This window comes from Corynebacterium sp. SA-MJD20WY100 (assembly GCF_039822565.1).
GTDB lineage: Bacteria > Actinomycetota > Actinomycetes > Mycobacteriales > Mycobacteriaceae > Corynebacterium > Corynebacterium phoceense_A.
This window is the reverse complement of the sequence record NZ_JBCJKS010000018.1, coordinates 1-48977: the sequence shown is the minus strand read 5'-3', so window position 1 is coordinate 48977 and position 48977 is coordinate 1. Positions and strand designations below refer to the sequence as shown.

Genomic DNA, 48977 nt, shown 5'->3' with positions numbered 1-48977 from the left:
TCTTTGTCAATGGAATCCCGGATATCAGCCAGGTCCGCCGACGGCCCGCAGATAGTCAGCGACGCGTTACCATCCCGGTGCTGAGCAAACCGCACGCCAGCCTTGGGCGTGCGCGGTGTGGACACCTTCTTCACCAGCTCGCGGGCTTGTTTGTCGATGTGCTTCGTATCGCCGGTCTTCTTCAACGCCTCGAGACGTAAGTCCCAGCGCTGGTGTTCTTTCTTGAGCCGTTGGGCTTGTTTCTCCACCGCGATAAGCGTGAGCAGATTGTGTTTCTTCGCCGCAGCGCGGGTTTGGCGGCGTTTGTCTTGGAATGAATTCTTCTCGGTAAAGGGCGCGGCAGTAGCGACGACGTCTGTGGCAAGCGTGTCGGGAATACCCATGGCGATAATCTCCGACTCGGTTGTGCCGAGCACCGCGTCAACGATGTCGAGCCCCCGGGCCAACAGGCTGGCCAGTTCCCCCATAATGGTCATGCACCACACGCTAAAACGAGTACAGCCCTCCGGCAAGCGGAGGACTGCACACTTTATGTGGCACCCAAAAGATACTGGGCACGAGCTGCGTAAACGAGGCCGCAGCGGCGAAAAATTTACAGCAGGGAGGACAGGAAAGACTTCGTGCGATCGTGGCGCGGGTGGTCGAAGACCTGTTCCGGAGTGCCGTGCTCGAGGACGCGGCCGCCGTCCATGAAGTAGACGGTATCGGCGACCTCGCGGGCAAAGCCCATCTCGTGAGTGACAACGAGCATGGTCATGCCGCCGGCGGCGAGGTCCTTCATGACGCGCAGGACTTCGCCCACGAGCTCGGGGTCGAGGGCAGAAGTCGGCTCGTCGAAGAGCATGAGCTTCGGATCCATGGCGACGGCGCGGGCAATTGCCACGCGCTGCTGCTGGCCGCCGGAGAGCTGGACGGGGTAGGCATCCGCCTTGTGGGCGAGGCCTACTTGGTCGAGGAGCTCCATGGCGCGCTTTGTGGCGGCATCGGCAGGCTGCTTTTTGACCTGGACGGGAGCCTCGATGATGTTCTCGAGGACCGTGCGGTGGCTAAAGAGGTTGAAGGACTGGAAGACCATGCCGATGTCCTGGCGCTGGCGGGCGGCTTCCTTCTCCGAAATCTCGTAGAGGACGCCGTCTCGCTCCTTGTAACCGATGAACTGGCCGTCGATGTAGAGGCGGCCGGCGGTGACCTTCTCCAGGTGGTTGCAGCAGCGCAGGAAGGTGGATTTGCCGGAGCCGGAGGGTCCGAGGAGGACGGCAACTTCGCCGGGCTGGACGGTGAGATCGATGCCCTTCAAGACCTCGAGCTGGCCGAAGGCCTTGTGGACGTTAACCGCCTTAATCATGGGAGTAGTCATTTACTTGCCCTCCTGGGTGTCGGGGATGACGGAGATATTGCGGGGGATGGTGCCTTCGGCGTCGGCGAGGGAGGCCAGCTGGCGGGCGGTGAGCTCGCGGGTGGCGCCGCGCTCGAAGTAGCGCTCGAGGTAGTGCTGGCCGACCATGAGGATGGACGTGATGACCAGGTACCAGGTCGCGGCGACGAGGAGGAGCGGGATGGGCTCGAAAAGAGCGGCCGAGATATCCGTGGCGCGCCCGAAGATTTCGTGGGTGTAAGGAATAGCGACGACGAGCGAGGAAGTCTTGAGCAGCGAGATGAACTCGTTGCCGGTCGGCGGGATGATTATGCGCATGGCCTGGGGGAGAACGGTGCGGCGCATGGTCATCGCCCAGCCCATGCCGAGGGCCTTCGAGGCTTCCTTCTGGCCCTCGGGGACGGAGGAAATGCCGGAACGCACGATCTCAGACATGTAGGCCGCCTCGTTGAGACCCAGACCGAGGACGGCGAGCGCGAAGGCATTGGTGAGCACGCCCTCCAGTGAGATTTCGGTGAAGCCTAAGTTGATGGACTGGTAAAGCGCGGAGAGCAAGCCCCAGAACACCAGCTGGACGTAGACCGGGGTGCCGCGGAAGATCCACAGGAACACCCACGCGACGGAGCTCAAGACCGGATTCGGGGACAGGCGCAGCACGGCAAGGAGCACGCCGCCGACGACGCCGATAATCATCGCCAGGAGGGTAATGGCGATAGTGTGCAGCGAGGCGACCGCGATGCGCGTGTCGAAGAGGTACTGGAAGTACGTGGACCAGCCGTAGGCCTCGTTGCGGGCAGCGTCGATGATAAACCACGCGGCGAGGACGACGAGGAGGACGGCGAAGACGATGCGCCAGGGGTGGCGCAGCGGGCGTGCCTCAATTTTTTCCGGTGTGGATGCGGGAGAGGAGTTAGACATTCGCTGGCCTTTCGTTAATCATGGCTTCCTCGACGTAGCCTTCGTCGATGCCCCACTGGTGAAGAATGTCGGCGTAGACGCCGGTGTCGATGAGATGTTGGAGGGCGGCCGCGGTGGCCGCGGCGAGAGGAGAGCCCTTGGGGACTGCAAAGCCGTAGGGGGCGGCATCGAAAATCTCGCCGGTGGTCTCCATCTTGCCGTCCGCGCGGTTGACGGCCCAGGCAGCAACGGGGGAGTCGGCTGAGAGGGCATCGGCGCGGCCGGTGAGAACCGCGAGCGCTGCGTTGTCCGCCGTGTCATAGGACAACACGGTGATCTCGTCTTTCCCCTCGGCGAGGCATTTCTCGCTCTTCGGGCGGACGTCGTCGGTTTCGGAGACCGTGGTCCGCTGGACGGCGACTGTCAGGCCGCACGCGTTGTTCGGATCGACCGGGTTGTCTGGGCGCTGAACCCACTGGATACCGGCGTAGAGGTGGTCGACGAAGTCGTAGTTCGCGCGGCGTTCCTCGTTGTCCGTAAAACCGGAGCCGCCCATATCGATCTGCCCGGAGGAAATGGCCGGCAGGATCATGGAAAAGTCTTGCTGGACCGGCTTAAACTCGAGGCCCATGGTCTGGGCGACGGCGCGGGCGAGGTCCATCTCGAAGCCCACGATGTTGCCTTCGGAGTCCTTGAGTTCGAAAGGCGCGAAGGGCGGGTTGGTGCCGACGGACAGGGTGCCGTCGGAGTCGGAGACCATCGCGGCGATCTCGGGGACCGCCTTGACGTCGATCTGCTGCCAGCCGTCGGGGACGGCGGGCTCGACGTTGGTCACGCACCCTGTCAGCGCGAAAGCGCTCAGCAGAACCGCGGCTAGCGGAAGCTTGTGTTTCATATGTGCAGCCCTTGTAGAAGCGTAAAGTGGAATCCGGCCGCAATGAATGAATTGCGGTGGGATGTATTATTTCCAAATTAGCACGGGGCTGCCGAAACTAAGGGATCTGGCGCATGATTTCGCCGACGATGGAGCCGACGACCACGAAGCCGAGGAGTGCGAAGGCGCCGTCGACGAGCACCTGGAGGAATCTATTGGTGGCCTCGTTGTCCGTGGGAGAGACGTTTTCGTCGAGCCACTTGATGTAGGACGAGCCCTTGAGGTTGGACTCGCTGGAGGCGTCCGACTGGGATACCTGGGACGAGGATTGGTCAGCGGCGAGGGCCGGCAGCGGGGCGAGAGTGACCGCGGCGGCGGTAGCGAGGGCGACGAGGGTGCGGCGCATGGAAACTCCTTGGGGTAAAGCGTCTACAGTCTGGGGTCTAACCCTAGCACCGGAGGAGGCGAACGTATGAGGACGTGGATCCTCGTTGCCCTGGGACTCGCCGCGCACGCGGTGCTGGCCGCGGGCGGATGGTTCTACTGGGACGACTTCACGCTGCAGGCGCAGGCGCGTGAAACCGGCTGGTGGGAGCTCATGTGGACGCCGCATGACGGGCACCTTATGCCTGCGGGCTGGATCGTGGTCAAGGTGCTGGCGCACGCGGCGTATCTGTCGTGGCCAGCGGCGCTGGCGACGTTCCTCGTTCTCCAAGCAGGAGCGGCGGTGGCCGTGCTCGCAGGGTTGCGCGAGGTCGTGCGGCTCACGGATGGCCCGACGTGGCGCGTTGATACGGGGCTCGCGGTGTATTTCTTGCTGCCGGTGGGCTGGCCCGCGGCGGCGTGGTTCGCGGCGGGGCTTGCGTCGCTGCCGGTGCAGGCGGGCCTGGGGCTGGCGATGTGGGCCGCAGCGCGGTGGGTGCGCACGGGCCGGGAATTGTGGATCGTGCCCGCGGCCGTACTGGGTGCGGCGGCGTTCTCGGAGAAGGCCTTGCTCATCGCGCCGGTGGTGGTCGCGGTTGTGCTGCTCGCTCGGCGGCCGTGGTGGCCCGTGGCCGTGGCCGGCGGCGTGCCGACGCTCGCGTGGGGCGCGCTCTACCTGTGGCTTGTGCGCCGGGAGACAGAACCGGTGGGCGGACTGATGGGCTTCGTGGCGGAAGGCTACCTGCGGGCGGCCGTGCCGGGCATCAGTGGGACTGCCTGGCAGTGGCAGCGCTGGCATCCGGGCCCGCCGTTCCTTGATGCTGCGTGGTGGTCCGTCGCGGCGGGTGTCGCGGTACTCGCTTACGCCGCGTGGCGGCTGCGCCGCTGGGTATTGCTGCCGCTGCTCTATCCGATCGTGCCGCTCGTGGCGCTCTACCTCGCGCGTTCTCATGCAGAGGCAGGCGTAGAGCAGGCCATGGCGCTGCGCCAGTTCGCGGAAGGCGCGGTGGTCGCGGCGTTCGCGGTGGCGGCGGGATGGCGGCCGGTGCACAAGGCGGCGGAGGCCGTGCTTGCGGCGAGTGCGCTCGTGGGCCTCGTGGCCTTCGGCGCGCGGTGGTGGGACCAGCCTGCGCGTTCCTATGTGGCGAACCTGCGCGCGGCCGAGGGCCCGGTCCTCGACCAGGACGTGGATTGGAACGTGCTCAGCCCAGCGGTCGCGCCGTATAACACGGTGGCGGCCCTGGCGCCGGAGAAGGTGGCGTCGGCCGTCGAGCGGCTCCAGCGCGTCCAGCCTGATGGGACGGTGAGGGATGTGGAGATGTGGGATATGAGGGCATCGGAAAGCTCCTGCGCGGGGGAGCTGGCCCTGGATGGGCCCTTGATGGACCGCGAGTGGACGGTGCGTCTTAATTATCTCGCGCCTGCGGAGGGGGACATCGCGGTGGCGCTGGACGGCGCGGCCACGACCTTCCCGGGGAAGGAGGGCCTGCACCAGGTGTATCTGCACGTTTCCGGCGGCGGCTCAACCCTGCGGGTGAGCGCGCCGGCGGGCACGTGCTTCGGTGTGAGCCAGGTCGGGCTTTAATTCTTCGCCACGCGGCGGTCGATGAGGATGAAAGCACCGACGATGGCGATACCTGCCGCCATGGCGAGCACAATGCTACCGATGCCCGCATCCTGGCCTTCGCCGAAGGGCCACAGCGCGCGCAGGGAGCCGAGCATAAAGCCGGACATCGCCATCAGCGTCGGCGCGCGGTGGCTCTCGAGCAGGTAATTGAGGAGCTTGACGAAGCCCGCGAGGCCGCACAACGCGCCCGCCACGAAGACGAGCAACGTGGGAATGTGGCGGTCCGAGACCGCGCCGATGATGGGGGCGTAGAGGCCCATCGTCAGCAGGATGAGCGAGCCGGATACGCCCGGCAGGATGAGCGCGCACACCGCGACGGCGGCGGCGAAGAAGACGATGATGAGGCTCGGGTCCTCGTGCGGGGCAGATGTGAAGCCGGTGACGAAGAAAGTGGCGACGGCCGCGACGATGAGCGCAATCCATCCGGAGGGCTTCTTCTTGTCTTCCGCGCCGAGCATGGACAGCGGCACGGAAATCGAGATGGCGACCATGCCGAAAAAGAGTGCGTTGGACACCGACGCCTGGGACTCGACGAAATTGTGGAGGATCGTGGAGAACCCAAAGACGGCGGCGAGCATGCCCACTGCCACCGAGAGGAGGAAGCCCCACTCGATTTTCTTGAACTTGCCCGAGAAGATGAAGTTGGCGTTGCGCAGGGCGCGCTCGTAGATGCCGACGATGAGCGCCACCGTGCCGCCCGAAATGCCCGGGACGAGCTCGGCCATGCCGATGAGAGCGCCGCGCACGGCGTTGAGTATGTAATGCATGAGCCCCAAGATATAGGGGACAGGTGCACAAAGTGGACTGCCGCGCGGGCGAGTACTGGTGAAACCACCACGGCGATCTGGAATGCTGCGTCGCGCGGATCCGGCCGGCACAACCGTGGAGGGGCGCCGTCTGCTCGTCCTGAGCGTTGATGATCACCGAGCGTACATAGGCTGATATTTCTCCCCAGCGGTTCGCTGGCGGGAGGATTTCTTGGGACATTGAGTCGATTCGTGCGCTATGCATGCACAATCGCCGACCAGAAATGTCTCTGACCGGCGATGATTGTGCCCCTGGTGAGACTCGAACTCACACTGAACGGGTTTTGAATCCGTTGCCTCTGCCAATTGGGCTACAGGGGCGCACGCGTTTGAAAACGCTGGGACATACTTTAGCGGAGAGCGCTCGCGGCGTCCTAATCGGTACACCCATCCGGCGAGCAGCGGCCCATGGCCTCTAGGATGGGCCAGGTGACTGACTCAACGACTCCTCGCCTTTTGCTCATCGACGGCCACTCCATGGCTTTCCGCGCGTTCTACGCGCTGCCGGCGGAGAACTTCTCTACGACTGGCGGCCAGCACACCAACGCGGTCTACGGATTTTTGTCCATGCTGGCCAATATCGTGGCCGAGGAGAAACCGGATTCTATGGCCGTGGCCTTCGACGTGGGACGCAAGACGTTCCGCACGGAGATGTTCCCGGAGTACAAGGCGCAGCGCGAGGCCGCGCCGGAGGAGTTCCGCGGCCAGGTTGAGCTCATCCGTGAGGTCCTGCAGACGCTGGGCATTACGACGCTCTCGCGCGAGAACTTTGAGGCCGACGACATCGTGGCCACGCTCGCAACGGAGGCGACGAACTACGACACACTCATCGTCACCGGCGACCGTGACTACCTGCAGCTCGTCAACGACACGACGACGGTGCTCTATCCTATGCGCGGCGTGTCGACGCTGCATCGCTTTACGCCCGCCGCGGTGGAGGAGAAGTACCAGCTCACCCCGGCGCAATACCCGGACTTCGCGGCGCTGCGCGGCGACCCGTCGGATAACCTGCCGGGCGTGCCTAAGGTCGGCGAGAAGACCGCCACCAAGTGGATCCTCCAGTACGGTTCGCTCGACGAGCTCGTCGCCCACGCGGATGAGATTAAGGGCGTGGCGGGCCAGAACTTCCGCGACCGCATCGAGCAGGTGAAGATGAACCGCACGCTCACGCAGATGATCACGGACATGGACCTTGAGGTCGGCCCGGACGATCTCGCATTTAGGGGCGCGGCTGTCGCCGAGGTCGCCGCGAAGTTCGATGAGCTCGAGTTCGGTACTAACCTGCGTGAGCGCGTGTTGGCCGCTATCCCCAACGATGGCGGTAGCGCGCCGGAGTCGCAGCCGGCCGATGCGCCGACAGTGACTGTGGATGAGCTCAACCCCGGCGAACTGGCCAGCTGGCTCACCGGCTCCGCCGGCGAGCGAAAGAGCGGCGTCGCCGTCTTTGTCCAAGGCAACGGCCAGCCCGGTCGTGGCGATGCGTCGGCCCTTGCGCTCGTCGATGCGGAACACCACGGCGTCCAGCTCGAGCTCGCGGACTTGGACGCCGCAGACGATAAGGCGCTCAAGGCCTGGTTTGAAGACGAAGCAGCGCAGAAGTATCTACACGACTCCAAGGCGGCATACCACATGCTGCTGGGCCGCGGCATTGAGCTGGCGGGCGTCGCGCACGACACGGCGCTGGCGGCGTACCTGCTGCGTCCAGGTCAGCGCACCTACGAGCTCTCGGACGTGTACCAGCGCCACCTGCAGCGCACGGTGGGCACGCCCAGCGATCAACTCTCACTGCTAGAGGACACCTCGCTCGTCGAATCGGCGCTCGCCATCGCGGAGCTGGCCGTGGTGCTCACGGCGGACCTCGAGGAGATCGACTCGCTCGAACTCTACGCCGACCTCGAGCTGCCGCTCGCAGGCATCCTCGCGCGCATGGAGGCCACCGGCATCGCGGTGGACATGAGTCGCCTCGAGGACCAACTCGAGCTCTTTGCCGAGCAGGTCGCGCAGCAGGAGCAGGCCGCGCGCGAGATTGCTGAAGACGACAAGCTCAACCTCAATTCGCCCAAGCAGCTTCAGGTCGTCCTCTTCGAGACGCTCGATCTGCCGAAGACGAAGAAGACAAAGACCGGCTACTCCACGGCCGCGAAAGAAATCGAGCAGCTTGCCGCGGAGCACCCGCATCCGTTCCTCGACCACCTCCTCGCGCACCGCGAGTACCAAAAGCTCAAGGTCACCCTCGAGGGCCTTATCAAGACGGTGCAGCCGGACGGGCGCATTCACACGACGTTTAACCAGACGGTTGCCTCGACCGGTCGACTCTCGTCCGCCGAGCCGAACCTGCAGAATATCCCGGTGCGTACTGAAGCAGGCCGTAAGATTCGCTCCGCCTTCGTCGTCGGCGACGGCTACGAGACGCTGCTTACCGCGGACTATTCACAGATCGAGATGCGCGTCATGGCTCACCTGTCGGACGACCCAGGGCTCATCGAGGCTTACCGCGAGGGCGAGGACCTCCACAATTACGTCGGTTCGAAGGTCTTCGACGTCCCCGTCGACGAGGTCACGCCCGAGCTGCGCCGCCGCGTCAAGGCTATGTCCTATGGTCTCGTTTACGGTCTGTCCGCCTTCGGCCTGTCCCAGCAGCTGGGCATCCCGGCTGGCGAGGCGAAGACCATCATGGAGGCGTACTTTGACCGCTTCGGCGGCGTGAAGCGCTACCTCTCCGAGGTCGTCGAGCAGGCCCGCAAGGACGGCTACACCGCGACCATTTTCGGCCGCCGCCGTTACCTGCCGGAGCTCAACTCGGATAACCGCCTGGCCCGCGAGAACGCTGAGCGCGCCGCACTCAACGCGCCGATCCAGGGCACGGCGGCGGACATTATCAAGATCGCCATGATCCGCGTCGACCGTGAGCTGCGCGGCATGAAGTCCCGCGTGTTGCTGCAGGTTCACGACGAATTGGTCGTCGAGGTCGCGTCGGGCGAGCGCGACGAGGTCAAGGCCATCCTCGAGCGCGAGATGGATTCCGCCATCGAGCTCAAGGTTCCGCTCGAGGTCTCCACCGGCGAGGGCACGGACTGGGATGCCGCAGGCCACTAACCGCGCGCTCGGCCGCGCCCGCCTCGCCACCCAAGGCCTGAGCACTCGCCGTTGGGCCTCGCCTGCCGATGCCGCCTCCGCCTTCGGTCTCATGCAAGGCCAAGACGTCGCCTCGGCGTTGCTCTCGCTGGAGCTGCGTGGCGGTCAGCTCACCGATGCGGACTGGGCCGAGCTGGTGCGCGGTTATCCCATGCGCAACACGTTGTTCGTGGGGACGCGCGCGGACATGGGCTGGATGACGGACCTCTGCGCGCGGCCGTTCAAGGAACACGTCGGGCAATTCCGCGACGTCCTCGAAGAGATTCCGGAATCCGGTTTTAGCCGCGCCGAGTTTAAGGCCCTGGCCACGCGCCTTCATCCGGAGCTGCCGCAGTACCGGGTGCTGCGCACGCTCATGGAGGAAAACCTCGTCTATTACACGGGGCGGGAGCAGCTCGTCACGCGGTTGCGCCTGCCGGGTCTCGCCGAGGTCTTCGGCGAGACGGAGGCCGCGCGCCGGGCGGCCGTCACGGAGCTCGCCACGCGCTACTTCCGGACGCATGCGCCGGCGACGCTCGATGACTTCGCGTGGTGGTCGAAGCTACCCAAGCGCACCATCGCCGCGGCCGCGCGCGACCTGCCGGATGACCTCGAAGTGCGTGATGGTCAGGTCATCGCCCTTGACGCGCCCGCACCCACTCCGCGCACGGCCTTCCTTCTCGGTGGTTTCGACGAATACATCCTTGGCTACCAGGACCGTCTCTTCGCGATGGACGTGCAGACTCACGAGGTCCTCGTGCCCGGCAACCGCGGGGTGTTCCGTCGGCCCGTCGTCGTCGACGGCCAAGTGCGCGGCATGTGGACGAAGGCAGGCATCGAGGACCGTGGCATCCCGGCTTACGCGCAGCCGAAGCTCCGCCGCGCCTTTAAAGCACTCTAGGAGTGTCGTTCGACCATCGCGCCCGCGAGCAGGTCGAAGGGAGTCTGGCCCACGGCAAGCACGCTGAGCGCCAGGACCGCGACAACGATCTCGGTCGTGTACTGCGCCCAGCCCGCGCCGGTGAGGATGAGCAGCGGCAGGAGGAGGTATGCGTTGCGCAGCGCCGCGCCCACGACGCCGCGGCGTGTTGCGAGGATCTCGAGTCGCAGAGACCACTTGCCGAGCGAGGTGTTCTTCCACCCCTCGAGGCCTACGCGGTAGGCGAAGAAGACCAGGGGAGTGAGCAGCGCCTCGACGTTGAAGGCCGGGTCGGCGAGTGCAAGCCAGGCCGCGCGCACCGCGATGACAACGACGGCGACGAGAAGGCCGTCGATCCACCACGCCAGTCCGCGGCGCACGAGCAAGAGGGCATTATCACGCATGGTGGATAAGCCTAGCGTTTCTCGTTCACGCAGCAGAAGATGGCGGTTCCGGGGAAGATCTCCCCGCGCAGCGGCGACCACTGTCCCCACGTCGTGGTGAGATCCTCGGGCCACTCCGGCTCGATGAGGTCCACGATGCGGAACGGCCCGTCGGTCTGGAGGGCACGCAGCCACTGGCCCATGGTGCGGTGGAACTCGGCGTAGGTGAGCTCGCCGTCGGGCGAGTGCTCGAGGTAGGCGCCGTCGAAGTAACTCATCTCGGCGGTAAGCGCCTGCGGGTCGTCCGGGAAAATCCAACGCATGGGGTGGGGGACTGCGGCGGCGAAGCGGCCTGCGGGGCGCAGGACGCGGGCGGCATCGGCAAGCGCAGCGTCGAGATTTTCAATAAAGGGGAGCGCGCCGAAGGCGGAGAAGACAACGTCGAAGGTGTTGTCGGCGAAGGGGAGGACGAGCGCGTCGGCCTGGACGAGGGGAGCGCCTTCCGGGGCACGGTCCAACATGGCGCGCGAGATATCCATGCCGATGGCGTAGGCGCCCTCGCCACGCAACCATGCGGTACACGGCGCGGAACCGCAGCCGAGCTCCAGGACGCGCTTGCCTCGGACGTCGCCTAACAGGTGGGCGTCGCGCTCGTGCAGCATCTCCGGGCACCAATAGAAACTTGAGAGATACTCAGGATGTTCCGAGTGGTATCGGGCGGCGTCCTGGTCCCAAAATGTCCGATTTGCCTGCGATGGCGTCCGAATAGGCATTGTTTCTCCGATTGTTATTGTCGCGAGCCGCGCTGGCCGCGCGTAGCGTCGATTGTGTGCGGTGGGCGCGTCACCATTGTGTAGTGAGCTGCGAGTATGTAAGATGTTAAAGGCGTGTCTATGCCGCGCGCGCTTCCCGGCTACCGTAGGAGAGCCTCGAAGGGTGCAGCGACGGGATCAAAACCATCCTCCAACTAGTGCAGCTTTGCGCTGGTCGCGGGACGTTTTGAGATGACACGTAAATGTCCATTTACGACCTCCTACACCACATTCGGAGCATTTCTTACATGCCTACTTCTAACACCCCTCAGGTTGCGATCAACGATATCGGAACCGCTGAGGATTTCCTCGCCGCCGTCGACGCGACCATCAAGTACTTCAACGATGGTGACATCGTTGAGGGCACCGTCGTCAAGGTCGACCACGACGAGGTTCTGCTTGACATCGGATACAAGACCGAGGGCGTTATCCCGTCCCGCGAGCTGTCCATCAAGCATGACGTTGACCCGGACGAGGTCGTCGAGGTCGGTGACACCATCGACGCACTTGTTCTTACCAAGGAGGACAAGGAAGGCCGCCTGATCCTGTCCAAGAAGCGTGCTCAGTACGAGCGTGCCTGGGGCGCCATCGAGGATCTGCAGGCCAAGGACGAGCCGGTTACCGGTACCGTCATCGAGGTCGTCAAGGGCGGCCTCATCCTCGACATCGGCCTGCGCGGCTTCCTGCCGGCATCGCTCGTCGAGATGCGTCGCGTCCGCGACCTGGAGCCGTACATCGGCCAGGAGCTGGAAGCCAAGATCATCGAGCTCGACAAGCAGCGTAACAACGTTGTTCTGTCCCGCCGTGCATACCTCGAGCAGACCCAGTCTGAGGTCCGCTCTGAGTTCCTGCACCAGCTGCAGAAGGGCCAGGTCCGCAAGGGTGTCGTGTCCTCCATCGTCAACTTCGGCGCCTTCGTCGATCTCGGCGGTGTCGACGGCCTGGTTCACGTTTCCGAGCTGTCCTGGAAGCACATCGACCACCCGTCTGAGGTCGTCACCGTTGGCGACGAGGTCACTGTTGAGGTTCTCGACGTTGATCTCGACCGCGAGCGCGTCTCCCTGTCCCTGAAGGCTACCCAGGAAGATCCGTGGCGCGTCTTCGCCCGCACCCACGCTGTGGGCCAGATCGTCCCGGGCAAGGTCACCAAGCTCGTTCCGTTCGGTGCGTTCGTTCGCGTCGAAGAGGGCATCGAGGGCCTCGTTCACATCTCCGAGCTGGCTCAGCGCCACGTGGAGGTTCCGGACCAGGTCGTCACCGTTGGCCAGGAAGTCATGGTCAAGGTCATCGACATCGATCTCGAGCGTCGTCGTATCTCCCTGTCTGTTAAGCAGGCAGACGAGGACTACACCGACGAGTTCGATCCGTCGAAGTACGGCATGGCCGACTCCTACGACGAGCAGGGCAACTACGTCTTCCCCGAGGGCTTCGATCCGGAGACCAACGAGTGGAAGGAAGGCTTCGACGAGCAGCGTCAGGCTTGGGAGGCTCGCTACGCCGAGTCCGAGCGTCGCTTCAACCTGCACACCGCTCAGATCGAGCGCAACCGTGCAGCTGCCGCCGAGGCCGCCCAGCAGTCCGAGGCTTCGAACTACTCCTCCGAGTCCGCCGATGCAGCTCCGGCATCGAACGACAACGAGACCCACGGTTCGCTGGCTTCCGATGAGCAGCTCGCTGCTCTGCGCGACAAGCTCGCTGGCAACTAAAGGCTGTACGCCTTTCGCTCGTGCCGGTGCCTAAAGCACCGCGTACGAACTAGGCCGCCGTCTGATTGCGGAAACAATCAGGCGGCGGCCTGTGCGTGTCTTGGTGAAGACAACGCCGCACTCGAAAGCGACGCCGCGTCCGGTGGTGTTCCGAGCTCCCGGGTTGTGCCACGGTCCGCACACGTGACTCATGCAACCCGGTGGTGTGATCTTTGGAACTCGCGCGACCGCCGCGAAACGATTGTTCAGCAGTGACCTTGCCTTTTGTCACTATTAAGCGTGCGTTAAAACGCAATCGGGCGTCTATGATCTTTTGGTCATGCCCGGATTAGAGTAATCTTCACAATGATATAGCCGCACGCTGAGTGGTTATCACCTTACGTCTCAATGAAGAGGAGTACGCCGTGGCATCGACCAAAGATACCGCGCAGCACATCATCAAAAATATTGGTGGCGCTGACAACATTACGTCTCTGACGCACTGCGCAACGCGCTTGCGTTTTCAGCTTGCTGACCCATCCAAGATTGACGAGAAGACTCTCGAATCTGACAAAGCCGTTCTCGGCACCGTGCACCAGGGTGAGCACGGTTACCAGGTCGTCATGGGCGGCGGCGTCGCCGACTACTACCAGGCCATTATCAAGGAGCCGGGCGTCAATCCGTCGGGCGAGCACAAGGGCAACGCACGCGGCCCGAAGATCGGTGCCGACGGCAAGAAGGAGTACGGCGGCATCCGCAAGACCGGGTGGGTCGACTACTGCTTTGAGTTCCTGTCAGACACCTTCCGCCCTATCCTGTGGGCGCTGCTGGGTGCCTCACTCATCATCACGGTTCTCATTCTGGCCGATACGTTCAATATCCAGGACTTCCGCGCAGACATGGCGGATCAGCCGGCGGGCTTCCAGCTCATGCACGCCATGTGGAAGTCTGTCTTCTACTTCCTGCCCATCATGATTGGCGCCACGGCGGCGAAGAAGCTGGGCGCGAACGAGTGGGTCGGTGCCGCTATCCCAGCCGCACTGCTTACCCCGGAGTTCATGGGGCTGTCGAATATCGCTGAGACGACCACGTTCTTAGGCGGCGACGCGCAGAAGGTGGAAATCTTCGGTCTGCCGCTCATCCTCAACGACTACTCGTCCCAGGTCTTCCCGCCGCTGCTCGCTGCTATCGGTCTGTACTGGGTGGAAAAGGGCCTGAAGAAGATCATCCCAAGCTCTCTGCATATGGTGTTCGTGCCGTTCTTCTCGCTGCTGATCATGATTCCGCTCACGGCCTTCCTGCTCGGCCCATTCGGCATTGGTATTGGTAACGGCATTTCTAACTTCCTGGCCGCCGTCAATAGCTTCTCGCCGTTCGTCCTTGCCATCGTCATCCCGCTGCTGTACCCGTTCCTCGTCCCGCTGGGCCTTCACTGGCCGCTCAACGCGATTATGGTGCAGAACCTCGCCACCCTGGGTTACGACTTCATTCAGGGGCCGATGGGTGCCTGGAACTTTGCCTGCTTCGGTCTCGTCGCCGGCGTCCTCGTTGTCTCCATTAAGGAACACAACAAGTCCATGCGTCAGGTCTCCACGGGTGGCCTCGCCGCAGGTCTCCTTGGCGGTGTTTCCGAGCCTTCCCTGTACGGTATTGTTCTGCGCTTTAAGAAGACCTACCCGCGCCTCCTTCCAGGCTGCTTCGCTGGCGGTGTCGTGATGGGCATCTTCGACGTGAAGGCCAACGCCTTCGTCTTCACTTCCTTGCTCACCTTCCCGGCAATGGACCCGTGGGGTGGCTACCTCATCGGTATCGCCGTGGCATTCTTCGTCTCCTTCTTCCTTGTCGTCTTCTTCGACTACCGTTCCCCGGAGGAGCGCGATGAAATCCGCGCCCAGATTGCTGCCGAGCGCGAGGCTGAGGGCAAGGAGCCGGTCGAGGTTCTCACCCCGGCTGCCGATGCCGCCCCTGCCGCAGCCGCCGCTGCAGCCCCGGCCGCCGTTGCCGTTGCCGCTCCGGCCTCCGAGGCCATCAAGCTCGACTCGCCGCTCGAAGGCGAAGCTGTTGAACTGTCCGAGGTTCCGGACCCCATCTTCGCTGGCGCCAAGCTCGGCGAGGGCATGGCCATCAAGCCGACCGACAACACGGTCTACGCTCCGGCCGACGGCAAGATCCTCACGGTCCAGAAGTCTGGCCACGCGGTCGGCCTGAGCCTCGATAACGGCGTCCAGCTGCTCATCCACGTCGGTCTCGACACCGTCGAGCTGGCTGGCGAGGGCTTTACCGTCCACGTCGAGAAGAAGCAGCGCGTCTCTGCAGGCGACAAACTCATCACCTTCGACCAGGAGTTCATTCAGTCCAAGGGCTACAACCTCATTACCCCGGTTGTCGTCACGAATACCTCGAAGTTCTTCTCCATCGAGGGCAAGGCCGGCGCGGTGACCCCGTCCGACCAGCTGCTCACGGTCACGCCGAAGGCAAAGACCGAAGAGTAATCAGATCGCTTCGCCGCCGCGCTCGTCGCGGCGGCCTTCGCGTTTTTCCTGCCGGTGGCCCGCGGCTGTCGTAGGCTTGAACACCATGAAGCTCATTGGACTCACTGGTGGTATTGGCAGCGGCAAGTCGACGGTCGCGGGGCTGCTCGCGGAACGCGGGTGGAGCGTCGTGGACGCTGACCAGATAGCGCGCGAGATCGTGGAGCCGGGGGAGCCAGCCCTCGGGGAACTCGCGGAGGCCTTCGGCGCAGATATCCTCGACGAGGCGGGCACGCTCCAGCGCGCCGAGCTCGCCCGCCGCGCCTTCGTCGACGCTGAGCACACTGCGCAACTCAACGCCATTACCCACCCGCGCATCCAGGAGCGCACACAGGAGCGCTTCGCCGAGGCGCGCGCCGCTGGCGTGGAGTACTGCGTCTACGATATGCCGCTGCTCGTGGACAATGGGCTCGATAAGGACATGGACGAGGTCCTTGTGGTCGACGTCGACGTGGAGGAGCGCGTGCGCCGCCTCGTCGCCCACCGCGGACTCGACGAGGCCGACGCCCGCCGCCGCATCGCGCAGCAGGTGCCCGACGAGGTGCGCCTGGCCGCGGCGACCTACGTCATCGACAACAACGGCGTGCTTGAGGACTTGGCACCCCAGGTCGAGCGCGTCGCCGCCGCCATCGAGGCGGCCGAGTAGCGCACCCGCATTTTGGCCGACAAGTCGCGCCGCCGCAGCCGATTCTTGTCCCTTCCTCGCCGAAAAATGCGGCAACCGCGCGCCTCAGTCCGAGGACCGGCGGCGCGCGGTGTGCGTGTGAAGAAGTAAAGAAAGGCTACTTGCCTTCGGCGACGACGTCGCCGACGACCTTGACGCTGATATCCGCGGACGGGTTGTTCACGGCGTAATCGAGGTCGGTGCGCATGACGTAGGTGTTGTAGTCGCCCCACGTCGACAGGACGTAGTAGAGGTTCTGGTCGTCGAGCTTCGGCAGAATGAAACCGCCGTAGAGCTCTGGGACATCATGGCCAGAGATGAGCTCACGCGGCGCGGACCATTCGCCCTCGGGCGTATCGGCGGTGCGCATGACGAGTGCGTACTTGTCAGAGTCGAGGTACAGCGCCACGTACTTGTTGATGTACTTGTTGTAGACAACGGACATCTCGCCGAGCTTGCCGGGGTTGGAAGGACAGAAGACCGGCTCAAGGTCGCGGCGGTCGTCGCTCCAGCCGGAGCCGTTCCAGTACTCGAACGCGGACTCGGACGGGAACTCGCTTTCCTTGGCGCGGGAGAGGTATGCGGTGCCCTCGCGGCCGTTCGGGGTGGAGTAGCGGTAGACGTAGCCGTCCTTGTCCGGGGTCTGGAGGAACGCGGACATCTGGAGCTTCTCGTTGCCGGTGTCGTAGCCCTTGCGGCCCGGCAGGATGATCTCGTTTGTGGCGTGCTCGTTGACGCGGGTGGAGTCACCGACGACGGACCAGGTGCGGCCGTCGTCCGTGGACTTCATGGTCGCAGCGTAGTTGGTGACCCACGGTTTCTTTTCCGGCCATTCCTTGACGGACATGTAGTCGACGTAGTGGGTGCCGTTAATTTCGATGCCGGCGGTGGGGATGGTGGTGTGCTCGACGCCTGGGTTCTTCTCCGAGGAGATAAACTCCCGGGCCGTGCCGGAGCTTTGCCAGCCGTCGGAGGTGAGCGCTTGGTGGACGCTCACGCCGTCGCCGTAGTTGAAGTCGCGGGTGCGCAGCAAGACGTTGGAGCGCCAGCCGTTGCCCGAGCCGCTGCAGGAGAAGGTGTCGCCGAAGGCGAGGTACATGCGCGGCGTATTTTCTTCCGAGTCATCGAGGTAGGCGATGCCCAAGTCCGTGCTTGTGATACCCCACTTGCGGTCCGTGCGGTCCGGAGAGGAGGGGCCGGTGAGGAAGTGCATGGAGCGCGTTGGGCCCTCAGCCGTGATGAGCTGCTTGGCGACGCCAGTGGACGTCGCTTGCTTGACGGCGTCGGCCTGGGCGGGGCTGAGCGAGGAACCGCCGAAAGAGGAGCCGGCGAAGGAACCGAGGAGATCGGCAGCAGCATTGGCCTTGGGGCTTCCCACCTGGGAGGTGGACTGGGACGTGCAGTGCTCCGCCTGCGCGATCGGAGTGGGGGCAAGGGCCGTAAACGGGAAGATGGCAATCGCTGCCGCGGTCGTGGACAGCTTGAGGAGAGAGGACTTCTTCATGGGGCCTTAGTCTAAATGTTTTGCCGCGCGAATGTTCATGTTGACGCTGTGAGTTGTTCCTTGTGGGGAGTAAGGTCCAGGGGCATGGGAACGTGGGATTGTGGGCCTTTCGATAATCACGCGGCCGTCGAGCTGCGCTCCGCCCTGTGCACCGGTGGATGAGGCGGCATCGGAGGCCGGTGCATGGATGGGAAGGAGTTGTGCACGCGTGTCGATGCCGCCATGCGCCCGGTCCGCTCGGGGTGCGACGCCGTGTGGGAAGCCACAGGCGAAGTGGAGCGCTCGCTGCGGGATGCTACCGGCTAAGCCTTTATGGGCGCGGCCGCTACACTGGACGGCATGGCTTTTGCTGCTGAACACCCCCTGCTTCCCGAATCCGAGCACCGCGTCGTGAGCGACATCGAGCGCAGTGAGAAGAAATTCGAGGTCGTCTCCGAATACAACCCGTCGGGTGACCAGCCCGCGGCGATTGCGGAGCTCGATGAGCGCCTGCGCCGCGGCGAGCGCGACGTCGTCCTCATGGGTGCGACCGGTACCGGTAAGTCGGCGACGGCCGCGTGGCTCATTGAGAAGCAGCAACGCCCGACGCTCGTCATGGCGCCGAATAAGACGCTCGCCGCGCAGCTGGCCAACGAACTGCGCCAGTTGCTGCCGAATAACGCGGTGGAGTACTTCGTCTCGTACTACGACTACTACCAGCCGGAGGCGTATATCGCGCAGACGGATACCTACATCGAGAAGGACTCTTCGATTAATGAGGACGTGGAGCGTCTGCGTCACTCGGCGACCTCGGCGCTGCTTTCGCGGCGTGATGTCGTGGTAGTCTCCTCGGTCTCTTGTATCTATGGCCTGGGTACGCCGCAGTCCTACTTGGACCGTTCGGTGTTGCTCGACGTCGACGACGAGGTAGATCGTGACCGCTTCCTGCGCCTGCTCGTGGACATTCAGTACGAGCGCAATGACGTTGGTTTTACGCGCGGCACGTTCCGCGTGAAGGGCGACACCGTGGATATCATACCGGCCTACGAGGAGCGCGCGGTGCGCATCGAGTTCTTCGGCGATGACATCGACGGTCTCTACTACATCCACCCGCTCACCGGCGACGTCATCGAGCAGGTCAACGAGGTTCGCATCTTCCCCGCGACGCACTACGTGGCGGGCCCGGAGCGCATGGCACGCGCGGTCGAGGACATCAAGGCGGAGCTCAAGGAACGCCTCGAAGACCTAGAAAACCGCGGCAAGTTGCTCGAGGCCCAGCGCCTGCGCATGCGCACGGAGTACGACCTCGAGATGATCGAGCAAGTCGGCTTCTGCTCCGGCATCGAGAACTATTCGCGACACATCGATGGCCGCCCGGCGGGCTCGGCGCCAGCGACGCTGCTCGATTATTTCCCAGAAGACTTCCTTACGATCATCGACGAGTCCCACGTCACCGTGCCGCAGATTGGCGGCATGTTCGAAGGCGATATGTCGCGCAAGCGCAACCTTGTGGAGTTCGGCTTCCGCCTGCCTTCGGCGGTGGATAACCGGCCGCTCACCTTCGACGAGTTCGAGGAGCGCGTGGGACAGACCGTCTATATGTCGGCGACGCCGGGCAACTTCGAGCTCACCGCATCCGACGGCGAGTACGTGGAGCAGGTCATTCGCCCGACCGGCCTCATCGACCCGAAGGTCACAGTGCGCCCGACCAAGGGCCAGATCGACGACCTCATTGACGAAATCCGCACGCGCACGGAGAAGCAGGAGCGCGTGTTGGTCACGACGCTCACCAAGCGCATGGCCGAGGATCTCACGGACTACCTGCTCGAGCACGGCATTAAGGTACGTTACCTGCACTCCGATATCGATACGCTCCAGCGCGTTGAGCTCCTGCGTCAGCTGCGCTTGGGCGAATACGACGTGCTCGTGGGCATCAACCTTCTGCGCGAGGGCCTCGACCTCCCAGAGGTCTCGCTCGTGGCCATCCTCGACGCAGATAAGGAAGGCTTCCTGCGTTCCACGACGTCGCTCATCCAGACCATCGGTCGCGCCGCGCGTAACGTCTCTGGCGAGGTCATCATGTATGCGGATAAGGTCACGGACTCCATGGCCGAGGCCATCGAAGAGACGGAGCGCCGCCGCGAGAAGCAGATTGCCTACAACAAGGAACACGGCATTGACCCGCAGCCGCTGCGCAAGAAGATCGCGGACATCCTTGACCAAGTCTACGAGAACGCGGATGCTGCCGATGCCCCCGAGGGCGTGGCGGCCGCGTCCGACCCGGCGTCCATGGTGGAGCGTCCGGATGTCTCGTCCATGGCGACGGAGGAAGTTCAGAAACTCATCGACGATCTCACGGCGCAGATGGGCGAGGCAGCGCGCGAGCTCAAGTTCGAGCTAGCCGGCCGCCTGCGCGACGAGATCATGGATTTGAAGAAGGAACTGCGCGGTCTCAAGGAGGCGGGCATTTAGCGACCGATGTCGCGCGCGGCAGCTGGCGCGGCACACGCCCGCCGCGGATTCGTGCGCGCGTTTATACTCAAAAGTAGTGTGTGACGAATCGCACCATGAGTGGGGCGCCGTCACTTCTTCTCAAGCGTTGATGTGAAAGGAATTCTCTCATGCGGTACAAGACTATTGCGGTGGGAACGGACGGCTCTGATACCTCGCTGCGTGCCGTGCGCACTGCAGCGTCGATGGCGGCGGCGTACGACGCGGAGCTCATCATTGTTTCCGCGTTCGGCAGCCACGAAAACGTGGGCACGCGCTCGGGCGGGACTGCGGAAACGCCGATTATCTCCGAAGACATGTCGCAGACCTTCCTCAAGTCCGCCCAGGATGTTGCCGCGGAGGAGGGCGCGAGCAAGGTGCGCATTATTGCGAAGTCCGGCGACCCGGTGGCGACGATGCTCGAGGTGGGCAAGTACCACCAGGTTGACCTGCTCGTGGTGGGCAACAAGGGTCGCAATTCTGTGCGCGACCGCGTCATGGGGTCCGTGGCGACGGAGCTGATGCGCAAGGCATACGTCGATGTCGTTGTGGCGCACACAACGGAGGATCGCTAAACCTGCCAAATGTGGCTAGACTGGGAAATCGACTGAGATTACCCCTTTATGAAAGGCCGCCATGAGCGATTACAACAAGATTGTCGTCGGTACCGATGGTTCCAAGTCCTCCCTGCTTGCAGTGGAGCGCGCAGCCAAGATTGCTGCCGCTTTCGACGCCACGCTGATTATCGGCTGCGCGTACTACGAGAACAAGGAAGAGGCGTCCAAGACCCTGCGTCAGGACTCCGTAACCATCCTGGGCGACGACAAGGCGAAGGCAAACCTTTCCGCAGGTCGCGAGCATGCAGAGAAGTTCGGCGTGAAGAACATCGAGACCGCCGTGCGCCCGGGCACCCCGGTGCAGGCCCTCATGGCCATCGTTAACGAGTTCGGCGCCGACCTCCTCGTTGTGGGTAACCGCGGTATCAACTCCCTGACCGGTCGTCTGCTGGGCTCCGTCCCGGCCGACGTTGCCCGCCAGTCAGACTGCGACGTGATGATCGTCCACACTGTCAACTAAGACGGTGGTCGCGCCGAGCGCGCCGCGAACAGAAAGCCGGCCGGCCTGAATTTTCATTCAGTCCGGCCGGCTTCGTCGTGTGCGGTTTCAGAAACCAAGGTGTAGAAACTTCGGTTTAGAATTCCCTCGCACGGTAGGCCTCGAGGAGTTCGTTGCCGTCCGCGCCCTGGATGAAGGGGAGCGGGGCGAGCGCAGAGTCGCGTTCGTCCACGAGCGGGGTGAGCGAACCGTGGGAGAGCAGCTGCTCGCCCGGGGTGAGATTGCGGATAGCGATGGCCTGGACGCGGTCTGGGTGCTCCTCGGCTGCGTCGCCGTACGTGAGCGGGTCGTGTTGCCCGTCGTCGCCGACGAGAATCCACTTCATCTGCGGGAACGTAATGAACAGGTTGCGCAGCTGGACGCGCTTGTGCTCCTTGCCGCTGCGGAACAAGCCGGTGGGCGTGGGACCCCAGTCCGTGAGCAGCATGGGGCCCTTGGGCAGGCCATTGTGCTCGAGGAAGGTCTCGAGGGTATCGAAGGTATTCCAGGCGCCGGTGGACAGGTAGATGACGGGCGCGTTGGGGTGGTCTTCGCGTAGCTTCTCGTAGAAGCGCGCCATGCCCGGTACCGGCTGGCGGGTATGTGTGCGCTTGACCCAGGAGTTCCAGGCGGCGGTCAGGGCGCGGGGCAGCCAGGTGATGAGCACCGTGTCATCGATATCGCTCACGATGCCGACATCCTGGTCGTCGCCGACGATGAGAACCTCCGCCGTCGTGGGCGGCTGGTCTGCGGGGATACCAGCGTTGGGATCTGCGAGGACCTCGATGGTCACGTCGTGCCAGCCGGGTGTGAGCCCGTGCCCATGGAGCTGGACGTCCACGTAGCCTTGCGCCGTGGAGTGCGTCGTGGCGGAGGCCTCGCCCGCGGTCACGCGCACGGGGATGCCGGGGGCCTGGACAGTGAAGAACTGGCGGTAGCCGCGCTGCGCCCACGCCTCGTTCTCGGGGGCTGAGGGATCGGCGTAGAGCACGCGGCCCAGCACGTGGACAGTCTCCTCGGAGCCATAGCCCTTGTAGGCAGTGACCTGAGGAAGCCAGCCACGCGCGGCGCTGCGCCGCACGTTGTAGTCGTTGATGGTCCGTTCAGCCTTACGGACAATATCTGAGAGTGCCATGGCCCCAGACTACGGAACCTCGCCCGACCGTGTCCCTCGGGTGTGTTAGCTTTCGGGGACCTCGGCGGGCAGCGGGCCGACGATGGTGAGCGTCTGCGTCGCGCGGGTGACGGCGACGTAGAGGTTCTGCCAGCCCTGTGGCGAGGCCTCGACAATGGCCTGCGGCTCGATGACGGTGACGTGGTCGAACTCGAGGCCCTTGACTGACTCCGCGGTGGCGGCGGTGATCACGGCGTGAAGGCGGCCTTCGGAATCGGTGAATGAAACTGTCTCGGAGCCCACCGCGTCTCGCGCGGCGTCGAGCGCGGCGGCGGTTTCGGCGTCGAGTTCGTCGGCGCCCGCGAGGAAGCGTACTGGCTCGCCGTCGCGGACGGCCTGGGCCGGCGTGGCGTCGGGGTCGATGACGGCGAGCAGGCGATTGGCTACCTCGGTGACGGGCTCGGGCGTGCGGTAGTTGACCGTGAGCTCGTGGTGACGGAACCGGGTGCCGACGAAGGCCTCGAGGGTTTCGGCCCAGGAGTCGACGCCTGCGGGGGAGCCGGTTTGCGCGGTGTCGCCGACGAGCGTCATCCAACGCGAGGGGCTGCGGCGGAAGACCATGCGCCACTCCATGGGCGTGAGCTCCTGGGCTTCGTCGATGATGACGTGGCCGTAGGCCCACGTGTGGTCAGCCTGGGCGCGCTGCGCCGTCGTGCGGTGGTCGCGGACCTCCTGACGGCGGGCGAGGTGCTCGGCGTCGATGACGTCGGCAGCGGAGAGGATTTCCGCGTCGAACATGTCGTCGTCGTTATCTGTGGAATCTGACGAGGACAGGATGTCGAGGGCGTCCTCGGCGTCCGCGATCTGCTCGCGCCACGCGCGGTCTTCGGCTTCCTGCTGTTGCTGGGGGTCGGGCATGCCGATGAGGACGGCGAGCTCGTCGAGGAGTGCAGCGTCGGAGGCGCTCCACGCCTCCGCGTCGGCGCGGTAGAGCGCCTCGCGCGTCTCGTCGTCGTAGTCGTCCGCGGCGAGGTCGATGGCGTCGCGGGCGCCGAGGAGCTCCGCGAGGACCTGCGTGGGCGTAAGCTCCGGCCAGTGCTCGTCGATGAAGTCAGTGACGACGCGGGTCTCCGCGAGATCATCGTGGAGCTGATCGATGTCCGCCTGGCCGAGGAGGTTCTCGCCGCCGAGCGGGTCAGCACCGATCTTGTCTGCGAGTTGGCGGGCGAGCTGATCGATAAGGTGTTCCGCGAAGGCGCCGCGCGCGTCATTGTGCGGGCGGCGCGAGCGCCGTGCGCGGGTGCGCGCGGCCTTGACCATCGCCGGTGTCACAGTGAGGTCGAGGTTATCCACGCGCAGGGTCGCGGCTGATTCGGGGAGCGTTTGGTAGGCGCGCACCGCGTTGGTGAGAATTTCAACCATGGCCTCCGAGCCTTTTACTTCGCGGGCGTCGAGCGACTCGGGTTGCGTGCCCTCCACGCCGGGGAACATCGAGCCCACGGTGGCGAGCACGACGCCGGTCTCGCCGAGCTCGGGCAGGACGCGCGAAATGTAATCGAGGAACGTCGGGTTCGGCCCGATGATGAGCACGCCGGTGCTGGCGAGCAGGTCGCGGTGGTTGTAGAGGAGGTAGGCCACGCGGTGGAGCGCGACGGCGGTTTTGCCGGTGCCGGGGCCACCCTCGACGACCATGACGCCGCGCGTGGCGTCACGAATGATCTCGTCCTGCTCGCGTTGGATGGTCTCGACGATGGAGGCCATGTGGCCCGTGCGGGCGCGCTGCAGCGCGGCGTGGAGGGCGGACTCTCCAGCGACGTCGCTGGAGGCGGCACGGCCAAGCTCGGCGCCGGAGAGCACCTCGTCGTTGATGCCGGTGACGGTGCGACCCTTCGTCCGAATGTGGCGGCGGAGGGTAACGCCCTCGGGCTGAGCCGTGGTCGCGAGGTAAAAGGGGCGGGCCATGGGCGCGCGCCAGTCGAGCAGCAGCGTACGGTAGTCGTCCTCGCGGTCGTCCAGGCCCATGCGACCGATGTAGCGGCGGTCGAGGCCCTCCTCGGTGGGGTTGTCGCCCGGGGCGTCGATATCGATGCGGCCGAAGACGAGGCCGAGCTGCGCGAGGTTGAGCTTGTCCAGCTTGCCCTGGAGGGCGTGGTACTCCGTCTCGCGGCGCACGAGGGCGTCCGAGTCCGGGTTCTGCGGATCGACGTCGAGCATGACCTGGCGCAGGCGCTCGTTGGAGGCAGCGACCTCGTCGTCAAGGCGTTGGAACAGGCCGTCGACATACGCCTGCTCGGCGCCGATGGCGTGGGTGGTGGCGCCGAGATGCTGGGAAGAATCTGGGGATGAATTCGGCATGAGGCAGACTCCTTGGCGTGACGCGGACATAGGCGGCGCGAGTGCGCCGGCATAAGAAATGCAGACGGATCAGCATACGCCTGTGCGAAGAAAAACGCGGCACGCGGCGAACGACGTGGTGTCGTTCGCCGCGTGGGAGCGGGAGACTAGATGCGGTCGCCCAGCTTCTTCAGTGCCTTAGCGATAGCCTTGTCAGCCTTGGCCTGCAGCTGGTCGGCCTTCTTTGCTGCCTTGCGCTGGTTGCGGGCAACGTCGATCCGGGAGACGGCCTTATCGGCGCGGGCCTGTGCCTTGGAGGCGTTCTTCACCAGAGCCTTGCGGGCGGTCTTCGAGTTGTCCTGGGCAGCGGCGAGGAAGTCCTGGCCCTGCTTCTTCCAGTCATCCGCGTTGTCATCGATGAAGCCCTCAACAGCCTCGCGGGCGTCTTCGACGTAGGACTTGGCGGTGTCGAGGAAGTTACGGCCGGCCTTCTCCCAGTCGTCGCGGTTGTCGTCGACGTAGGCCTGAGCCTTCTCCGAGGTGTCGTTGATCCAATCCTGGGCCTGGGAGGAGAACTCCTGGGCGCGGTTGGAGACGTTGTCTGCGAACTTCTCGGACTCGGACTTGGTGGGCAGCGCCGCCTGGACCTTCTTAGAGGTGCGCTTGGTGACGTCCTGTGCGCGCCAGCGCAGGGACGGGTTGCCCTCCGTGTCCTGGGTGAGGATGGCCAGGGCACCGAGGAGCGCGGCGTTGGTGACGAAACCGTTGCGCTGGGATTCCTTCTCGGCCTTATCCTTGGCCTCCCAGAAAGCATTGCGGCCCAGGAGGGTCGCCAGCTGGGTAGCAGCGAGGATACCGGCCGAGGTGCGCGGCGCCTTGCCGAGGGCGAAGAGGGAACCAGCGCCGACCTTAGCGCTGCCCAGCCCGCGGGCAACGAGCTCCGGGTCGTTGGGGATGTAGCCCTTGTATTGGGCCGGCACGACCGTGCGGAGCTTCTTGAGCAGCGACTCGGTCTCCTTGACGTGGTCCGAGGTGTTGCGCAGCGTGTCGACACCGTCCCAGACGAATACGGAAGCCAGTGCGGGGCGAGCAATCTTGCGGATCATGCCTAATTTTCTCCTTGCGGTTTATTGGATCATTAACTAGTGCCCAGAGTACGCGGGATTACCGCGTGACGGGGCGAAAAACACAGGGGTGGGGTGAACCGAATGGCCTACCAGCGGCGCTCCCACCACTCAGGCAGGTGCGGGCGCTCGTCGCCCAACGTCGTGGGTTTGCCGTGGCCAGGGCGCACGATGGTCTCGTCCGGGTAAACATCAAAAAGACGCTCGGTTACATCTTTATAAAGACGGACGAAATCATTCTCCGAATTGGTCTTGCCTACGCCACCCGGGAAGAGGCTGTCGCCCACAAAGAGGTTGGTCACGCCGTCTATCGATGCCGCCAGCGCCGCGCCGCCTGGCGTGTGGCCGCGCAGAATAATAATGGGCAGCTCCTTGCCGGCGAAATCGATGTGGTCGCCGTGCTGCAGCTCGACGTCGACGGGCGCGGGCAGGGCGGGAGAGTCGAGGAAGGCCGCGTAATGCGTGGCGCCGGTCTCGCGGAGGATCTCCTCGAGTGCGCGGACGTGATCCCAGTGGCGGTGCGTGGTGAGGACGGCGTCGATGGTCACGCCGGTATCGCGCGCCATCTGGAGGATGGCCGGGGCGTCATCGGCGGCGTCGATGAGGAGGCCGTGTGTACCGTCGTGAAGCAGGTAGCAGTTGTTGTCCATCTCACTGACGGAAATATGTTCTAATTTCAGTGCGTTAGTCATAGTGACAACCCTACGGGTATTTTTAAAGTTCGGAGCACAACCCAACCGGGCCGCCCCTTCTCGCGTAGCGCGGGAACGGGATGACGCGCCCGCTAAGAAGGGAAAGAAAACTAGTGGCAGATCGCCTCATCGTCCGCGGCGCCCGCGAGCACAACCTCAAAGGCGTCGACATTGACATCCCCCGCGACAAGATGGTCGTCTTTACTGGCTTGTCCGGTTCGGGAAAGTCCTCACTCGCGTTTGACACCATCTTCGCGGAGGGCCAGCGCCGCTACGTCGAGTCGCTGAGCTCCTATGCGCGCATGTTTTTGGGCCAGATGGACAAGCCGGACGTGGAATTTATCGACGGTCTCTCGCCGGCGGTGTCCATCGACCAGAAGTCGACGAACCACAACCCGCGTTCGACGGTGGGCACGATTACGGAGGTCTACGACTATCTGCGCCTGCTTTTCTCTCGTGCGGGCACGCCGCACTGCCCGGTGTGTGACGCCGTCATCGAGCGTCAGACCCCGCAGCAGATCGTTGATACCGTGCTGGAGAACGAGGAGAAGCTCAAGTTCCAGGTCCTCGCGCCCGTTGTGCGCAAGCGCAAAGGCGAATTCGTCGACCTCTTCGCGGACCTGTCCGCGCAAGGTTTTTCCCGCGTCCGCGTGGACGGCGAGATCCACCAGCTCACGGATCCGCCGAAGCTGAAGAAGCAGATCAAGCACACTATCGATGTGGTCGTCGACCGCCTGCAGGTCAAGGCCTCGGCGAAGCAGCGCCTCACGGACTCCGTGGAGACCGCGCTCAAGCTGGCCGATGGCCTCGTGACCATCGATTACGTGGACAACGAGGAGCTCACTCACACGTACTCGGAGAAGACCTCGTGCCCCAACGGGCACACACTCACCATCGAGGAATACGAGCCGCGCGCGTTCTCCTTCAACGCGCCCTTCGGCTCCTGCCCGGCCTGCGACGGCCTGGGCACGCGCCTCGAGGTGGACACGGAGTTGCTCATCCCGGACCCGGACGCTCCTGCCACGGAGGCCATTCAGCCGTGGCATTCCTCGCCGAACTCCCGCTATTTCGTAAAACTTGTCGAAGGCCTGGGCAAGACGCTTGGCTTCGACCCGCAGACCCCGGTGAGTGAACTTACCGAGGAGCAGCGCCACGCGCTCATCTATGGCACGGACGTGGAAGTCAACGTCCGGTATAAGAACCGCTACGGCCGCACCCGCAACTGGACCGCGCCCTTCGAAGGCGCCGTGGGCTTCCTCGAGCGCAAGCTCGAGACCGCGGATTCCGATTCGCAGAAGGACCGCCTCCTGCAGTACACGCGCCGCGTCGCCTGCCCGACCTGTGGCGGCACGCGTCTCAAGCCGGAAATTCTCGCGGTGCGCCTGGAATCCACCGCGCATGGCGAGCAGTCCATCGCGGGTCTCACGGCGCTGTCCATCGAGGACGCCGCGGAGTTTCTCGACTCGCTCGTGCTCGGATCCCGCGAGGAAATCATCGCTGGCGCCGTCCTTAAGGAAATCCAGGCCCGCCTGCGCTTCCTCCTCGATGTGGGGCTCAACTACTTGACGCTCGACCGCGGCGCCTCCACGCTGTCTGGCGGCGAGGCCCAGCGTATCCGCCTCGCCACGCAGATTGGCTCCGGCCTCGCCGGCGTCCTCTACGTCCTCGACGAGCCGTCCATCGGCCTGCACCAGCGCGATAACCAGCGCCTCATTAAGACCCTCAAGCGCCTGCGCGACATCGGCAACACGCTCATCGTCGTCGAGCACGACGAGGACACTATCCGCGAAGCCGACTGGCTTGTGGACGTCGGTCCGCGCGCCGGCGAATACGGCGGCGAGATCGTCTACCAGGGCGAGCCGGCCGGCATTGAGAAGGTCGAGGACTCGCTCACAGGCGCCTACCTCTCCGGCCGCCGCGAGCTCGCCGTGCCGGATCACCGCCGTGAGATCGATAAGGACCGCACGCTCAAGGTCGTCGGCGCCCGCGAGAATAACCTCAAGGGCATCGACGTGGAAATACCGCTGGGTGTCATGGTGTGCATCACCGGCGTCTCGGGTTCGGGCAAGTCCACCGTCGTCAACCAGATTTTGGCGAAGACCCTGGCCAATAAGCTCAACCGCGCCCGCCAGGTGCCGGGCCGCGCCAAGCGCGTCGAAGGCATCGAGCACCTGGACAAGCTCGTCCAGGTCGATCAGTCGCCCATCGGCCGCACGCCGCGCTCCAACCCGGCGACGTACACGGGCGTCTTCGACAAGATCCGCAACCTCTTCGCCGAAACCCAGGAGGCGAAGGTGCGCGGATACAAGCCGGGACGCTTCTCCTTCAACGTCAAGGGCGGCCGCTGTGAGGCCTGCCACGGCGACGGCACGCTCAAGATCGAGATGAACTTCCTGCCTGACGTCTACGTCCCGTGCGAAGTCTGCGGCGGTGCGCGCTACAACCGCGAGACGCTCGAGGTTCACTACAAGGGCAAGAACATAGCCGAGGTCCTCGACATGCCGATTTCCGAGGCCGCCGAGTTCTTCGAGCCGATTACCTCCATCCATCGTTACCTCGCCACGCTCGTTGACGTGGGCCTCGGCTACGTGCGCCTGGGCCAGGCCGCGACCACGCTCTCCGGCGGCGAGGCCCAGCGTGTCAAGCTTGCTTCCGAGCTGCAGAAGCGCACCAACGGCCGCACTATCTACATCCTCGACGAGCCGACCACCGGCCTGCACTTTGAGGACATCCGCAAGCTCATGCTCGTCATCCAGGGGCTCGTGGATAAGGGCAACTCGGTGGTCATCATCGAACACAACCTGGATGTCATCAAGGCTGCAGACTGGATTGTCGACATGGGACCGGAGGGCGGCGCCGGCGGCGGCACCGTCGTGGCGCAAGGCACGCCGGAAGACGTCGCGAAGGTGGAAGGGTCCTACACGGGACAATTCCTCAAGGAGTTGCTGCCGCACTAGCCCGCGGCGTGCTTTAGACTCATGCGAATGAAAAAGTCGTTTCTGTGCGCAGGACTCATCCTCCCGCTCGCCGCATGCTCGCCGTCGCAGGAGCAGCCTTCCGATGCCCCCGTGGCGGCCGCAGGCTCATCCGCGGCGTCCGCGTCGGGCGGGGAAGCTCGTGCGCAGCTCGAGGACCTTGTCGCAGACCTCGTGAAGGATCACCATGACGCTGAGGTGGGCATCGCGCTCACGGATGCGCAGGGCGCGCTTGCCACCGGTGCGCCCGGCAAAGGGCCGGCATGGTCGACCATCAAGGTTCCCATCGCTATTACCGCGCTGCGTAACGGTGCGTCGACCGACCTCGTCGACGCAGCGATCAAAGAGTCCGATAACGACGCGGCCTACGCGCTGTGGTCCAAGGTGAAGTGGAGCGAGGACAACGCCACCGCCGCCATCGATGAGGTCCTCGCCGAGGGCGGCTCGAAAGCCACGTGGCAAAAGCCGGACGCGAACGGCGACGTGAGTTTTGGTTATGCCGAATGGCTCCTCAAGGATCAGGCGACCTTCGCGGCGCACCTCAACTGCGTGGCCAATAACAAGCAGGTCTCGCGCGCAATGGGCGATATCGTCGAGTGGCAGCAGTATGGTCTCACCGCACTGGACAACACGCGTGCGAAGGGCGGCTGGGGTTTTGACGAGGACAGTGGCCGCTATACCCAACGCCAGTTTGGCGTTCTCGACATCGGCGATACGACGCCGGGCGAGCATGGTTCCATCGGCATCGCCATGACCGTGGTATTCCACGACATGGATGACTTCGACTCCGAACAAGATGCCTACGACGACACGGTCAAGGCCCTTGACGACGCAGCGAGCGACCTCAAGGACATGATTTCCGAGGGTATCGACGACGGAACGCTCACCCCGGTTCACGACTGTGACGGCCTGCCGCGTGCACAGGCAACCTCTGCGCCGGAGCGCACCTTGGAGAAAGGGGCATCGGTAAGCGCGGCGACGAGTACCGAACCCGCCAGCTCGAGTCGTAGGCCAGCGGCGAGCTCGGAGCGGAACTAGGCGGCGTGGCGAATTTGGTTCCGCGGGCCGGTGGTGTTAATCTTAGTTCCACTACCGCCCGCAGAACCTTCCAGGAGGTCTCGGGTCACAAGCGGAGTTTCTCCCACCTGATGCCGCGCCTCGCGCGTTGGCTCAAGGTAAAAGGGTCACCAGGCTTTCGGGTCTGGCAATTCTTTCGAGAGCTCCCGGCTGTGCACGCACAGACCGGGATTTTCGTTTGTGGTCGAGGTAGGCACACTACGAATCATCTTATCCAAGGAGACCACAATCAGCGCTGAAGCTCGCATTAATGAGCGTATCCGAGTGCCCGAGGTCCGACTCGTCGGCCCGGGCGGTGAACAGGTGGGCATCGTCCGTACCGATGATGCTCGCAAGCTCGCTTATGAAGCAGACCTAGATCTGGTCGAGGTTGCACCGAAGGCCAAGCCGCCGGTCGCCAAGATCATGGACTACGGCAAGTACAAGTACGAGCAGGCCCAGAAGGCTCGCGAGGCTCGCAAGAACCAGCAGCAGACTGTGGTGAAGGAACAGAAGTTCCGTCCGAAGATCGATGAGCACGACTACGAAACCAAGAAGTCAAACGTGGTGCGCTTCCTGGAGAAGGGTTCCAAGGTCAAGGTGACCATCATGTTCCGTGGCCGCGAGCAGTCGCGTCCGGAGCTGGGTTTCCGCCTCCTGGAGCGCCTCGCCGAGGATGTCCAAGAAGTTGGCGTCGTCGAGTCGCGCCCCAAGCAGGATGGTCGCAACATGACCATGGTTTTGGGACCAGTCCGCAAGGGCAAGAAGTAGAACGAACAGAACTTTCGGGAATTAAGGACTTAACTCTCATGAAGCAGAAGACCCACAAGGGCATGGCCAAGCGTATTAAGGTGACCGGTTCCGGCAAGCTGCGCCGTGAGCAGGCTGGTCGTCGCCACCTGCTCGAGGGCAAGCCCTCCAAGCAGACCCGTCGCCTCAAGGGCGAGAAGGATGTCGCTCAGAACGACATCAAGCGCGTTAAGCGCCTGCTCGGCCGCTCCTAATAGCGCCGAATCAACCCACATTCAATAAACCACTAGATTTTTTAAGGAAGTATTACTGTGGCACGAGTCAAGCGCTCCGTTAACGCTAAGAAGAAGCGTCGCGCAATCCTCAAGTCCGCTAAGGGCTACCGCGGCCAGCGTTCCCGCCTTTACCGTAAGGCCAAGGAGCAGTGGCTGCACTCCATGACGTACGCGTACCGCGATCGTCGCGCCCGTAAGTCTGAGTTCCGCAAGCTGTGGATCCAGCGCATCAACGCTGCTGCCCGCATGAACGACATCACCTACAACCGTCTCATCCACGGCCTGCGCCTGGCTGAGATCGAGGTCGACCGCAAGATCCTCGCAGACCTTGCCGTTAACGACTTCGAGGCATTCTCCGCTCTCTGTGAGGCCGCTAAGGCTGCCCTGCCGGAGGACGTCAACGCTCCGAAGGCTGCCTAATTACTTAGGCTGAAGCTTTTTACGCCTCCTTCCACGTTTATCGTGGAAGGAGGCGTTTGCGTTGTCCAAGCAGCCTTTTAAGGCGACATGCATGCAGGCGAAGAGCTGGATGGGGGCGTGTGCTGTTGTGCATCGTGGTGCTCTGGATCTGGTCCTTCCGGGACTTCGTGCGCATCGCGCTCGGTCTAGGTCTTTATTTTGCGGTTGCGCGGGGGATCGCGCTGGAACACTCAACCGATGCGGCTCGCAGCTTTGGGTTTATGGCGCCTTGGGGCCTCCGTTTGGGCCCGAGGCGCCATAAAACCAAAGCCGGCGTCGTGCGGCAGTGGCGCGCTACGCCAGGCGCGGAGTTGCGCCCGGCGCGACGCCGCGAGCGAGGAGGTTGGAAGGGGCTCTGGCGTGGCTGCTAGATTTGGGGCCATGAACCTCGACTTCGACAATGCCTTCACCGAGCGCACCCCGCGCATCGTCAACGCTGCCAAGCTACACCGTGCCAAGGAGCGTAAGAAGGCCGGAAAGTTTATTATCGAGGGCGAAAATGCCGTCGACGCAGCAGTGTCGACGGGTGCTGCCACGGATGTCTTCGTCACCGAGGCCGCCGCGGAGCGCTTCGACTACATCCTGACAGCTGCTGGCTACATGGATGTCTACGTCCACCCGATTACGGACAAGGCGGCGCGCCACCTGTCGGATACTGCGACGACCACGGGCCTCTTCGCGCTGTGCAAGCCCGTGTTGTGGTCGGCCGGCAAGATCCTTGCAGGCAAGCCGCAGCTGGTCTCCGTGCCCGTGCTGACCTCCGAGCCGGGCAATGCGGGCACGCTCATCCGTACCTCGGACGCGATGGGCGCGGACGGCGTCATCTTCGCGGGGGAGACGGTGGACCCTCTGGGCTGCAAGGTAGCGCGGGCATCGGCAGGCTCGCTGTTCCATGTCCCCGTCGCACGCGAGCAGAACATTAAGGACGTGCTGGGACAGCTACGGAAATCCGGCATGCAGGTCCTCGCCACGGCGGCCGATGGGGAAGTAGACCTCGCGGAGGCTGACCTCACGCAGCCCACCGCCTGGCTCTTTGGCAACGAGGCCCACGGCTTGGGTGAGCTGCTTGAGGAAGCCGACGTCCGCGTGCGCATTCCCATTCTGGGCCGCGCTGAGTCCCTCAACCTCGCGACGGCGGCATCGATTTGCCTGTACGAATCAGCGAAAGCGCTGAATTCTTCAGGCGTCTAAAGCGTCGCTTGTGCGCCGTGCGCTTGCCCGCAGAGAAGTAGAATTAATGTGAGGTTGGCTTTCTCGGTGAGGAAATGGCGGCAATGACAATCCTTAAGTCGCTGGGTGCGGGAGTGGTGACCCTCTGCGTAATTACCCCGGTTGTCGCTGGTGGCTATGTGTGGCGGACGATGACGTACCGCGCCCGCTGGAACCGTTCTACTATGCCCGTGCACGGGTGGCCTATCCCAGTTGCCTGTCGGCCTATTGAACTGCGCTAAGATAGCGGGCGTTAGTTTTCGCGCAAGAAGAAGGTTTTAAGGCACGTGTCCGACACTCCTCAGATCGAATTGACCGAAGCTGCGCTGGGCGCGGCTGCCGAATCCGCCATCGCGGCCTTCGACGCCGCTGCGACGCTCGATGAGCTCAACGCTGCTCGCCGCGAGCACCTGGGGGACCAGGGTTATATCCCGCGGGCCCGCATGTCGCTGGGCCAGCTGCCGAAGAACGAGCGCAAGGACGCCGGCAAGGCCGTCAACATGGCCCGCGGCCGCATGGAAAAGCGCTTCGCACAGGTCAAGGAGGTGCTCGAGGCGCAGGCGCGTGAGGCACAGCTCAAGGCCGAGACCGTTGACGTTACGGTACCGACCACTCGCGCGCAGACCGGTGCGCTGCACCCGATTACGACGCTGTCCGAGCGGATCGCCGACATCTTCATCGGCATGGGCTGGGAAATCGCGGACGGCCCCGAGGTCGAGGCCGAGTACTTCAACTTCGACGCGCTGAACTTCAAGCCGGACCACCCGGCCCGTACCCTGCAGGACACTTTCCACGTCTCGACGGCAGGATCCAAGCAGGTGCTGCGCACGCACACCTCGCCGGTGCAGGTGCGTACGATGCTCTCACGCGATGTTCCGCTGTACATCGCCTGCCCGGGCCGCGTGTTCCGCACGGATGAGCTCGATGCGACGCATACTCCGGTATTCCACCAGATTGAGGGGCTTGCCGTGGACAAAGGTTTGACCATGGCGCACTTGCGCGGCACGCTCGACCACTTGGCCAAGGTCCTCTTTGGTCCGGAGACGAAGACGCGCATGCGCACCAACTACTTCCCGTTCACCGAGCCCTCGGCCGAGGTCGACGTCTGGTTCCCAAACAAGAAGGGCGGCGCCGGCTGGATCGAGTGGGGCGGCTGCGGCATGGTCAACCCGAACGTACTCCGCGCCGTGGGCGTGGATCCGGAGGAGTACACCGGCTTCGCGTTCGGCATGGGCCTGGAGCGCACCCTCCAGTTCCGTAACGGCCTTACTGACATGCGCGACATGGTCGAAGGCGACGTTCGTTTCACCCTGCCGTTCGGCGTGCAGGCATAACCCAAGAACCCAGAAAGGAAGAAAAGAACAATGCTTATTTCCCAGAGCTGGGTCACCCGCCTGCTGGATGCAAAGAACCCGGGCTGGTCCGTCTCCGCCGAGGAACTCGACGCTGGCTACGTCCGCGTCGGCTTCGAGACCGAGGGCTACGAGCACCTGCCCGAGATCAAGGGCCCGCTCGTCATCGGCCGCGTCGAGTCCTTCGAGGAGCTCGAGGGCTTCAAGAAGCCCATCCGCTACTGCCAGGTCAATGTGGGTGACGCCAACGGCACGGGTGAGTTGCAGGGCATTATCTGTGGCGCCCGCAACTTCCGTCTCGGCGACTACGTCGTCGTCTCGCTTCCGGGTGCAGAGCTACCCGGCGGCTTCAAGATTGCCGCGCGCAAGACCTACGACCACATCTCCGATGGCATGATGTGCTCGGCCGCGGAGCTCGGCATGTCCGAGAACTCCGCCGGCATTATCACCTTGGGCGAGGAGGTCGCTGACCTCGTGGGCCAGGACGCCCGCCCGGTTATCGGCCTCGACGACACCGTCTTCGACGTCAACATCACCCCGGACCGTGGTTACGCGCTTTCGCTGCGTGGACTCGGCAGCGAGGTTGCCTCCGCCTTCGGCCTCGAGTACGCCTGCCCGGCGGAGGACCCGTCCGTCGTGGGCATCGATGTCTCCGGCGTTCCGGCCGCATCCGTCGGGCTCATCGATGTCGACCTCAAGCCGGAGACCAAGGCCGTGCGCTTTGGCCTGCGTAAGGTCACTGGCATCGACCCGAACGCCCGCACGCCGTTCTGGATGGAGCGCGAGCTCATGCTGTGCGGTCAGCGCCCGGTCAACCCGGCGACGGACGTGACCAACTACGTCATGTTCCTGCTCGGCCAGCCCATGCATGCTTTCGACGCGAACGCCATCGAGGGTAACCTCGTCGTGCGTAACGCGCAGGCGGGCGAGAAGTTCGAGACCCTCGACCATGTCAAGCGCGAGCTTGACGCAGAAGACGTCGTCATCTGCGATGACAATGGCATCCAGTCCCTCGCGGGCGTCATGGGCGGTACTAAGTCCGAGATCGCGGACGACACCACGGACGTCTACTTCGAGGCCGCGAACTGGGATCCGATCACCGTGGCGCGCACCTCTCGTCGCCACAAGCTGTCGTCTGAGGCGTCGCGCCGCTTTGAGCGCGGCGTGGACCCGGCCATCGTTGAGCCCGCACTCGACATTGCCTGTGCACTGCTCGTGCAGATTGCTGGTGGCACCATCGAGTCCGGCCGCACCCTCGTGGGCGAAGTTCCTGCGCGCGATCAGATCACGCTGCGCGCCACGAAGCCGGCCGAGTACGCGGGCGTCGACTACTCGCGTGAGACCGTCATGAGCCGCCTCTATGAGGTGGGTTGCGAGATCGAGGAGGCTGGCGAGAACATCCTGGTCACCCCGCCGACGTGGCGCTCCGACATCACGATGGACGTCGACCTCATCGAGGAAATCCTGCGCCTCGAGGGTCTGGAGGATATCCCGACCATCCTGCCGACCCCGGTGGGCGGCCGCGGTCTCACCCCGGCTCAGAAGCGTCGCCGCGCCATCGGCCACGGCCTGGCCTACGCGGGCTACGCCGAGGTCATCCCGGCGCCGTTCGTCCGCAACGACACCTTCGACGTGTGGGGCCTGGACGCTGATGACGAGCGCCGCAAGACCGTCGAGGTCCAAAACCCGCTCGAGGCCGACAAGGCCATCCTGTCCACGACGCTGCTGCCGAACCTCCTCGAGGCCATCGCTCGCAACGTCGCTCGCGGCCGCACGGATCTGGCCCTTTACGGCCTGCAGCAGGTCTCCTTCAAGCGTGCGGATGCTTCGCCGATGCCGTCGGTCGAGTCCCGTCCGTCCGAATCTACGGTCGAGGAGCTTCTCAACACCCTTCCGTACCAGCCGCTACACGTCGCGACGGTCGCTTCCGGCAACATCGAACACGAGGGCCCCTGGGGCCAGGGCCGCGCGTACACCTACGCCGACGCCATCGAGTCCGCGCGCCTTGTCGCGCGCGCCGCTGGCCTGGAGCTGGCTGTCGAGTCGGCCTCCGAGCTGCCGTGGCACCCGGGCCGTTGCGCCGCCCTCAAGGTGGCGAACGCGGATGGTACGGTTGCTGCCGATGCCCCCATCGTCGGCTACGCCGGCGAGCTCCACCCGCAGGTTGTCGAGGCCCTCGGTCTTCCGGCGCGCACCTGCGCCATGGAGCTTGACGTCACCGCGCTGCCGCTCGAGGAGCGCTTCCCGGCGCCGGTGCTCTCCGCCTTCCCGGCGCTGCACCAGGACATCGCCTTGGTCGTCGACGAGGCGACACCGGCCGAGGATGTGCGTCGCGTGCTTGAAGAGGGCGCTGGCGAGCTCCTCGAGAACGTCGAGCTCTTCGACGTCTTCCGCGGAGAGCAGCTCGGTGAGGGCAAGAAGTCCCTGGCCTTCACCATGCTCTTCCGCGCGGGTGACCGTACGCTCACCGATGAAGAAGTCAACGAGCACCGCCTCGCTGCGGCTGAGCTGGCCAAGGAGCGCCTGGGCGCTGAAATGCGCGCGTAGTGACGTTTGCGTCTGAGGAACGGCACGACCATGTCGATGGTCGTGCCGTTTGCCTGTCTTGGGCGGGGCCGAGAGCCTGCGCGCCTGTGGTCGGCCTTGGCGCCGTAGCACGGGCGAAGGGCGGTACGCTGTCTGTGCCCACGGAATGCTGTGCGCCATGGAGTGGTGCCCAGTGAGGTGATCGACGAAATATTGTTGCGCACTGAGTGATCAGGATCATATTTTAAGAGGTGGAATTGTTCCCCGAACTCATGGATCTATCATGACCCATCGTTTCTTTGCCTCTTTGTCCCGTAGGGCAGCCGCTGTCCTCGGCGGTACCGTGTTGGCCAGTGCGCTGTTGGGAGCCCCGGCTGCTCAGGCACAGGATCTGCGCGGCCTGTCGAACGCGGACGGCACCATTCAGTGTGAATACGGCGACGTGGGTGGCACGTACATCCGCTGCCATAGCCCGGGCGCACGCGCCACGCGCACTGAGTGCAATCCGCCCAACTATCTCGTTCCGCGCGTTCAGTATTCCAACGGTAAGTCGTGGGCGAACTGCTTCAATCAGGGGCTGTCGGTGACGAACTTTAAGAAGCTGCGCCCAGGCGAGGTATTCCAGTTCAACGAGCTTGCGGTCATCGCTGACCTTCAGGGCGGCCTGCACCTGGTGAGCCCTAGTGGTTACGCCGGTTACGTGGGCAAGACGGCTATTGATGACGCCTCCGGAATGAGCAAGGTGTCTTCCCGCGCTGTCTAAAGAAGTGCATCGGGCCGACACCGCGCCGCTCCGAGTGACGCCGTGTGCGACTCGGAGCGGTGCGTCGTGCAGCGTGGGGGATTCGGTAGGGGGAAAGAAATATGCGCTGCATAATTTACAGCCGATTGCATATATGCTAGGGTGGCTTCATGGCTATCACAGTTGCAGTTGCAGGCGCCTCCGGTTATGCCGGTGGCGAAGTCTTGCGCCTTCTCCTCAACCACCCGGCGTATTTGTCGGGTGAACTCGAGATTGGCGCCTTGACCGGACACTCCACCGCCGGTCAGTCCGTCGGTGCGCTCATGCCGCACCTTCCGCAGCTGCGCGAGCGACGTATTGTGGACACGACCATCGAGAACCTCTCCGGCCACGACGTCGTCTTCTTGGGCCTTCCGCACGGTCACTCCGCGGAGATTGGTAAGGCGCTGGGGGAGGAGGTTCTCGTCATTGACTGCGCCGCCGACTTCCGTTTGAAGGATAAGGCGGCCTGGGATGACTACTACGGCGGCGAGTATGCGGGCAGCTGGCCCTATGGCATTCCGGAGATGCCGGGGCACAGGGAAGCCATCGCGCAATCCAAGCGCGTGGCCGTCGCCGGATGTTTCCCCACGACCACGACGCTGGGTGCGCTGCCAGCCGTCGCCAAGGGGCTTATCGAGCCGGACATCTCGGTGATCGCCGTGACCGGCGTGTCCGGCGCGGGCAAGAAGGCCTCCGTGGCGCAACTGGGTGCGGAGACGATGGGAAACGTGCGCGCATATAAGCCGGGTGGCTCGCACCGCCACACGCCGGAGATGGTGCAGAACCTTTCCGAATACTCGCAGCAGGGGACAGTGGCCGTGAGCTTTACGCCAGTTTTGGCGCCCATGCCACGCGGCATCCTTGCGACGATCACGGCCAAGCTTGCCCCAGGTGTGGACGCCGCGGCGGTGCGCGCAGCCTACGAAGAGTTCTACGCAGACGAACCGTTCTGCCTCGTGCTACCGGAAGGCCAGCAGCCGGAGACCCAGAACGTGGTCGGCTCGAACATGGTCCACATCCAGTCGCACGTGGACGACATCACGGGTCGCCTCATTGTGACGGCAGCGCTCGACAACCTGTGCAAGGGCACCGCGGGTGGCGCGGTGCAGTGCATGAACCTGGCGCTCGGCCTGCCGGAGACCGCAGGGCTGCCGCAGGCGGCGGTGGCTCCTTAAAAGGGCGAGCCACAGAAGAATTCATACGACAGAAGCAGACAAAAGAGAAAAGAACCATGACTATCGGAGTACTCGCAGCGCAGGGCTTCGCGGCCGGCGCGACGACGGCAGGAATCAAACCGTCCGGAAAATCAGACATGGCGCTCGTGGTCAACGAGGGTCCCGAATTCTACGCCGCCGGCGTCTTTACGCGCAACCGCGTCAAGGCCGCGCCCGTGAAGTGGTCGCAGAAGATTATTGCTGATGGATCGCTCCACGCGCTCGTCATCAACGCAGGCAACGCGAATGCGTGCAACGGCGCCCAGGGCGACAAGGACGCGCAGGCGATGGCCGAGGCTACTGCGCAGGCGCTAGGCGTTGCTGGCACGGACGTCGCGGTGTGCTCGACCGGCCTTATCGGTGAGCCCATGCCCATGGACAAGGTGCTCGCGGGTATCGAGTCCGTAACAAAGCTGGGCGCGGCAGGCAACGACGCCGCGACGGCAATTATGACGACGGATACGGTCTCCAAGGAAGTCGGTGTCGAAGGCAACGGGTGGACCCTCGGTGGCATGGGCAAGGGCGTGGGCATGATGGCGCCAAGCCTGGCCACCATGCTCGTGTGTCTCACCACGGACGCGAAGGCGACGCCGAAGGCTCTGCGTGCGGCGCTGGAGGCGGCATCGGCAGTAACGTTCAATACCCTGGACGTGGATGGCTCGACGTCGACGAACGACACCGTCATCATCATGGCCAACGGCGCGTCCGGCGTGGAACCTACCCAGGAGGAGCTCAACGCGGCGGTGCTCGAGGCCTGTGCCGGCCTTGCTGACATGATGCAGGCCGATGCCGAGGGCGTGACCAAGCGCGTGAAGATCACCGTCGAGGGCACCGATTCGGACGCCGAGGCGCTCAACGCCGCGCGCACCATTGGCCGCGACAACCTGTTTAAGTGCGCGATGTTTGGCTCAGATCCGAACTGGGGCCGCGTGCTCGCAGCCGTGGGCATGGCGGATGCCGCCATGGATCCGGAAAAGATTTCCGTCTTCTTCAATGACCAGCCGGTGTGCGTGAACTCCACTAGCGCGCCTGGTGCCCGCGATGTGGACCTCTCCGGCGAGGATATCGACGTGCGCGTGGATCTGGGCACGGGTGGCGCGGGCACCGCGTTCGTGCGCACGACTGACCTCTCCCACGCTTACGTCGAGATCAACTCGGCGTACAGCTCTTAAGGCGGCCGTCACCATGATGAAAGGACTTACCGATTTTGACCGGGCCACCGTGCTTTCCGAGGCACTGCCGTGGCTTCAACACTTCCGCGACAAGATCGTTGTCGTGAAGTACGGCGGCAACGCCATGGTGGACGATAAGCTGCGCGAAGCCTTCGCCAAAGATATGGTCTTTCTGCGCACTGTGGGCGTTAAGCCCGTGGTCGTCCATGGCGGGGGCCCGCAGATTTCGCAGATGCTCGCCCGCATGGGGCTCGAGGGCGAGTTCAAGGGTGGCTTCCGTGTCACCACGCCTGAGGTGCTCGAAGTCGTACGCATGGTGCTCTTCGGCAAAGTCGGCCGCGAGCTCGTCGGTCTTATCAACTCCTACGGTCCGTACGCGGTGGGTACCTCTGGCGAGGATGCTGGCCTGTTTACTGCTGAGAAGCGTCTTGTCTCCATCGACGGTACGCCCACGGACATTGGCCAGGTGGGCGACATCGTGGACGTCAACCCGGCGGCGCTCATGGACATCATCGACGCTGGGCGTATTCCCGTCGTGTCCACCATTGCGCCTGGCACGGACGGCGAGGTCTACAACATCAACGCCGATACCGCGGCGGGCGCGCTGGCGCAGGCAATCGGTGCCGAGCGCTTGCTCATCCTCACCAATGTCGAAGGCCTCTACACGGACTGGCCGGACCGTGACTCCTTGGTCTCCAAGATTCAGGTGGGTCAGCTGCGGGAGATCCTGCCGGGCCTGGACTCTGGGATGATCCCCAAGATGGAGTCATGCCTGCGCGCCGTCATTGGCGGCGTCGCGGCAGCCCACGTCATCGACGGTCGCTCCGCGCATGCGGTACTGCTGGAGCTCCTCACTCCGGGTGGCATTGGCACCATGGTGTTGCCCGACCAATACGACCGCAACGAATACCCCGAGGGAACCATTTTTAGGAAGGACGATCGCGCATGAGCGACAACAATCAGGGCCTTGTGGCCCGGTGGGGTGACAACCTCATGGACAACTACGGCACGCCGCCCATCGGCATCGTCGCGGGCCATGGCTCTATTCTCGTGGGCGAAGACGGCAAGGAATACATCGACTTGCTCGCCGGCATCGCCGTCAACGCGCTGGGACAGACGCACCCAAAGGTCGTCGAGGCTGTGACCAACCAGATTTCGACGCTGGGCCACGTCTCGAACCTCTTTGCCTCGCAGCCGGTCATCGACGCCGCGGAGAAGCTGAAGAAGCGTGTGGGGGACGACTCGGCGCGCGTCATTTTCTCCAACTCGGGTGCAGAAGCCAACGAAGCCGCCTTCAAGCTGGCGCGTCTCACGGGCCGCGGCCGCATTCTCGCCGCTGAACACGGCTTCCATGGTCGCACGATGGGCTCGCTCGCGATGACGGGCCAGCCGGGCAAGCGTAAGGCTTTCGAGCCCATGCCCATGGGCGTGGAGTTCTACCCGTACGGGGATCTGGACTACCTGCGCAAACTGGTGGAGATCAACCCGACGGACACGGCCGCCATTGTTTTGGAGCCTATCCAGGGTGAGACGGGCGTCATCCCGGCGCCAGAGGGATTCCTCGAGGGCATCCGCGCGCTGTGCGACGAGTTCGGCATTCTCATGATCGTCGACGAGGTCCAGACCGGCGTCGGCCGTACGGGTACATTCTTCGCCCACGAGGTCGCTGGCGTGCAGCCGGACGTTATCACCATGGCCAAGGGATTGGGGGCAGGCTTGCCCGTCGGCGCATGTATAGCCCGCGGCGAGGCGGCAAAACTATTCACGCCGGGTACCCACGGTACGACCTTCGGTGGCAACCCGGTAGTCTGCGCGGCGGCCAACGTTGTGCTGGACTTATTGGACGAGAGCTTCTTGGCAGAGGTAGTGCGCAAGGGCGAGCTATTTGTGCGTGAGTTGAGCACAATACCGTATATTATGCAGATCCGCGGACGAGGGCTTATGCTGGGAGCCGTATTAAATGCACCCGTGGCCAAGCAGGTTGTCGCGAAGGGGCTCGAGCACGGACTCATCCTCAACGCGCCGGCAGCTGACGTCATTCGTTTGACGCCGCCGCTCGTGATAACTGAAGCGGAGATCGACAAGGCCGTGACAGCCCTCGCCACGGTTCTCGACGAGGTAGTAAAGGAGGAAGCGTAAATCATGCGCCACTTTTTGGTTGACGATGATCTCACCCCGGCCGAGCAGGCGGAGGTTCTGGATCTCGCCGCACAGATGAAGAAAGACCCCTTCGCGCTGCGTCCGCTCGAGGGGCCGCAATCCGTGGCCGTCCTTTTTGATAAGACCTCTACTCGTACTCGCTTCTCCTTTGAGGCTGGTATCGCCGAGCTCGGTGGCCACGCCATCGTGACGAACACGGGCAGCACTCAGATGGGCAAGGGGGAGACGCTCCAGGACACCGCAGCGGTGCTTTCGCGTTTCGTGTCTGCCATCGTGTGGCGCACCTACGACCACGAGAATTTCGATGCGATGGCGGAGACCACGCGCGTCCCGCTCGTCAACGCCCTGTCTGAGGACTTCCACCCGTGCCAGATCCTGGCGGACCTGCAGACCATCCGCGAGAACTTCGGTAAGACGCAGGGTCTCAAGGCTGCGTACCTGGGCGACGGCGACAACAATATGGCGAATTCCTACATGGTCGGTTTTGCCACCGCCGGTATGGACATCGCCATCGTGGCACCGAAGGACTTCCAGCCGAAGCAGAAGTTCGTCGAGCGTGCCCAGAAGCGCGCGGCTGAGACGGGTGCGACTGTGACGGTCACGGACTCCCTGGACGCCGTGGACGGCGTGGACGTGCTCATCACTGACACCTGGGTGTCTATGGGACACGAGAACGATGGGCTGGACCGTCGCACGCCGTTCCTGCCGTACCAGGTGACGGAGGAGGTCATGGGCCGCGCCGCGGAGAACGCCATTTTCTTGCACTGCCTGCCGGCCTACCGCGGCAACGAGGTCACGGCGGAGGTCATCGACGGACCCCAGTCGCGCGTCTTTGACGAGGCGGAAAACCGCCTGCACGCCCAAAAAGCCGTGCTGGCGTGGCTGCTTGGCCACCAATAAATTGACATAATGAGGAGAACGGAGCTCATGCCCATCAACCCGGCCAACCGCAACGCGCGCCAGGCGAAGATTTTGGAGATCCTTGATCGCTCGCGCGTGACGAGCCAGGTGCAGCTGTCTGAATTGCTGCTCGAAGAAGGCATCGACATCACGCAGGCCACGCTGTCGCGCGACTTGGATGAGCTGGGGGCCAAGAAGGTCAAGCGGGACGGTGGTCGCTCGTTTTACATGGTGGGTGGTGAGCTCGAGCAGTTCGATGATCAGGTTAATGGACCGCGGGAGAAACTGCGCCGCATGATCGATGAGCTCGTCACCACCACGGATCACTCAGGCAATATCGGAATGCTGCGCACGCCCGCGGGCGCGGCGCAATACCTGGCGTCTTATATCGACCGTGCTGGGATTCCGGATGTTGTGGGCTGTATTGCTGGCGATGACACGATCTTCATCCTGGCTCGAGATCCGCTCACTGGTGAGGAATTGGTGCGCAATTTGGTGCGTAACTAGTTGATATTTTTGCCCTGCTCTCGCGCTGCGTTGCTGTCTGGCTTCCGCGGGTGGCAGGGCATGAGTGTATCCACCGTCATAGACCATTTCTCGCGGTCAGGCGGTTGCGCAGGGCGCGGGCTGTCATAGTCGAAGGGAAGCGTTTTACATCCCGCAAACTTTTCGTATATTATTGAACTCATTGTATTATTTCCACAATCTCGCAAGGAGATAGAAACCATGACTGCACGCGTTGTGCTCGCGTACTCCGGTGGCCTGGATACCTCGGTCGCCATTCCGTACCTCGCCAAGATGACCGGCGGCGAGGTCATTGCCGTCTCGCTCGACCTGGGCCAGGGTGGCGAGGATATGGAGTCTGTGCGTCAGCGCGCACTGGACTGTGGCGCCGTGGAGTCCATCGTCGTAGACGCCAAGGACGAGTTCGCAGACAACTACTGCCTGCCGACCATCCAGGCTAATGCCATGTACATGAAGCAGTACCCGCTGGTCTCTGCTATTTCTCGCCCGCTCATCGTCAAACACCTCGTTGAGGCTGCTCAGGAGCACGGCGGCACGCATGTCTCCCACGGCTGCACCGGTAAGGGCAATGACCAGGTTCGTTTCGAGGTCTCCTTCCGCGCCCTTGATCCGTCCCTGGAGATTATCGCACCGGCGCGTGACTACGCCTGGACTCGTGACAAGGCGATTGCCTTCGCTGAGGAAATCAAGCTGCCCATCGAGCAGTCTGCGTCCTCGCCGTTCTCCATCGACCAGAACGTCTGGGGACGCGCCGTCGAGACCGGCTTCCTCGAGGACCTGTGGAACCCGCCCACGAAGGACCTCTACGCCTACACCGAGGATCCGGCTCTGGGCAATGCCCCCGACGAGGTCGTCATCTCCTTTGAGGAAGGCAAGCCCGTCGCCATCGACGGCAAGAAGATGACCGTCCTGCAGATCATTGAGGAACTCAACCGCCGCGCCGGCGCTCAGGGCATCGGCCGCCTCGACATGGTCGAGGACCGCCTCGTGGGCATTAAGTCCCGCGAGATTTACGAGGCACCGGGCGCCATCGTCCTCATCAAGGCTCACGAGGCCCTCGAGGACGTCACCGTCGAGCGCGAGCTCGGCCGCTACAAGCGCCTCGTCGACTCTCGCTGGGCCGAGGAGGTCTATGACGGTCTGTGGTTCAGCCCGCTCAAGCGCTCCCTCGACGCCTTCATTGGCGAGACCCAGAAGACCGTCACGGGCGATATCCGCATGGTTCTGCACGCAGGCACTGCGACCGTCAACGGCCGCCGTTCCTCCCAGTCGCTGTACTCCTACGATCTGGCCACTTATGACACGGGTGACACCTTCGACCAGACCGCAGCCAAGGGCTTTGTCCAGCTCCACGGCCTGTCCACCCAGATCTCCAACCAGCGTGACCGCGAGGGCGGTTTCCCCACCGGAAAGTAGGTTCACATGGAGCAGCACAAGACGAACGAGGGCGCGCTGTGGGGCGGCCGCTTCTCCGGCGGCCCGTCTGAGGCCATGTTTGCCCTGTCCGTGTCCACGCATTTCGACTGGGTGCTCGCTCCCTATGACGTGCTGGCCTCCAAGGCCCACGCCAAGGTCCTGCACAACGCCGGTCTGCTCACGGACGAGGATTTGACCACCATGCTTGACGGGCTCACGCAGCTCGGTGAGAAGGTCGCTTCGGGCGAGTTCCGCCCGCTGCCCACGGACGAGGACGTTCACGGCGCCATGGAGCGCGGCCTCATTGACATCGTCGGCCCCGAGGTCGGCGGCCGTCTGCGCGCGGGCCGTTCCCGCAACGACCAGGTCGCCACCCTCTTCCGCATGTGGGTCCGCGACGCCATGCGCGACGTCGCCATCCAGGTCACGGAGCTTGTCGATGCCCTCTCGGCCCAGGCCGCAGCCCACCCCGACGCCATCATGCCGGGCAAGACCCACTCCCAGGCCGCGCAGCCCATCCTGCTTGCGCACCAGCTGCTTGCGCACGCGCAGCCGCTGCTGCGCGACTGCGAGCGTATCCAGGATCTGGACAAGCGCCTGGCCATCTCGCCCTATGGCTCGGGTGCCCTGGCGGGTTCCTCGCTGCACCTTGACCCGGAGGCCATCGCGGAGGAGCTCGGCTTCGACTCCGCCGCGGAGAACTCCCTGGACGGCACGTCCTCGCGTGACTTCGCGTCCGAGACGGCCTTCGTCCTCGCTCAGATCGCGATCGACATGTCGCGTCTGGCCGAGGAGATTGTCTACTGGTGCACGCCGGAATTCGGCTACGTCACTCTCGACGACGCATGGTCCACGGGTTCGTCAATCATGCCGCAGAAGAAGAACCCAGACGTCGCCGAGCTCACGCGTGGTAAGACCGGTCGTCTCATCGGCAATCTCACCGGCCTGCTCGCCACGCTTAAGGCCCAGCCGCTCGCGTATAACCGCGATCTGCAGGAGGACAAGGAGCCCATCGTGGACTCCGTGGCCAACCTCAACCTGCTGCTGCCCGCGTTGACTGGTCTGGTCTCTACGTTGACCTTCCACGAGGACCGCATGCGCGAACTGGCACCTCGTGGTTACACCTTGGCCACTGATTTGGCCGAGTGGATGGTGCGCCAAGGGGTGCCGTTCCGCGAGGCACATGAGGCATCGGGAGCATGCGTACGCATCGCCGAGTCCCGTGGTGTTGACCTTATCGAGCTGACCGATGAGGAGCTCGCCAGCGTCGACGCGCGACTGACACCAGCTGTACGCGAGGTACTTACTATCGACGGTGCGGTTGCGTCGCGCTCAACGAAGGGCGGCACCGCCGGTGTCCGCGTCGCCGAGCAGCGAGCCCATGTCGACGAACGCTCAGCGGCATTCCGCGCCTGGGCGCAGACTCCGGTCATCGCCCACTAGACACACGCCACCAGCCGCTGGCCGCTCCCGTCGAGGGACGGCCGGCGGCTTTCGCACGAAGACTTCACCCGAGCGTCCTGGGTACGCTTAGGGCGCCGGTGTGCTGGTAACGGCAAGTCCCAAAGGAGCGACAGGCCGCGCGCGGAAGCAGAACCCGCGTCCCCAATGGACCCGGGATTGGTCGCGGCGTGGATGAAGGCGGCATCGGCACGTTTCGTGCGGCGGTGTCGCTCGGTTCCGGTACGCGATGAATGACCAGGCGATGGGTGCTTGTTGGCGACCGTGACCGACGCGGTGCGCTCCGTGCTGGTGGCCCGCGCGGTGGGGCAGCTGCGCGACGCCACAACGGCCCCGCAAATTCAGCGTGATGAGCTGCCCGGCATCCTGCCCACGGTGGGAGATCTGAATCCCGACTCGGGTCATGTCCCGGGGGAGGAACGCGACAGGTAGTATGGTCGCCATGAGTCTTGATCCACAGTTGCTTGAGGTTCTTGTCTGCCCGCAAGACAAGGGCCCGTTGACGTACCTGGAAGACCGGCAGGTGCTCGTGAATGAGCGCAAGGGCATTGCCTATCCCATCGAGGATGGCATTCCGGTCATGCTGGTTGATCACGCTATGGCGTGGCCTCCCAACGCCTAGACGCCTTCAACGCGTACCAAGTAACTCCACGCTTATATAGCGTGGCCCTTCTTTGTTAAAGAAAGACAAGACATTCCATGAACATCATTGACGAGCTGCAATGGCGCGGCCTCATTAACCAGTCCACCGATATCGACGCACTCCGTGAGGTCTGCGAGAACCCCATCACGCTCTACTGCGGTTTCGACCCGACCGGTGACTCGCTGCATGCGGGACACCTCGTGCCCATGATCATGCTGCGCCGTTTCCAGCAGGCCGGCCACCACCCGCTGGCCCTTGCTGGCGGTGCCACTGGCTTTATCGGCGACCCGCGCGACGTGGGGGAGCGCTCCATGCTCTCCGAAGAAACCATCCAGCACAACCTCGAGGCCATTAAGAAGCAGCTGCGCCGCTTCGTGGACTTCGACGGTGAGAACCCCGCCGAGATGGTCAACAACGCTGACTGGACGGCCAACATGTCCGTCATCACTTTCCTGCGCGATGTGGGCAAGAACTTCTCGCTCAACACCATGCTCGACCGTGACACGGTCAAGCGCCGCCTGGAGTCCGACGGTATCTCTTACACGGAGTTCTCCTACATGCTGCTCCAGGCCAACGACTTCCTTACGCTGCACCGCGAGAAGAGTTGCGACCTGCAGATCGGCGGCGGCGACCAGTGGGGCAATATCGTCTCCGGCGTCGACCTTATCCGCCGTGTGGATGGCGACAAGGCCCACGCCCTGACCGTACCGCTCGTCACCGACGCGCAGGGCCAGAAGTTCGGCAAGTCCACCGGCGGCGGCAAGCTGTGGCTCGATGCGGAGAAGACCTCCCCGTACGCCTGGTACCAGTACTTCCTCAACGCCGGTGATTCCGTGGTCATCGACTACCTGCGTTGGTTCACCTTCCTAACCCAGGAAGAAATCGCAGAGTACGAGGAGAAGGTCGCCAACGAGCCCTTCCGCCGCGAAGCCCAGCGCCGCCTGGCACAGGAGATGACGACCCTCGTTCACGGAGAGGAAGCCACCAAGGCCGTAGAGCTTGCCGCCCAGGCTCTCTTTGGCAAGGCCGAACTCACCGAACTGGACGAGGCCACCCTTGCTGGCGCCCTGCAGGAGACCACCGTCGCCGAGATCGCCGCCGGCGAGCCCCGCACCATCGTCGATCTGCTTGTTGCCTCCGGTCTCGCCGACTCCAAGGGGGCGGCTCGCCGCACCATTAAGGAAGGCGGTGCCTACGTGAACAATGCACGCATTGAGTCCGAGGACTGGGAGCCGGCCGACGAGGATCTGCTTCACGGCTCGTGGCTCGTGCTGCGCCGCGGTAAGAAGAACTTCGCTGGCGCCAAGCTTGCCTAGCACAGCAGGAGGGCACTTGTCTCCGATTTCCGAACGTTCAACGCCCTGAGTTCATCCCCCGCACCTCTGTGGTGCGGGGGATTTACGTTTTTACGTGCAGATTTGTGGGAAACAACGAAGCTGTGTAACTTATTCCAAGTCGCCACGGAAACGAGGTGACAACGACATGAACTGCAGGTTGACAAGCCTCAAAGACTTGCACTACAGTGAGTGTTCGACCGCTTCGAGAAGGAGCATCCAGTTAGGATGAAACTTTTGGAGTGCGGATGATGTTTGAGAACTCAATAGTGTGCCAATGTACTTTTATTTTTGTCTGTTTCAGATGGTGTGAGTGCTGTTTAT

At 63.8% G+C, this 48977-nt stretch carries 40 protein-coding genes, 1 tRNA gene and 1 pseudogene; 28 read left to right on the top strand and 14 right to left on the bottom strand.

Annotated features, from left to right (window positions below; genetic code table 11):
• The 5 genes and pseudogenes from ABJ196_RS10105 to ABJ196_RS10085 form a co-directional block, all read right to left on the bottom strand.
• Positions 1-476 (bottom strand): annotated as a pseudogene (locus ABJ196_RS10105) (hypothetical protein); the annotation flags it as partial.
• A gap of 116 nt (positions 477-592) precedes the next feature.
• Complete coding sequence (locus tag ABJ196_RS10100) at positions 593-1357, bottom strand: amino acid ABC transporter ATP-binding protein (RefSeq protein ID WP_347306758.1); 765 nt, start codon at positions 1355-1357, stop codon at positions 593-595.
• Entirely contained in the window at positions 1358-2293 is a 936-nt protein-coding gene (locus ABJ196_RS10095) for an amino acid ABC transporter permease (protein WP_257036908.1), read from the bottom strand. It lies immediately after the preceding gene.
• Positions 2286-3167 carry an ABC transporter substrate-binding protein gene (locus ABJ196_RS10090; RefSeq protein WP_257044923.1) on the bottom strand — a complete coding sequence of 294 codons (882 nt, stop codon included), beginning with the start codon at positions 3165-3167 and terminating at the stop codon, positions 2286-2288. The genes ABJ196_RS10095 and ABJ196_RS10090 overlap by 8 nt, the downstream gene beginning before the upstream one ends.
• Before the next feature lie 97 nt (positions 3168-3264).
• Complete coding sequence (locus tag ABJ196_RS10085) at positions 3265-3552, bottom strand: hypothetical protein (protein ID WP_257036906.1); 288 nt, start codon at positions 3550-3552, stop codon at positions 3265-3267.
• Between the two features lie 66 nt (positions 3553-3618).
• Here ABJ196_RS10085 and ABJ196_RS10080 point away from each other — a divergent pair, with 66 nt between their 5' ends.
• A complete protein-coding gene (locus ABJ196_RS10080) occupies positions 3619-5154 on the top strand; it encodes a hypothetical protein (RefSeq protein WP_347306755.1) in 1536 nt (511 codons plus the stop codon).
• On the opposite strand, the gene ABJ196_RS10075 is transcribed toward ABJ196_RS10080, so the two are convergent.
• Positions 5151-5963, bottom strand: coding sequence for a DUF368 domain-containing protein (locus ABJ196_RS10075; RefSeq protein ID WP_347306753.1), 813 nt, complete (start codon positions 5961-5963; stop codon positions 5151-5153). The two genes, ABJ196_RS10080 and ABJ196_RS10075, sit on opposite strands and share 4 nt — an antisense overlap.
• 286 nt (positions 5964-6249) lie before the next feature.
• Positions 6250-6323 (bottom strand) — tRNA-Leu (locus ABJ196_RS10070).
• Positions 6324-6422: 99 nt separating this feature from the next.
• Between ABJ196_RS10070 and polA the strand changes: the two genes are divergently transcribed.
• Together polA and ABJ196_RS10060 are read left to right on the top strand one after the other, a co-directional pair.
• A complete protein-coding gene (gene polA / locus ABJ196_RS10065; protein ID WP_347306760.1) occupies positions 6423-9098 on the top strand; it encodes a DNA polymerase I in 2676 nt (891 codons plus the stop codon).
• On the top strand, positions 9082-10017 hold the full coding sequence (locus ABJ196_RS10060; protein ID WP_066484515.1) for a crosslink repair DNA glycosylase YcaQ family protein: 936 nt from the start codon (positions 9082-9084) through the stop codon (positions 10015-10017). Before polA ends, ABJ196_RS10060 begins: the two co-directional genes overlap by 17 nt.
• Here ABJ196_RS10060 and ABJ196_RS10055 read toward each other — a convergent pair.
• On the bottom strand, positions 10014-10439 hold the full coding sequence (locus ABJ196_RS10055) for an RDD family protein (RefSeq protein ID WP_347306750.1): 426 nt from the start codon (positions 10437-10439) through the stop codon (positions 10014-10016). The two genes, ABJ196_RS10060 and ABJ196_RS10055, sit on opposite strands and share 4 nt — an antisense overlap.
• An 11-nt stretch (positions 10440-10450) precedes the next feature.
• On the bottom strand, positions 10451-11191 hold the full coding sequence (locus ABJ196_RS10050) for a class I SAM-dependent methyltransferase (RefSeq protein WP_347306748.1): 741 nt from the start codon (positions 11189-11191) through the stop codon (positions 10451-10453).
• A gap of 287 nt (positions 11192-11478) precedes the next feature.
• On the opposite strand from ABJ196_RS10050, the gene rpsA reads away from it, so the two are divergent.
• The 3 genes from rpsA to coaE all read left to right on the top strand — a co-directional run bounded on the left by rpsA (position 11479) and on the right by coaE (position 16092).
• Positions 11479-12936: a 30S ribosomal protein S1 gene (rpsA, locus tag ABJ196_RS10045; protein ID WP_066484734.1), complete on the top strand. Its 1458-nt coding sequence runs from the start codon at positions 11479-11481 to the stop codon at positions 12934-12936.
• A 404-nt stretch (positions 12937-13340) separates the two neighbouring features.
• The gene (locus ABJ196_RS10040; protein ID WP_347306746.1) at positions 13341-15407 is read left to right on the top strand and encodes a glucose PTS transporter subunit IIA; all 2067 of its coding nucleotides are present in this window, start codon (positions 13341-13343) and stop codon (positions 15405-15407) included.
• An 85-nt stretch (positions 15408-15492) separates the two neighbouring features.
• The gene (gene coaE / locus ABJ196_RS10035) at positions 15493-16092 is read left to right on the top strand and encodes a dephospho-CoA kinase (RefSeq protein WP_347306744.1); all 600 of its coding nucleotides are present in this window, start codon (positions 15493-15495) and stop codon (positions 16090-16092) included.
• 136 nt (positions 16093-16228) lie between these two features.
• Here coaE and ABJ196_RS10030 read toward each other — a convergent pair whose 3' ends face one another.
• Positions 16229-17614, bottom strand: coding sequence for a DUF4185 domain-containing protein (locus tag ABJ196_RS10030; RefSeq protein ID WP_347306742.1), 1386 nt, complete (start codon positions 17612-17614; stop codon positions 16229-16231).
• A gap of 339 nt (positions 17615-17953) precedes the next feature.
• On the opposite strand from ABJ196_RS10030, the gene uvrB reads away from it, so the two are divergent.
• The 3 genes from uvrB (at position 17954) to ABJ196_RS10015 (ending at position 21160) form a co-directional block, all read left to right on the top strand.
• Positions 17954-20065 (top strand): excinuclease ABC subunit UvrB, encoded by a 2112-nt coding sequence (gene uvrB, locus ABJ196_RS10025; protein WP_347306740.1) that lies wholly within the window; start codon positions 17954-17956, stop codon positions 20063-20065.
• A 149-nt stretch (positions 20066-20214) separates the two neighbouring features.
• The gene (locus ABJ196_RS10020) at positions 20215-20658 is read left to right on the top strand and encodes a universal stress protein (protein ID WP_347306738.1); all 444 of its coding nucleotides are present in this window, start codon (positions 20215-20217) and stop codon (positions 20656-20658) included.
• Between the two features lie 61 nt (positions 20659-20719).
• Positions 20720-21160, top strand: a complete 441-nt coding sequence (locus ABJ196_RS10015; protein ID WP_347306736.1) for a universal stress protein — start codon at positions 20720-20722, stop codon at positions 21158-21160.
• 115 nt (positions 21161-21275) lie between these two features.
• Here ABJ196_RS10015 and ABJ196_RS10010 read toward each other — a convergent pair whose 3' ends face one another.
• The 4 genes from ABJ196_RS10010 to ABJ196_RS09995 all read right to left on the bottom strand — a co-directional run bounded on the left by ABJ196_RS10010 (position 21276) and on the right by ABJ196_RS09995 (position 26442).
• The gene (locus tag ABJ196_RS10010) at positions 21276-22313 is read right to left on the bottom strand and encodes a phosphatase domain-containing protein (RefSeq protein ID WP_347306734.1); all 1038 of its coding nucleotides are present in this window, start codon (positions 22311-22313) and stop codon (positions 21276-21278) included.
• A 45-nt stretch (positions 22314-22358) separates the two neighbouring features.
• Entirely contained in the window at positions 22359-24647 is a 2289-nt protein-coding gene (locus tag ABJ196_RS10005) for a UvrD-helicase domain-containing protein (RefSeq protein WP_347306732.1), read from the bottom strand.
• A 146-nt stretch (positions 24648-24793) separates the two neighbouring features.
• Entirely contained in the window at positions 24794-25732 is a 939-nt protein-coding gene (locus tag ABJ196_RS10000) for a DoxX family protein (protein ID WP_347306730.1), read from the bottom strand.
• 107 nt (positions 25733-25839) lie between these two features.
• Positions 25840-26442 (bottom strand): MBL fold metallo-hydrolase, encoded by a 603-nt coding sequence (locus ABJ196_RS09995; protein WP_347306728.1) that lies wholly within the window; start codon positions 26440-26442, stop codon positions 25840-25842.
• A 113-nt stretch (positions 26443-26555) separates the two neighbouring features.
• Between ABJ196_RS09995 and uvrA the strand changes: the two genes are divergently transcribed.
• The 19 genes from uvrA (at position 26556) to tyrS (ending at position 48635) form a co-directional block, all read left to right on the top strand.
• The gene (gene uvrA, locus ABJ196_RS09990; RefSeq protein ID WP_257071137.1) at positions 26556-29399 is read left to right on the top strand and encodes an excinuclease ABC subunit UvrA; all 2844 of its coding nucleotides are present in this window, start codon (positions 26556-26558) and stop codon (positions 29397-29399) included.
• Positions 29400-29426: 27 nt separating this feature from the next.
• Positions 29427-30455: a hypothetical protein gene (locus ABJ196_RS09985; protein ID WP_347306725.1), complete on the top strand. Its 1029-nt coding sequence runs from the start codon at positions 29427-29429 to the stop codon at positions 30453-30455.
• Between the two features lie 219 nt (positions 30456-30674).
• A complete protein-coding gene (gene infC / locus ABJ196_RS09980; RefSeq protein WP_347306723.1) occupies positions 30675-31244 on the top strand; it encodes a translation initiation factor IF-3 in 570 nt (189 codons plus the stop codon).
• A 38-nt stretch (positions 31245-31282) separates the two neighbouring features.
• A complete protein-coding gene (rpmI, locus tag ABJ196_RS09975) occupies positions 31283-31477 on the top strand; it encodes a 50S ribosomal protein L35 (RefSeq protein WP_066484451.1) in 195 nt (64 codons plus the stop codon).
• 57 nt (positions 31478-31534) lie between these two features.
• Positions 31535-31918: a 50S ribosomal protein L20 gene (gene rplT / locus ABJ196_RS09970; protein WP_066484446.1), complete on the top strand. Its 384-nt coding sequence runs from the start codon at positions 31535-31537 to the stop codon at positions 31916-31918.
• A 420-nt stretch (positions 31919-32338) separates the two neighbouring features.
• Complete coding sequence (locus ABJ196_RS09965; RefSeq protein ID WP_347306720.1) at positions 32339-33148, top strand: RNA methyltransferase; 810 nt, start codon at positions 32339-32341, stop codon at positions 33146-33148.
• Between the two features lie 305 nt (positions 33149-33453).
• On the top strand, positions 33454-34500 hold the full coding sequence (pheS, locus tag ABJ196_RS09960) for a phenylalanine--tRNA ligase subunit alpha (RefSeq protein ID WP_347306718.1): 1047 nt from the start codon (positions 33454-33456) through the stop codon (positions 34498-34500).
• A 30-nt stretch (positions 34501-34530) separates the two neighbouring features.
• Positions 34531-37065: a phenylalanine--tRNA ligase subunit beta gene (gene pheT / locus ABJ196_RS09955; protein ID WP_347306716.1), complete on the top strand. Its 2535-nt coding sequence runs from the start codon at positions 34531-34533 to the stop codon at positions 37063-37065.
• Between the two features lie 262 nt (positions 37066-37327).
• On the top strand, positions 37328-37807 hold the full coding sequence (locus tag ABJ196_RS09950) for a hypothetical protein (RefSeq protein WP_347306714.1): 480 nt from the start codon (positions 37328-37330) through the stop codon (positions 37805-37807).
• 149 nt (positions 37808-37956) lie between these two features.
• Positions 37957-39003, top strand: coding sequence for an N-acetyl-gamma-glutamyl-phosphate reductase (argC, locus tag ABJ196_RS09945; protein ID WP_257054945.1), 1047 nt, complete (start codon positions 37957-37959; stop codon positions 39001-39003).
• Positions 39004-39059: 56 nt separating this feature from the next.
• Positions 39060-40214: a bifunctional glutamate N-acetyltransferase/amino-acid acetyltransferase ArgJ gene (argJ, locus tag ABJ196_RS09940; RefSeq protein ID WP_347306711.1), complete on the top strand. Its 1155-nt coding sequence runs from the start codon at positions 39060-39062 to the stop codon at positions 40212-40214.
• Between the two features lie 13 nt (positions 40215-40227).
• Positions 40228-41163 (top strand): acetylglutamate kinase, encoded by a 936-nt coding sequence (gene argB, locus ABJ196_RS09935; RefSeq protein WP_347306709.1) that lies wholly within the window; start codon positions 40228-40230, stop codon positions 41161-41163.
• Complete coding sequence (locus tag ABJ196_RS09930) at positions 41160-42353, top strand: acetylornithine transaminase (RefSeq protein WP_347306707.1); 1194 nt, start codon at positions 41160-41162, stop codon at positions 42351-42353. The genes argB and ABJ196_RS09930 overlap by 4 nt, the downstream gene beginning before the upstream one ends.
• 3 nt (positions 42354-42356) lie before the next feature.
• Complete coding sequence (gene argF, locus ABJ196_RS09925) at positions 42357-43274, top strand: ornithine carbamoyltransferase (RefSeq protein WP_347306705.1); 918 nt, start codon at positions 42357-42359, stop codon at positions 43272-43274.
• Positions 43275-43301: 27 nt separating this feature from the next.
• Complete coding sequence (locus ABJ196_RS09920; protein ID WP_347306703.1) at positions 43302-43781, top strand: arginine repressor; 480 nt, start codon at positions 43302-43304, stop codon at positions 43779-43781.
• 219 nt (positions 43782-44000) lie between these two features.
• A complete protein-coding gene (locus ABJ196_RS09915; protein WP_257054936.1) occupies positions 44001-45215 on the top strand; it encodes an argininosuccinate synthase in 1215 nt (404 codons plus the stop codon).
• Between the two features lie 6 nt (positions 45216-45221).
• The gene (argH, locus tag ABJ196_RS09910; RefSeq protein ID WP_347306700.1) at positions 45222-46658 is read left to right on the top strand and encodes an argininosuccinate lyase; all 1437 of its coding nucleotides are present in this window, start codon (positions 45222-45224) and stop codon (positions 46656-46658) included.
• A 451-nt stretch (positions 46659-47109) separates the two neighbouring features.
• Entirely contained in the window at positions 47110-47298 is a 189-nt protein-coding gene (locus ABJ196_RS09905; RefSeq protein WP_257036868.1) for a Trm112 family protein, read from the top strand.
• A gap of 77 nt (positions 47299-47375) precedes the next feature.
• Positions 47376-48635 (top strand): tyrosine--tRNA ligase, encoded by a 1260-nt coding sequence (gene tyrS / locus ABJ196_RS09900; protein ID WP_347306698.1) that lies wholly within the window; start codon positions 47376-47378, stop codon positions 48633-48635.
• Positions 48636-48977 lie beyond the last annotated feature (342 nt).

Excerpts from the sequence above, each read along its gene's own strand:
- ABJ196_RS10055 (WP_347306750.1), bottom strand. The coding sequence starts at position 10,439 with ATGCGTGATAATGCCCTCTTGCTCGTGCGCCGCGGACTGGCGTGGTGG.
- argF (WP_347306705.1), top strand. The coding sequence starts at position 42,357 with ATGCGCCACTTTTTGGTTGACGATGATCTCACCCCGGCCGAGCAGGCG.
- uvrB (WP_347306740.1), top strand. The coding sequence starts at position 17,954 with ATGGCTTTTGCTGCTGAACACCCCCTGCTTCCCGAATCCGAGCACCGC.
- polA (WP_347306760.1), top strand. The coding sequence starts at position 6,423 with ATGGGCCAGGTGACTGACTCAACGACTCCTCGCCTTTTGCTCATCGAC.
- ABJ196_RS09930 (WP_347306707.1), top strand. The coding sequence starts at position 41,160 with ATGAGCGACAACAATCAGGGCCTTGTGGCCCGGTGGGGTGACAACCTC.
- ABJ196_RS09965 (WP_347306720.1), top strand. The coding sequence starts at position 32,339 with ATGAACCTCGACTTCGACAATGCCTTCACCGAGCGCACCCCGCGCATC.
- ABJ196_RS10000 (WP_347306730.1), bottom strand. The coding sequence starts at position 25,732 with ATGATCCGCAAGATTGCTCGCCCCGCACTGGCTTCCGTATTCGTCTGG.
- argC (WP_257054945.1), top strand. The coding sequence starts at position 37,957 with ATGGCTATCACAGTTGCAGTTGCAGGCGCCTCCGGTTATGCCGGTGGC.
- argB (WP_347306709.1), top strand. The coding sequence starts at position 40,228 with ATGATGAAAGGACTTACCGATTTTGACCGGGCCACCGTGCTTTCCGAG.
- ABJ196_RS10090 (WP_257044923.1), bottom strand. The coding sequence starts at position 3,167 with ATGAAACACAAGCTTCCGCTAGCCGCGGTTCTGCTGAGCGCTTTCGCG.
- argH (WP_347306700.1), top strand. The coding sequence starts at position 45,222 with ATGGAGCAGCACAAGACGAACGAGGGCGCGCTGTGGGGCGGCCGCTTC.
- ABJ196_RS09985 (WP_347306725.1), top strand. The coding sequence starts at position 29,427 with ATGAAAAAGTCGTTTCTGTGCGCAGGACTCATCCTCCCGCTCGCCGCA.
- ABJ196_RS10100 (WP_347306758.1), bottom strand. The coding sequence starts at position 1,357 with ATGACTACTCCCATGATTAAGGCGGTTAACGTCCACAAGGCCTTCGGC.
- ABJ196_RS10005 (WP_347306732.1), bottom strand. The coding sequence starts at position 24,647 with ATGCCGAATTCATCCCCAGATTCTTCCCAGCATCTCGGCGCCACCACC.
- ABJ196_RS10060 (WP_066484515.1), top strand. The coding sequence starts at position 9,082 with ATGCCGCAGGCCACTAACCGCGCGCTCGGCCGCGCCCGCCTCGCCACC.
- argJ (WP_347306711.1), top strand. The coding sequence starts at position 39,060 with ATGACTATCGGAGTACTCGCAGCGCAGGGCTTCGCGGCCGGCGCGACG.
- ABJ196_RS10050 (WP_347306748.1), bottom strand. The coding sequence starts at position 11,191 with ATGCCTATTCGGACGCCATCGCAGGCAAATCGGACATTTTGGGACCAG.
- coaE (WP_347306744.1), top strand. The coding sequence starts at position 15,493 with ATGAAGCTCATTGGACTCACTGGTGGTATTGGCAGCGGCAAGTCGACG.
- ABJ196_RS09915 (WP_257054936.1), top strand. The coding sequence starts at position 44,001 with ATGACTGCACGCGTTGTGCTCGCGTACTCCGGTGGCCTGGATACCTCG.
- ABJ196_RS09995 (WP_347306728.1), bottom strand. The coding sequence starts at position 26,442 with ATGACTAACGCACTGAAATTAGAACATATTTCCGTCAGTGAGATGGAC.
- tyrS (WP_347306698.1), top strand. The coding sequence starts at position 47,376 with ATGAACATCATTGACGAGCTGCAATGGCGCGGCCTCATTAACCAGTCC.
- ABJ196_RS10095 (WP_257036908.1), bottom strand. The coding sequence starts at position 2,293 with ATGTCTAACTCCTCTCCCGCATCCACACCGGAAAAAATTGAGGCACGC.
- ABJ196_RS10030 (WP_347306742.1), bottom strand. The coding sequence starts at position 17,614 with ATGAAGAAGTCCTCTCTCCTCAAGCTGTCCACGACCGCGGCAGCGATT.
- rpsA (WP_066484734.1), top strand. The coding sequence starts at position 11,479 with ATGCCTACTTCTAACACCCCTCAGGTTGCGATCAACGATATCGGAACC.
- ABJ196_RS09950 (WP_347306714.1), top strand. The coding sequence starts at position 37,328 with ATGACCCATCGTTTCTTTGCCTCTTTGTCCCGTAGGGCAGCCGCTGTC.
- ABJ196_RS09920 (WP_347306703.1), top strand. The coding sequence starts at position 43,302 with ATGCCCATCAACCCGGCCAACCGCAACGCGCGCCAGGCGAAGATTTTG.
- ABJ196_RS10075 (WP_347306753.1), bottom strand. The coding sequence starts at position 5,963 with ATGCATTACATACTCAACGCCGTGCGCGGCGCTCTCATCGGCATGGCC.
- ABJ196_RS10080 (WP_347306755.1), top strand. The coding sequence starts at position 3,619 with ATGAGGACGTGGATCCTCGTTGCCCTGGGACTCGCCGCGCACGCGGTG.
- ABJ196_RS10020 (WP_347306738.1), top strand. The coding sequence starts at position 20,215 with ATGCGGTACAAGACTATTGCGGTGGGAACGGACGGCTCTGATACCTCG.
- ABJ196_RS10085 (WP_257036906.1), bottom strand. The coding sequence starts at position 3,552 with ATGCGCCGCACCCTCGTCGCCCTCGCTACCGCCGCCGCGGTCACTCTC.
- ABJ196_RS10010 (WP_347306734.1), bottom strand. The coding sequence starts at position 22,313 with ATGGCACTCTCAGATATTGTCCGTAAGGCTGAACGGACCATCAACGAC.
- ABJ196_RS09905 (WP_257036868.1), top strand. The coding sequence starts at position 47,110 with ATGGTCGCCATGAGTCTTGATCCACAGTTGCTTGAGGTTCTTGTCTGC.
- ABJ196_RS10015 (WP_347306736.1), top strand. The coding sequence starts at position 20,720 with ATGAGCGATTACAACAAGATTGTCGTCGGTACCGATGGTTCCAAGTCC.
- pheT (WP_347306716.1), top strand. The coding sequence starts at position 34,531 with ATGCTTATTTCCCAGAGCTGGGTCACCCGCCTGCTGGATGCAAAGAAC.
- rpmI (WP_066484451.1), top strand. The coding sequence starts at position 31,283 with ATGAAGCAGAAGACCCACAAGGGCATGGCCAAGCGTATTAAGGTGACC.